This window comes from Anaerolineae bacterium, assembly GCA_035529315.1.
In the GTDB taxonomy this organism is placed as follows: Bacteria; Desulfobacterota; Desulfobacteria; order Desulfobacterales; family ETH-SRB1; genus Desulfaltia.
The window spans coordinates 1-56,143 of sequence record DATKWZ010000025.1 but is presented as its reverse complement, the minus strand read 5'-3'; the positions used below and the strand labels follow the sequence as shown (position 1 = coordinate 56,143).

General features: G+C 42.4%; 51 protein-coding genes. 45 read left to right on the top strand and 6 right to left on the bottom strand.

Translation table 11 applies throughout. The features are described from left to right. The 18 genes from VMW78_04905 to VMW78_04820 all read left to right on the top strand — a co-directional run. The coding region (locus VMW78_04905; protein HUV50342.1) for a hypothetical protein at positions 1-954 on the top strand (954 nt) is incomplete at its 5' end. A gap of 46 nt (positions 955-1,000) precedes the next feature. After that, complete coding sequence (locus tag VMW78_04900) at positions 1,001-1,585, top strand: GNA1162 family protein (protein HUV50341.1); 585 nt, start codon at positions 1,001-1,003, stop codon at positions 1,583-1,585. Between the two features lie 13 nt (positions 1,586-1,598). Continuing rightward, positions 1,599-3,128: a gliding motility-associated C-terminal domain-containing protein gene (locus tag VMW78_04895; protein ID HUV50340.1), complete on the top strand. Its 1,530-nt coding sequence runs from the start codon at positions 1,599-1,601 to the stop codon at positions 3,126-3,128. 4 nt (positions 3,129-3,132) lie between these two features. Further along, on the top strand, positions 3,133-3,708 hold the full coding sequence (locus VMW78_04890; protein HUV50339.1) for a hypothetical protein: 576 nt from the start codon (positions 3,133-3,135) through the stop codon (positions 3,706-3,708). Between the two features lie 22 nt (positions 3,709-3,730). Beyond that, positions 3,731-5,164, top strand: a complete 1,434-nt coding sequence (locus VMW78_04885; GenBank protein HUV50338.1) for a peptidyl-prolyl cis-trans isomerase — start codon at positions 3,731-3,733, stop codon at positions 5,162-5,164. Beyond that, on the top strand, positions 5,161-7,110 hold the full coding sequence (locus tag VMW78_04880; GenBank protein ID HUV50337.1) for a cytochrome c3 family protein: 1,950 nt from the start codon (positions 5,161-5,163) through the stop codon (positions 7,108-7,110). Before VMW78_04885 ends, VMW78_04880 begins: the two co-directional genes overlap by 4 nt. 33 nt (positions 7,111-7,143) lie before the next feature. Next, positions 7,144-8,400, top strand: coding sequence for a cytochrome c3 family protein (locus VMW78_04875; protein ID HUV50336.1), 1,257 nt, complete (start codon positions 7,144-7,146; stop codon positions 8,398-8,400). 295 nt (positions 8,401-8,695) lie between these two features. Then, positions 8,696-9,601 carry an NHL repeat-containing protein gene (locus VMW78_04870; GenBank protein HUV50335.1) on the top strand — a complete coding sequence of 302 codons (906 nt, stop codon included), beginning with the start codon at positions 8,696-8,698 and terminating at the stop codon, positions 9,599-9,601. Between the two features lie 105 nt (positions 9,602-9,706). After that, the gene (locus tag VMW78_04865; GenBank protein HUV50334.1) at positions 9,707-10,750 is read left to right on the top strand and encodes a cytochrome c3 family protein; all 1,044 of its coding nucleotides are present in this window, start codon (positions 9,707-9,709) and stop codon (positions 10,748-10,750) included. Between the two features lie 47 nt (positions 10,751-10,797). Then, positions 10,798-12,339, top strand: a complete 1,542-nt coding sequence (locus tag VMW78_04860) for a cytochrome c3 family protein (protein HUV50333.1) — start codon at positions 10,798-10,800, stop codon at positions 12,337-12,339. Between the two features lie 53 nt (positions 12,340-12,392). After that, complete coding sequence (locus VMW78_04855; protein HUV50332.1) at positions 12,393-12,626, top strand: hypothetical protein; 234 nt, start codon at positions 12,393-12,395, stop codon at positions 12,624-12,626. Between the two features lie 11 nt (positions 12,627-12,637). Further along, positions 12,638-14,122 (top strand): cytochrome c biogenesis protein ResB, encoded by a 1,485-nt coding sequence (locus tag VMW78_04850; GenBank protein ID HUV50331.1) that lies wholly within the window; start codon positions 12,638-12,640, stop codon positions 14,120-14,122. Then, positions 14,100-15,005, top strand: coding sequence for a cytochrome c biogenesis protein CcsA (gene ccsA / locus VMW78_04845; protein ID HUV50330.1), 906 nt, complete (start codon positions 14,100-14,102; stop codon positions 15,003-15,005). Before VMW78_04850 ends, ccsA begins: the two co-directional genes overlap by 23 nt. A 14-nt stretch (positions 15,006-15,019) precedes the next feature. Then, entirely contained in the window at positions 15,020-15,364 is a 345-nt protein-coding gene (locus tag VMW78_04840; protein ID HUV50329.1) for a hypothetical protein, read from the top strand. Between the two features lie 42 nt (positions 15,365-15,406). Continuing rightward, a complete protein-coding gene (locus tag VMW78_04835) occupies positions 15,407-16,582 on the top strand; it encodes an acyl-protein synthetase (GenBank protein HUV50328.1) in 1,176 nt (391 codons plus the stop codon). 29 nt (positions 16,583-16,611) lie between these two features. Then, a complete protein-coding gene (locus VMW78_04830; GenBank protein HUV50327.1) occupies positions 16,612-17,835 on the top strand; it encodes an acyl-protein synthetase in 1,224 nt (407 codons plus the stop codon). 57 nt (positions 17,836-17,892) lie between these two features. Continuing rightward, positions 17,893-18,078, top strand: coding sequence for a hypothetical protein (locus tag VMW78_04825; protein ID HUV50326.1), 186 nt, complete (start codon positions 17,893-17,895; stop codon positions 18,076-18,078). Continuing rightward, positions 18,069-19,529 carry a radical SAM protein gene (locus VMW78_04820; protein ID HUV50325.1) on the top strand — a complete coding sequence of 487 codons (1,461 nt, stop codon included), beginning with the start codon at positions 18,069-18,071 and terminating at the stop codon, positions 19,527-19,529. Before VMW78_04825 ends, VMW78_04820 begins: the two co-directional genes overlap by 10 nt. Positions 19,530-19,571: 42 nt before the next feature. Here VMW78_04820 and VMW78_04815 read toward each other — a convergent pair whose 3' ends face one another. Further along, a complete protein-coding gene (locus VMW78_04815; GenBank protein ID HUV50324.1) occupies positions 19,572-19,880 on the bottom strand; it encodes a hypothetical protein in 309 nt (102 codons plus the stop codon). 562 nt (positions 19,881-20,442) lie between these two features. On the opposite strand from VMW78_04815, the gene VMW78_04810 reads away from it, so the two are divergent. Next, the gene (locus VMW78_04810) at positions 20,443-21,333 is read left to right on the top strand and encodes a cytochrome C (protein HUV50323.1); all 891 of its coding nucleotides are present in this window, start codon (positions 20,443-20,445) and stop codon (positions 21,331-21,333) included. Positions 21,334-21,508: 175 nt separating this feature from the next. Further along, positions 21,509-22,396, top strand: coding sequence for a cytochrome C (locus tag VMW78_04805; GenBank protein ID HUV50322.1), 888 nt, complete (start codon positions 21,509-21,511; stop codon positions 22,394-22,396). Positions 22,397-22,450: 54 nt separating this feature from the next. Here VMW78_04805 and scpB read toward each other — a convergent pair whose 3' ends face one another. From scpB to VMW78_04780, 5 genes are read right to left on the bottom strand one after another with little or no spacing between them, the layout of a single operon-like run. Next, positions 22,451-23,044: an SMC-Scp complex subunit ScpB gene (gene scpB, locus VMW78_04800; protein ID HUV50321.1), complete on the bottom strand. Its 594-nt coding sequence runs from the start codon at positions 23,042-23,044 to the stop codon at positions 22,451-22,453. Continuing rightward, positions 23,041-23,754: a segregation/condensation protein A gene (locus VMW78_04795; protein HUV50320.1), complete on the bottom strand. Its 714-nt coding sequence runs from the start codon at positions 23,752-23,754 to the stop codon at positions 23,041-23,043. Before VMW78_04795 ends, scpB begins: the two co-directional genes overlap by 4 nt. 2 nt (positions 23,755-23,756) lie before the next feature. Continuing rightward, positions 23,757-24,746: a tryptophan--tRNA ligase gene (gene trpS, locus VMW78_04790; GenBank protein HUV50319.1), complete on the bottom strand. Its 990-nt coding sequence runs from the start codon at positions 24,744-24,746 to the stop codon at positions 23,757-23,759. Further along, a complete protein-coding gene (locus VMW78_04785; protein HUV50318.1) occupies positions 24,743-25,444 on the bottom strand; it encodes a site-2 protease family protein in 702 nt (233 codons plus the stop codon). Before VMW78_04785 ends, trpS begins: the two co-directional genes overlap by 4 nt. Next, entirely contained in the window at positions 25,428-28,094 is a 2,667-nt protein-coding gene (locus VMW78_04780) for a CBS domain-containing protein (protein HUV50317.1), read from the bottom strand. Before VMW78_04780 ends, VMW78_04785 begins: the two co-directional genes overlap by 17 nt. Positions 28,095-28,528: 434 nt before the next feature. Between VMW78_04780 and VMW78_04775 the strand changes: the two genes are divergently transcribed. The 25 genes from VMW78_04775 to VMW78_04655 form a co-directional block, all read left to right on the top strand. Further along, complete coding sequence (locus tag VMW78_04775; protein HUV50316.1) at positions 28,529-29,467, top strand: radical SAM protein; 939 nt, start codon at positions 28,529-28,531, stop codon at positions 29,465-29,467. Between the two features lie 33 nt (positions 29,468-29,500). After that, positions 29,501-30,709, top strand: coding sequence for a type II secretion system F family protein (locus tag VMW78_04770; protein ID HUV50315.1), 1,209 nt, complete (start codon positions 29,501-29,503; stop codon positions 30,707-30,709). 121 nt (positions 30,710-30,830) lie between these two features. After that, entirely contained in the window at positions 30,831-32,342 is a 1,512-nt protein-coding gene (lysS, locus tag VMW78_04765) for a lysine--tRNA ligase (protein HUV50314.1), read from the top strand. Between the two features lie 2 nt (positions 32,343-32,344). Next, positions 32,345-33,589, top strand: coding sequence for a lipoprotein-releasing ABC transporter permease subunit (locus tag VMW78_04760; GenBank protein HUV50313.1), 1,245 nt, complete (start codon positions 32,345-32,347; stop codon positions 33,587-33,589). Continuing rightward, the gene (locus tag VMW78_04755) at positions 33,582-34,283 is read left to right on the top strand and encodes an ABC transporter ATP-binding protein (GenBank protein ID HUV50312.1); all 702 of its coding nucleotides are present in this window, start codon (positions 33,582-33,584) and stop codon (positions 34,281-34,283) included. Before VMW78_04760 ends, VMW78_04755 begins: the two co-directional genes overlap by 8 nt. 183 nt (positions 34,284-34,466) lie before the next feature. Continuing rightward, positions 34,467-37,112 (top strand): outer membrane protein assembly factor BamA, encoded by a 2,646-nt coding sequence (bamA, locus tag VMW78_04750; protein ID HUV50311.1) that lies wholly within the window; start codon positions 34,467-34,469, stop codon positions 37,110-37,112. Positions 37,113-37,426: 314 nt separating this feature from the next. Beyond that, positions 37,427-37,957 (top strand): OmpH family outer membrane protein, encoded by a 531-nt coding sequence (locus VMW78_04745; GenBank protein HUV50310.1) that lies wholly within the window; start codon positions 37,427-37,429, stop codon positions 37,955-37,957. Positions 37,958-38,092: 135 nt separating this feature from the next. Continuing rightward, positions 38,093-39,136, top strand: coding sequence for a UDP-3-O-(3-hydroxymyristoyl)glucosamine N-acyltransferase (lpxD, locus tag VMW78_04740; GenBank protein HUV50309.1), 1,044 nt, complete (start codon positions 38,093-38,095; stop codon positions 39,134-39,136). A gap of 142 nt (positions 39,137-39,278) precedes the next feature. Further along, positions 39,279-39,716, top strand: a complete 438-nt coding sequence (gene fabZ / locus VMW78_04735) for a 3-hydroxyacyl-ACP dehydratase FabZ (GenBank protein HUV50308.1) — start codon at positions 39,279-39,281, stop codon at positions 39,714-39,716. Next, positions 39,713-40,483 (top strand): acyl-ACP--UDP-N-acetylglucosamine O-acyltransferase, encoded by a 771-nt coding sequence (gene lpxA / locus VMW78_04730; GenBank protein HUV50307.1) that lies wholly within the window; start codon positions 39,713-39,715, stop codon positions 40,481-40,483. Before fabZ ends, lpxA begins: the two co-directional genes overlap by 4 nt. A 14-nt stretch (positions 40,484-40,497) precedes the next feature. Further along, positions 40,498-41,313 carry a UDP-2,3-diacylglucosamine diphosphatase LpxI gene (lpxI, locus tag VMW78_04725; GenBank protein HUV50306.1) on the top strand — a complete coding sequence of 272 codons (816 nt, stop codon included), beginning with the start codon at positions 40,498-40,500 and terminating at the stop codon, positions 41,311-41,313. Positions 41,314-41,721: 408 nt separating this feature from the next. Continuing rightward, positions 41,722-42,681, top strand: coding sequence for a Gfo/Idh/MocA family oxidoreductase (locus tag VMW78_04720; GenBank protein HUV50305.1), 960 nt, complete (start codon positions 41,722-41,724; stop codon positions 42,679-42,681). Between the two features lie 6 nt (positions 42,682-42,687). After that, the gene (gene lpxB, locus VMW78_04715; protein ID HUV50304.1) at positions 42,688-43,824 is read left to right on the top strand and encodes a lipid-A-disaccharide synthase; all 1,137 of its coding nucleotides are present in this window, start codon (positions 42,688-42,690) and stop codon (positions 43,822-43,824) included. Continuing rightward, positions 43,824-44,495 carry a lysophospholipid acyltransferase family protein gene (locus tag VMW78_04710; protein HUV50303.1) on the top strand — a complete coding sequence of 224 codons (672 nt, stop codon included), beginning with the start codon at positions 43,824-43,826 and terminating at the stop codon, positions 44,493-44,495. Before lpxB ends, VMW78_04710 begins: the two co-directional genes overlap by 1 nt. Positions 44,496-44,516: 21 nt before the next feature. Further along, complete coding sequence (locus tag VMW78_04705) at positions 44,517-46,292, top strand: ABC transporter ATP-binding protein (protein ID HUV50302.1); 1,776 nt, start codon at positions 44,517-44,519, stop codon at positions 46,290-46,292. Beyond that, positions 46,289-47,455 carry an LPS export ABC transporter permease LptF gene (gene lptF, locus VMW78_04700; protein HUV50301.1) on the top strand — a complete coding sequence of 389 codons (1,167 nt, stop codon included), beginning with the start codon at positions 46,289-46,291 and terminating at the stop codon, positions 47,453-47,455. The genes VMW78_04705 and lptF overlap by 4 nt, the downstream gene beginning before the upstream one ends. A gap of 239 nt (positions 47,456-47,694) precedes the next feature. Continuing rightward, positions 47,695-48,771: an LPS export ABC transporter permease LptG gene (gene lptG, locus VMW78_04695; GenBank protein HUV50300.1), complete on the top strand. Its 1,077-nt coding sequence runs from the start codon at positions 47,695-47,697 to the stop codon at positions 48,769-48,771. An 85-nt stretch (positions 48,772-48,856) separates the two neighbouring features. Further along, positions 48,857-50,155 (top strand): 3-deoxy-D-manno-octulosonic acid transferase, encoded by a 1,299-nt coding sequence (locus VMW78_04690; GenBank protein ID HUV50299.1) that lies wholly within the window; start codon positions 48,857-48,859, stop codon positions 50,153-50,155. Positions 50,156-50,246: 91 nt separating this feature from the next. Further along, positions 50,247-51,392, top strand: a complete 1,146-nt coding sequence (lpxK, locus tag VMW78_04685; GenBank protein ID HUV50298.1) for a tetraacyldisaccharide 4'-kinase — start codon at positions 50,247-50,249, stop codon at positions 51,390-51,392. Next, complete coding sequence (locus VMW78_04680; protein ID HUV50297.1) at positions 51,389-52,144, top strand: glycosyltransferase family 2 protein; 756 nt, start codon at positions 51,389-51,391, stop codon at positions 52,142-52,144. The genes lpxK and VMW78_04680 overlap by 4 nt, the downstream gene beginning before the upstream one ends. Beyond that, positions 52,137-53,042 (top strand): lysophospholipid acyltransferase family protein, encoded by a 906-nt coding sequence (locus VMW78_04675; protein ID HUV50296.1) that lies wholly within the window; start codon positions 52,137-52,139, stop codon positions 53,040-53,042. The genes VMW78_04680 and VMW78_04675 overlap by 8 nt, the downstream gene beginning before the upstream one ends. Positions 53,043-53,163: 121 nt before the next feature. Beyond that, positions 53,164-53,565: a GxxExxY protein gene (locus VMW78_04670; GenBank protein ID HUV50295.1), complete on the top strand. Its 402-nt coding sequence runs from the start codon at positions 53,164-53,166 to the stop codon at positions 53,563-53,565. 70 nt (positions 53,566-53,635) lie between these two features. After that, positions 53,636-54,682, top strand: coding sequence for a lipopolysaccharide heptosyltransferase II (gene waaF, locus VMW78_04665; protein ID HUV50294.1), 1,047 nt, complete (start codon positions 53,636-53,638; stop codon positions 54,680-54,682). Continuing rightward, positions 54,679-55,749, top strand: coding sequence for a lipopolysaccharide heptosyltransferase II (gene waaF / locus VMW78_04660; GenBank protein ID HUV50293.1), 1,071 nt, complete (start codon positions 54,679-54,681; stop codon positions 55,747-55,749). The genes waaF (VMW78_04665) and waaF (VMW78_04660) overlap by 4 nt, the downstream gene beginning before the upstream one ends. Positions 55,750-55,914: 165 nt before the next feature. Next, positions 55,915-56,143: glycosyltransferase (locus VMW78_04655; GenBank protein ID HUV50292.1), on the top strand; the 229-nt coding region annotated here is incomplete at its 3' end.

Genomic DNA, 56,143 nt, shown 5'->3' with positions numbered 1-56,143 from the left:
CAGGCCGCCTTTACCACAACCGAAACAGATCAGACTACACAAACCACCCAGACAAATCTTAGATATAAGCCTACGGATTGGCTCTCTTTTACGTATGATTTCACGCAGGACGAGCAGGAAAAGGATCAAACGGACGCCGATTCAACCAAAACCAGGCAATCAAACCATAATATATCCGGTCTCATCGGAAAAGAATTTAAAGTTCATAAGTATCTCAAAATCCGGCCGGAGTATCGCAGACGGCAGGAATATAAATATGATTCTGAGGCAGAAACAACGGATAATACAACCGATACATATCGGTTGCACTTTCTTTCATCCCCTTTAAAAGCCCTTGACACCGATCTTTCGGTGAATCACACTGTATCAAAAGAAGACGGCGAAACCCAGTCAAAGGTCTCATCTGCTTTGCTTCAGATATCAGCAAAACTCCGTGAGGGGGCTGATCTGGATGTGGACACAAACATCACCCGTTCGGAAAATCCTGTCAGCCAATCTGAGACAACCACCAGGTATATTAACTCAAATTTGCGACTTGAACTTACCAGAATGTTGACAGCCGAGATTGAATATAATAACAACTGGACGGAAACAGAAAATCCGGACAGTAGCAGCGACGGCAGAACTCACGATGCTAAATGCACGCTTTACTGGCGGCCCTCCCATGGTTTTTACCTTAGAGGCTCTTATGGCGTTGACAGAGATCATACGTCAGGAGATGAAACCGCTCAGCAACAGTATAACATGAACTGGTTGATGACCGATAAGACGCAGATTAATATGGGATATACCTTAAGCAGGAATGATACTATCAGCTCAACTTATTCTTCCGACCTTTCATGGAACTTAAGCCGGATGTTCACACTCAGGTTCAATTACAATTGGAGTTGCCAGAAGGCGGATATTATTACGGAAACACAGACTTTTACCACAAATCTTTCAGCAAGGTTTTAGGGGTCAGGGATTAGGGAGCAGGGATTAGGGATTAAATGGAGAACAGATGAAAAAAATAAGTTGCATCAAGCAGACAATACTATTACTTGCGGTATTGCCGCTATTTTACAATTGTGGCGGTCCCATGAGTTATATCCACCCTACAGCCGATCTTACATATATTAAAACAGTGGCCATTGTGCCTCTGAAAAACCTGACCAAGGAGAAGGACGCGGAAGGCAAGCTAATGAATGTCGTGGCTGTGGAGGTGCTAAGGAGGGGTATATTTGATGTTGTTGAATTTGGAGAGGTAGCTAAGATCCTGAAGGAAGAAGGGGTTAAGGAAACAGAAGGCGTTATCAGCAAAAGTGTTGCCGAAAGGGCTGGAAATCGGCTTAATGTCCAGGCCTTTATTGTTGGAGCGGTTGAAGAATACGGTATGTCGCGGGCAGGGACCAGCTCTTATCCGGAAGTCTCCGCTTCTTTAAAGCTGATAGATGCAAAATCTTATAAGATACTCTGGGAGGCGACACACAGTGTAAAAGGAGCAACAATTCTGGATCGGCTCTTCGGCATCGGCAAAAAGAGCTCCAGCGACCTTTGCAGAGAGTTGGTTGAGGAGATGTTTGATACCTTGTTTGGTGGGAGATAGAGGTCCGGATTTTGTGAAAAAACACTTATTCATCGTAGCAGCTATTTTAGCCTTTTTGCTTCCAGGGTTGCCTGGTCGCATTTTTGGGGCAGAGAATGTGATAAAAATAGAGAAAGTGGCTGTGACACCTTTTGGCACATTTACCGTTGGAGATATTTCCATTGATGTGACGCGTCTTATATCGGATCGTCTCATAAAAAATGAATTCAATGTTATTTCTCAGAATATTCTGGAAAATTTCCTTATCAAAAGAAGAATCCGCGGAATAGAATTTTTAGACAGACCGACTATCAGAGAAATGGGCGCTGTTTTAAAGGCAGATGTCCTGATATTAGGGTCTGTTGATCTCATTGAAAATGATGAAAATCCACAGGTAGTCATGAATGCCAAGATGATCAATTGTTCTGATGCTTCTGTTGTCTGGGCTAACTCTATTTCACGCACCGGGGACGACTTTGTCACATTTCTCGGCCTGGGCAGGATAACTTCTTTAAAGAAGCTGGTAGAAATCACAGCGGAGGAACTATTAAGCAACTTGCCGTCTACCATTGATCCTGCCGGCGCATCCGTAACTCCGATTGAGATTAGCCATGCAGGTTTTTTTCCTGATGTGCTAAGAAGCGGCAATTCAACACGCGTCTCAATAGAGGTCAGAGAGATCACCGGAAAGCTGCTGGATATCAAGGCATTTGTTCTTGATAGTGAGATTAACCTTGAAACCGAGGACGGAAGGTGGTATACTGGAATTATTTCAGCTCCGGCCATTGATGGAGTCTATCCGCTGAAGATTTATATATCGGACCAGCAAAACAAGCTTTTTATTATAGACTCCGCGGCCACTCTGACTGTTCACAACAGACCACCCGAAATCGCTCTTTCGTTTCCGCAAAGGCTTGTATCTCCCAATAATGACGGCATCAATGACTATATTCAATTTTTTCCTGAACTCCTGAACCCAATCATATTAGAAAGCTGGGAGGTTAAGATTATAGATGAAGCCGGCAACGTAGTGAGATCGGAAGGCGGCTTCGGCGCTCTGCCCGCGGGTTTTGTCTGGCGGGGTGAGAATAATCAATACAAGACTGTTAAAGATGGAACATATTTCTGTCAATTATTTGTGGAAGATAAGGCGGGCAACAGGACGTTCACGGCAAAGGAGAATATCGTGGTTGACAGAACTTCGCCCGAGGTTGCCGTTTTTCTTACAGAGGAAAATGAAGAAAGCCTTACCCTGTCGCTGGAAATCAAAGATATAAGCGAAATAGCTGATTGGGGAGTCATTGTTTACGACAGGACAGGCTCTGAAGAAGGAAGGTTTGAGGGCAAAGGGGATATCCCGGCAACCATGGTCTTCCCGGTTAAAACAAAACAAAACAAAGGCCTGAACCTCGAAGGAGAGGGGCAACTTGCGTATTCGCTTGAAGTAAGAGACATAGCCGGAAACAGATTGCAACTTGTAAAACAACCCTTAAAGATGCTTAAGCCTGAAGCAACCGAGGTTGAGCCTGAGAAAAAAACAGATGAATGGGTTGAGGATTTTTGATTGGATGAGCCAGACAAGAAAATTCATTTTTCTGCTTCTTATCCTGGGATTCATCTCGGGTTGTTCTTTATCTGCCACCCCGCACGCCTATGTCAGAAAAAACCATGATCAGTCGGTGGTCAAAAAAGTTGCGGTTTTGTCTTTTTACAACAATACAAAAAGCGCCGAAGCAAACAAAATTGTAAGAGGGGCTTTTGTCGCAAACCTGGTTGGAATGAGAAAGTTTAAGGTGGAATTTCCTGGTAACATCAAGAGCTTTCTTATCGGCGAGCGAATTGTTGTGAGAACCGGCGTTGATCTTAATACTATTAATCTTATGGGAAGAAGATTGGGAGTGGATGCCGTTATCATAGGCCGGATAGAAGAATTTGTGGGGATAAACGGAAAGAAAAGGGATGTTGTTCCCGTGGTTTCCATCAGCGCGAGGATGGTGGACGCCCGAACAGGGGAAATTTTGTGGATGGCTCAACACAGAAGAACAGGCGATGACTACCTAAAGGTTATTGATTTCGGCAAGGTCAGGTCGGTGGGCGAGTTGACCAGGAAAGTGGTTGGCGAGATGATTGAAACAATGCCGTAGGGGAAGGAACTTCAAACTTCTTATGATGAAAAAATTATCAGTATTTGCTTTGATGGCGCTTTTTGGGCTTGCAGTCGCAGGTGTAGATATCCTGCATTGCGGTTCTCCTGACACACGCGTACTTGCGGAAGTAAATGGCGAATTTATTGATGAAGACGCTCTTTATGAGAGGCTTAAGGATATTCACAGGTATAAGCCGCAAATCCGGCCTGAAGAGGGCGCCGGCAGTATCAAAATCACGGATATTGTTGAAGATATTATCGATGAGCGACTCATGATCCAGGAGGCTTACAGGGTAGAACTCGACAGGTCTGTTGATTTTACAAAAAAGATTGAATCCTTCGTGACCACACAATCAATCCTCAGATTAAGAAAAGAAGAGATTCTTGATAAAACCAACATCAGCGAACAAGATATTTTAGAGTATTTTAAAGAGCGTTATGAGAAAGATGGGCCAGCCCCTGAAGGGATGTTTAAAAAGGTAGAGCCGCGAATCAGAAAAAACCTCGGAAAGGAAAAAGAGAAAGAGCTGTCTGATAATTTTATTTCCGAGCTGAGAAAACAGGCGGATATATGGATTGACAGTGAGCTGATTAACCTGCTTGACTTGGAAAAGAATTATACAGGGGAAAAGTCGGTGGTGGCAAGCGTAAATGATGATACGATTCCCACTGATGATTTTCTCCATGATTTGAAACAGGCGACTCAAAAACAGACCATGCAGGCCATGAAGCAGCCCTTGTTAAAAAACAGTGACCATCCGGAAAAAACGCAAAATGAGTTAAAAGAAAAGATTGTGGATAACCTGATAGCATTCAAATTAATCGACCAGGAAGCTTTAAGGCGAAATTATGTCAATGAGCCCGCATTTATGGATATGGTTAAAAATCGTAAAGAGCGGCTCCTTATCAATGAATTTAAGGCAAAGCTAATCTATCCCCTGATAATTCCAACGGAAAATGAGTTGACACAATATTATGAAAAGCATATAGATGACTATAAAAAAGGGTATGAGGTCTGGTTCGGGGAGATGATCTTTAATGCCAGTAAAGACGCTGAGAAAGCTTTGAAAGAATTAAAGCAGGGAGCGGGCTTTGAGTTTTTGGCGGCACGGGTGTCGGAAAGATGGATTCCAAGGCAAAGAGCTGTATGGGTTAATGCCGATTCCTTTTCTCCCGCAATCAGTAAGGAGTTAAACCGGCTGAAACCGGGTGAGATCAGCAATGTAATCGCCGACGACAGACAATACAGGATCATTAAATTAAAGGGCAAAAGAGGTGGAAAGCCCATAGAGTTCTTCAGGGTCGTCGATAAGTTAAAAAAAGCAACAGGGCAAAAAAAATTCAACGAAATCATATCTGAATATTTAACAAAGTTGCGTAAAGAGTCCGGAATAAAGATTAACAAAAAAGCTCTGAAACAGATAGAAGAAAAATACCGGGTAACTACTCCATGAAATTCATAAAACCGGCCACTTTATTGCTGCTATTGATCGCAATTATCATCGTTGGAACTGTTTCTTGCGAGAAAAGGGTGTCCAGGCAGCTTGTGAGGAAAAAATGCGTTGAGTGCCATCAAAAAAAGGCTGATGAGTTTAAGAAGGCAGGGGTTGTCCATAAGCCTGTAAAAAACAATGAGTGCGAATCGTGCCACAGACCCCACGGCGTAATCGGGGGCGTTTACCTGAAGGTGAGCGAAAAGAAGCTTTGTTACACCTGCCATAAAGAAAAGAAAAGCATGCTTGACAAAAAGCATGCTCATCCCCCGGCAAGAGAAGAAGAGTGTATAAGCTGTCACAATCCACATTCGTCCGAAAACAAAAACCTCTTAAAAGGCGCGGGAAACAATCTTTGTTTTATCTGCCATAAAAAAGATACCTATAACAGAAAAATGCAGCATGCGCCCTTATCCGAAAAAGGGTGTTTGACCTGTCATAATGCTCATGGTTCTGATTATGAAAAATCACTTTTTGCTTCAACTGCCGATGTTTGCGGTAAATGTCATAATTTTAAAAACCCTGCATTTATCAAAAGTCATTCCGGCTATAAATTAGAGGGAGATTCCTGTGTTTCCTGTCATACGCCGCATTCTTCTTCAAACACAAAACTGTTTCGAGAATTCACTCACGCGCCGCTTGATCAGAATCAGTGCAGTTCCTGTCATAACCAGCCTGAATCAGAGCGCCCTTTAGACATCAAAAAAAGCGGGGCTGATCTATGTTACGGGTGCCATACAAAAAATGAGGCGGATTTTAAGAAAACCAATACCCATTCACCGGTTCAAGATGGGAATTGCCTGTCATGCCACAGCCCCCACACCACGGACAATAAACATATAACGCTTCTGCCTGATGGAAAGCTTTGCTATTCGTGCCATAAAGAAAGAGAAGAGTTGATTAAGAAACAGCATGTTCATAATCCGGTAAAAGAGAACAATTGTACATCGTGCCATAATCCACATGCATCAAACAATGATTATGTATTAAAAGAAGTGGGCAAAAAGCTTTGCTACCAGTGTCACAAGACAGATGATTTTACGCGGTCGAATGTTCACAATCCTGTTAAAAAGGGAGATTGCGTTGTTTGTCACGACCCCCATGCATCGGATTACAAGTTTGAGCTCAAACGCGCTGAGGTTGAGCAGTGTTACATGTGCCATCAAAAAGAGAAGATGCTCTTTGATAGAGTTAATGTTCATACTCCGATCAGGATCGGACAATGTGTGGTCTGCCACAACCCACACTCAGAAAGCAGAGAAAAGCTTTTGATTCAGAAAAAAGACAGACTCTGCTTTAATTGCCACAAGGGGATGCTCGATGATGTTGAGGGGGGAAGTGTCCATGAATCCTTTGCAAAGGGCCGGTGTCTTACATGCCACGACGAACATGCCGGTGACAACGATTTCCAGTTGATTAAAACAGGGGCGGATAATTGTTATGGGTGTCACGGAAACATTCAGGATCTTTCCCAAAAAAGCAAATATACCCACATGCCGATCAAAGAGGGAGAATGCACATCCTGTCATAATCCACATGGAAGCAAAATAAAAGGGCGATTAAACAGGCCCGCAGAGAGCCTCTGCCTGTCATGCCACCAGGACATGCAGATTAATATTGAAAAAGACAAATTTCAGCACACGCCGGCAAAGGATGGGATGTGTCTAAAGTGCCATGTGCCGCACTATGCAAACATTGAAAGCCTGCTTGCAGGCAAAGGGGCGAGCCTTTGCAATGGTTGTCACAACATTAATGATTCGGCCATGGTAGATGCACACTCCGGAATCGCCATTAATAAAACAGATTGCACAAGCTGCCATGAAGCACACAGTGCGGAAAACAAGGGCCTGATGCACAAGGCTTTACACCCGCCGTTTAAGGAGGGGAACTGCAAGAAATGTCATTAATTAAAGTGCCTAAAGTGAGCTAAAGTGCCTAAAATGCCTAAAGTTAAAAATCACACAGCTTTATTTTATTTAATATTTTTTATGGTATTCCTGTTGCCTGAGATAGCGGTTCATGCGGCTGATGCAAAAGGCACGGAGGTTGGCTTTAAAAAATGTATGGAATGTCATCCCGGAGTTCAAAAGGAGATGGATCAAAAGGGGCGGCACGAGCCTTTTAAAAAATATCAATGCTCAAGCTGCCACAATCCCCATGCTTCAAATTACGAACATCTGGCAAAAGATGAGATCAGCGCGCTGTGCAAAACCTGCCATAAAGGCAAAAAAGGGAGTTTCGGCAAAAAATACAGCCATTCCCCTTTTGAGGAAGGAGCGTGCCTGAAATGTCACAGCCCTCATTCATCAAAAAATCCAAAATTATTGAGAGCAAGAGGGGAAAAACTCTGTTTTAGCTGCCATGCCGGCAAAGAGATGTTTTCGAAAAAGAACAGGCATGATCCTGTAAAAAAGGGTAATTGTTTAAGTTGCCACAGCCACCATACATCCGATTACGAAGAGCTGGTCGAAAAGAGCCCTGAACAGATATGCGTGACATGCCATACAGTCAAGAATAAAAAGACGGAAAAATCTCACCTCTATTATCCTGTGCAGGGGGCTGATTGTATTTCCTGCCATAATCCCCACGGTTCTAATCGCACGAAGCTGATCAAGGAGAATTCACACAAGCCGTTTGCCGGTAAGAAATGCACTCAATGCCATAATCCAGCCGAATCAACAGATCCACTGGGCATGAAAACCAAGGGGGTGTCGGTCTGCATTACATGCCATCCATCGGTTAATGAGGATTTTAAAAAGGTCAACGCTCATGTCGGAGAAGGGGTTTTTTGCACAGACTGCCACAGCCCGCATGCTTCGGATGAAGCTCGTTTAAAAAAGGCAAAAGAGAAAAAAATATGCACTACCTGTCATCAGGATACAAAAGATCGTTTAAAAGACAAAAATAACAAACACAAACACCCCTTGGTTATAGAAGGAAAATGCACAGACTGCCATCGTCCCCACGGGTCCGACTTTGAGCTGTTATACAGCACCGATGAAATTTCCGCGTGTGTTAATTGCCACAAAAGGCATGCCACGTTCACCCATCCTGTAGGGGAAAATACCATTGACCCGAGGACCAAGGGGAAGATTATATGTAGCACCTGTCATAACCTGATGGGGAGCCCTTATGATTTTGCTTTGAGATTTGATCGAAAAAAGCAGTTGTGTATTCAATGCCATAAGGGGTATTGATGGAGCAGAGAGCGGAAGAGTGAGAAGGTTAGAAGGTGAGAAGATTAGAATGAACGTCGAACATCGAACGTCCAACATCCAACATCGAATGCTGAATGAAAAAAAGAAACAGAAGCCAGATGTCGGAGGTTAATTCCTCTAAATCCCCTCTAACAAGAGGGGTGGACGCGGGAAGCGGACAGGGTGTGTAAAAACAAGCGCTTTTTCTGTGATCTTCGTGTGCTTTGTGGTGAAAATGGCCGAAATTATGACCAAATCCTTTCGTGTTTTCTTGATTAAATTTTCCGGAGTAATTATGCGTAGAAAGATAAAACCCGTCATTTTGTTATTATTTTTCCTGATCATACCCGCGACCGCACTTTGTGCGTCAAAAGGACAGGTTAAACACCTGACATCAATCACCGGAAATAGTGAAATAGGCCGTTTTGGTCTGCTTGGCGGTATTTTTTTTGACGAAAACAGGAACAGGTTATATTTCACGGACACAACAAATGGCAGGATTCTTGCATTTGTTTTTAATGATGAGTTTAAATATATCTCAAAATTTACCGGTGGAGGCGCGCTGACTTCGCCAACAAGCATAGTCAAAGACAGCAAGGGCAACTTTTTTGTGGCCGAGCCTGGAAAGGGGAATGTCCTGGCGATTGATATTGAGCGAAAATCTATCAAAACGATCGATTTTTCCGCTGTTTCCGGGGCTAACCCTATTTATCCTGGAAACATGGCCATTGATTCAGAAGATCGCCTCTATATTGCGGACAAAGCCAACCAGAGGATTCTTCTGTTTGATTCAAATTTACAATTCAAAAAGCAGATATTGGTCAAGGGAAGCCGGGGTCTTAAAGATGTGAAGGTAGACGAAACAGGCCGTATTTATGTGCTGAGCACCATTGATGGTTCAATTTGCGTTTATAACAGCGAGGGCAATCTTCTTTTAAGGTTTGGAAGCAGAGGCTCTGGCAAAGGTGAATTCGATTTTCCGACAAGCCTTGCTGTTGATCAAAAAGGGCTGATCTATGTAGCGGATCAACACAAAAACCAGGTTCTTGTATTCAACGACAAAGGCCGGTTTTTATATGCTTTTTCACAGTCCGGCTGGAGAGAGGGACGACTTTACCGGCCTTCTTTTATATGTGTAAACAGTTCAGGCCGGATATTTGTTGTTGACCGGGCAAATACACGCATCAGTGTGTTTGAATAACAGTTCACGGTTCACAGTTACATAGTTCATTGAAAAAAACCATGAACCGTGACCGTGAACCGACAACCGTGAACCATTGCCCCGCCATAGAAAGGGAGAGCCATTTTGAAAAGGTTGTCTTTCAGCATAATATTGATCCTTTTGATCATAGCCTCATCAGACGCTCCTCAGGCCAAGGTATCGGGAGAATGCTCAAACTGCCATACCATGCACAACAGCCAGGCCGGGGCTTCGATGGCGACATATGGAGGATTTGGTGATGCTCCTTTCTCGAGCCTGGTACGCGGCAACTGTCTTGGCTGTCATGGTCAGGACCCTAGTGGTTCGGAATACGTTACCTTGGGACAAAAAATCCCCCAAGTTTATCACACCACCGGCGAAACAGACCTGGCAGCCGGCAATTTTAAACATATTATAACCGACGATGCATATGGTCATAATGTAGACCTCTTAACAGGTTATGCTGAAGATATCTTAACTGAGCCCCCAGGTGATGAAAATGATACCGGAATTACAACAGACTTAACCTGTGCCGGGACAAAAGGCTGTCACGGCGACCGCGCTACACTCGGCAATTTCGATAGTATTAAAGGCGCCCATCATGCCGGGGTGAGCGGACTTTGTAATATTGCTGATACCGTAGCCAACAGCTATCGGTTTTTACTGGGTGTAAAAGGCCACGAAAATATGGATGCCACCTATCCGTGGCAAAACAGAACAGCCATCATCCACAATGAATATTATGGAGTTTCCAGCAGAGGTAGTGAAGGTGGTATATCAAGTCCTGGATCAAATTCTATCAGCGGGCTTTGTGCTGAATGTCACGGTAACTTCCATGGGCCGGGCACAGATGATATAACCATCGGCTCTGCTTCACCATGGCTCAGGCACCCAACAGATATTGTTTTAACAAGTGACGGTGAATACGCATCGTACACAACTTACTCCACAACGGCTCCGGTTGCCAGATCAACGGTCTATGCCACGATAAACACATCTACCACAAACGACGTTGTAGCCCCGGGAACAGATATTATAATGTGTCTTTCGTGCCACGGGGCTCATGCAACCGGCAACTACAAACTCATGCGGTGGGATAACAAGGCCAATATGAGCGGGTGTGTTGTCTGCCATACGTCGAAGAGCTGAGAGCGGAAAGCAAAGGGCGGAGCTGAGTTCTTAATATGGTGAATAAGATGAAGACAATATTTGCATGGCTGATAAGCCTCATGTTTTTGGGAAGTGGGTTTGCCTATGCAGGGACTTATCTTGATTCCGCCCATGGCGACAGCGTCAGCGGTGTGGACCGATCCGCCGTTACAGGTGTTACCGCGCACCCGGATGTAACAAATGAATATGTCATAGGCCATTGCGGCCACTGTCACGATATGCATGCATCTATTGGAGGTGTTGAGCCGGCACCTACAGGGGACACTCAAAATATCTATGCTCTTTTCAAAGAGAACTATGGCGGCGTCGACAGAAATCAACTCTGCTATGCCTGCCACAACAACTTAGCAGTCGGCACACCGGGAAATGGGCGATATGGGATTTATCAGGGGTACATTAAATATGAAGCCTCGAGTCACGATGACAGTGCCAATTTTTCCTGGCCTGATGGAAATCCTCCCGGACCACAGTCCCCGGATGCCGGTAACTGCCTCAACTGCCATAACCCCCATGGATATGACGATGGAAGCCTGATCCCCAGCCAGCTTTTTAAACGCGAGGAGGATCTCTGTGAGGCCTGCCATGACGGTAGTCCGGCATTAGCAACCAAAGATATTCAGGCCCAGATCAACAAAGCCTCTGCTCATCCCACAGATGATTATTCCGGAAGACACAGTGAAAGCGAGGACATGACACCTGCCAATTTTGCCTATGATGCTGTTACTGACAAGCGCCATGCCGAGTGCGTTGATTGTCATAATCCCCATGTAGCAAAAACAGGCACACACGCTATAGGAACCAATGCAGTTTCTAATGTGTTGCTTGGTGTCAGCGGCGTGTCGGTTACCAATAGCACTGCCTGGATTGCACCTTCGTATAGTACCATAGATAATGAAACGGGAATCACCAAAGAATACGAGCTCTGTTTCAAATGCCACTCCACTTGGACAACACAGCCTACCGGGCAAACAAATATCGCCCTTCAGTTCAATTACAAGAACGCATCATACCATCCGGTGGAAGCCGACTTGACAGGTGACGGTTCAACCGCACTAACCGATGCTCAGATGGGCACTGATTGGAAAAATGAGGGTCTCCAGACCATGTATTGCTCAGACTGCCACGGAGACGATGCTTCTTTGCCGCCGGCAGGCCCCCACGGCTCAGCCAGCCCCACGATTTTGAAAGGCCGCTGGCCGAAAAATTCGTCTGGCGTCCTGTGGACCCTCGGCGATGCACAACAGGGGTACAACAATTTTAGTACGGATTGCCTCTGCACAAAATGTCATCCTGTATATGATACTGGCTGGAAAAACAATGCTCACTCTGGTAATGGTAATCACAACACTACTTATACATGTGTTCAGTGCCACGTGGGCCTGCCTCACGGTTCTGCGCACCAGCGGCTTATCGCTTATGTGGCCGATCCTCCTCCATATGATTATAATGACGATTCCGCAACGTTAACACAATTTATCAGGGCAGCAACACCTACCGGTTATGGGAACAGTAACAGTAATTGTTATTCTGCTGTTAGTCCATGCAGCGGCAGTGGAGGGAGACACTAACTAACAAAGAAAAAGGGAGCAAGCCTTGATGGTGTCCGTTGTTAACTGAAATTATGCATAGAGATTGGTTACAAATTGCAGGGGCCGTACTGGTTGTTCTGGGAGTGGGTGTATGGGGGCTTTATGCGGTGGGGCGTTACTGGATGGGCTGGGATGTGACGGACCGGCTGTTTATACCTTATCATCTTGCATGTGTCATACCGGGCATGCTACTCCGGCAACATCGGTCCCTTTGCGGTCTTGTAAAAAAATGGCGGCAGCGTGGAAACAATCAAACTCTTAGATAAAGACACCTCTCATGCAAAAAGTCAAAAGGTTCCTGCTTTCCCGCAAGACCGTAATTTACTTAATCTGTGCGGTTGGCATCTCCTGCCTGGCCGGTTCCACTATACCTCAAATTACCACAAAAAGTCCGCAGTTCTTTGAGCAATGGGAGGCCGGGAGCCCCAGTCTTTATTATGTGATCGATCTCTTGCAGCTCAACCAGGTATATACTTCCACTTGGTTTTTGATTCTAATAGCCCTCGTTGCTCTCAGCCTCGCTTATTCCGTTTACTATCAATCAAAGACTCTGATAAAATTAAAAGAAACTGCTCAAAGGGAAATCACGGAACGATCTTTTAAAGATTTCCTTGTGATCAGGGGCCAGGGATCGGGGATCAGGGGCCAGGGATCGGGGATCAGGGGGCAGGGGTCAGGGATTAGGGGGCAGGGGTCAGGGATTAGGGGTCAGGGGTCAGAGGTCAGAGTTGAGGAACTGGCACGTAAAATAAAGAGGGTTTTTAAGGTTAGGGGATACCGGCTGTATCCGGCGATAGAAAAAAGCAGATACTTTCTCTTCGGCAAAAACAGGGCTGGAAGGTGGGGGGGTGTTATTTTTCATTTGGGCCTTCTCCTTTGCATTCTGGCCGCCCTTTACGGTCTGGCTTTTCAAAAAAGGGGCTTTGTTCAACTTAAGCAGGCTGATACCTTTCAAGGTAAGAATGAAGATTGGCAGGCAAAGAGCCTTGGTGTTTTTGCCGGGAATTTTGATCCGGGCTTTAAGGTGTATCTTAATAAATTTACCCCAAGCTATTGGGAGAATGACCAGATCAAGAATCTGGAGAGCAGTCTGACGATTATTGACTCAAAAGGTGAGGCCAGGGAGTTCTTGCTTTCTCCGGCAGGTCCTATCCGTTTTAAGGGGACCAAGGTCTATCAGGCCATGGATTATGGATATGCCATAGGGTTTATTCTGAAAAAGGAAGGAAGAGAGGATATTTTAACCGATTTTTTACTCGATGTTTCGCGCAAAAAAGATAAACCCCTTGAAGGAAAGATGGATTTTCCTACCACTGACTATATCCTAAATATGAAATTTTACCCCAATCTCATTGAGCCTTCCTTTTATGCGACCTTTCCTGGTGTTGACTTAACCGTTATGGAGAAAGGAGAACAACGGTTTAAGGGAAGGGTTTTGTTCAGCCAGAGGGCCGGACTTAACAATAAAGACAGTCTGAGTTTTATCCGGATTTGCTACTGGACAGGGCTGACCTTTGTGAAGAACTGCGGTATGCCCCTTGTTTACTGTGGTTTTGCCCTAAGTACATTAGGGGCCTTTTTGATATTTATGCTTCCCTATAAACAGGTTTATTTGAAGGTGACAGAAGATGGGAATAATATACAAGTCTCTATGGGCGGACGTTCCAATAGATATAATGCTCTTTTTTCTGAAGAATTCAAGGAACTGGGAGAAAACCTCGAAAAGGAATTAGGAAAACATGGAAACGATTCAGTTACTTAAATATGAGGTAATCTTCCACTGGATTGCCCTCTTTTTTTATCTCTTTTCAACGATATTCTTTGTAAGGCATGTGGTCTTTAAAAACGAAAAGAGCCTCAATGTCGGGCTGTGGCTCGCGTTGATCGGCCTGATTCCGCACACCATTGCTCTGGGAATAAGATGGTATGCAGTAGGCCACGGGCCGTATTTACAACAGATGGAGTCATTTTCTTCCACGGTCTGGGTGAGTATGGTTATATTTCTGGTTTGTGTTTATAAAGTCCCAAGGCTGAAAAGCCTCGGGTTTGTGATACTTCCCTGCTGTCTTGCAATGATGATCCTGGGAATTATCTCCAACCCCTGGGTATCGGACCAACTGGCGCAGACCCTTGATCATGGTCGTTTGGAGAAGGGAATCTATGCAAGATCCGGGGTTGCAAAGGTGCCGCCCACCTTTTGCGGTATATGGTTTGTAATTCACATAACTTTTACAATTGTTGCCGTGGGAGCTATTCTAATCTCTCTTAGCACAGCTATATTTTATCTGTTGAAAAAAAAGAAAGGTGAAAACGAATTTTACAATAAGCTGCCGTCTCTGGAGGCGCTTGACGCCTATAGCTACAAGTACGCCGGTTTTGGGTTTATCTCCTGGACTATCATGGTTGTTTCAGGGTCGCTCTGGGCTGAACAAAGCTGGGGCAGATACTGGGGATGGGACCCTATTGAGACGTGGTCTTTAATTACTTTGCTCCTGTTTGGGATCTATTTGCACTTGAGGCGGTTCTTTAAATGGCAGGGAGAAAAAGCTGCCTGGTTCATCGTGGTTTGCATCGCGTTTGCCATTGCAACCCTCTTTATCATCCCCTTTGTGATGACCACAGTCCATTCACAGTATTTCTTGTAAACGGAAATCATTTTATGAAAGCCTGGCTTATTATCATAAATAACTTTGTTCATGATCTATTTACAGGACTGTGGATAAGTACTATCCTGGTCATCTATTTGCTGGGCAGGAAGGCAGGATTTGCGCAAGGGACATCTTTGGCGACCTTACTTCAAGATGTCATAAATGTGTTTTTCTGGCTGGGACTCTTTTCCATATTAATCATTATTATTACCGGAATTTTTCGATTTTTTGAATACAGGTCTAAAAATAGTGGCGTTTTAGAACCGTTGAAAAAGAAAATATTAATCATAAAACACATTTTGTTGGGGGCAATTTTTCTGGGAGGTACTTATTTAGCGTATGGCTGTGCTTTCTAAAGATCATATTTTAGACAGGTTAACCCTCCTATATTTATCATTATGAAACAACACGACCAGGATATCCTTGAATTCGTTCTTCGAGGTCTTGACCATTTGGACGAGAAACGGTTTAACGAACTGGCTCTCAAGGAATTTGAGCGCCAATATAATGTAAGCGCGCCATATAAAGAATTTTGCAAAAGTCTAAATGTGGTTCCCGAGACTATCGCGCACTGGGAAGAAATCCCTGCTGTCTCTTCATTTGCTTTTAAGAAAGCTGTCATTGACTCACTTCCTGCTGAAAAGGCTGAACAGATCTATTTAAGCAGCGGTATCGTTCAGCTTGAAAAAAGAAAGGAAAAAACGTATCGGGATAAATGGGCTGTTGCTATGATCCGTACCGGCAATACCCTTTTGACCAAGGCTTACTTATTCCCTGACGTAGAGAAGATGAAAATCCTTTTTATGGTACCATCCCCCAAGATGGCACCATTGATGGAGATGGCTATTGGGATGGAACATGTGAGGATGGAATTTGGAACTTCTGACAGCCGATTTCTTATATCCTTTTTTGGGCTTGACATAAAGACATTATTAAAATCCTTGAAGCAGGCCGAAAAAACCGGGGAGCCTTTGGCTTTAATTGGCGCCACTTTTGGACTTGTCCTCTTTCTTGATGCCTGCGAAAAAGAGGGTATAAGGTTCAGCCTCCCAGAAGGTAGCAGGATTTGTGATACCGGCGGCTATATGGGTCGATATACGGGGTGCTCAAAAGAAGAATACTTTAAAAAATGTGTACAGGTGTTAGGAATAGAGGAAGACTGCTGCATAAATGTTCTCTGGATATGCGAAAACAGCACCGTTTATTTTGATAATGTCTTGAAGAATTCCTTTTCAAGTGTAAAGAAAGAAAGATACAAAGAGATGCCTCCATGGACCAGAACTATCGTCGTGGATACCCGGGAATTTAAGAGATTGCCAAAAGGCGAAATCGGTCTGCTGCGGCATTATGATCTCACCAATCGGTTGGCGGGCTTTGCCGTTCAGACAGATAATCTTGGCTTTGAGACAGAAGATGGTTTTGAGGTTATCGGCAAATGGAATAAAAAAATAGGTAAGATAGACATTGATCATTCGGTATGGCATCCCGGCGGCAAGCTGGCCACAAAAATGATAAATTATGTTATGCGCAGGAAGTTGTCTAAAGTCGGACAGATTCATTCTCGTCTGAAATAATGTAAGGCTTTACCAAAGGTTTTAATCTCATGGATTATTCTCTGGAATCAGATTTTGTAAAACAACTTGATCAAGATATTTTAGAATTCATCCATCGAGGTCTTGAGGGCGGGAATGAAGAACGATTTGTTGAATTGGCCATGCAGGAGTTTAAGCTTCAATATCATACTATTGAGCCATATAGAGAATATTGCAAAAATAAGGGTGTATCCCCCGATACGGTAACCGATTGGGATCAAATTCCTGCTGTCCCATCCCTGGCCTTTAAGAAATTCGCGCTGGCGTCTTTTCCGGTTGAAAAAGCAGAGCATGCCTATTTTACCAGCGGAACAAGCAACCCTGCCATTAAGGGGAAGATTTTCAGGGACGCAGGCGCTGTCCGGCTGATAAAAGAGGCGAATGGCCTTCTGACGCGTTCCTACCTGTTTCCGGATGTAGAGAGGATGAAGATTCTGTTCATGGTGCCTTCTCCGAAAATGGTACCCAAAATGGGTATGGCTATCGGTCTGGAAGAGGTTCGAAAAAGGTTTGGCACCCCGGAAAGCCGCTATCTGATCTCCCCCCTCGGTCTGAATCTCAAAGCGCTTCTTTCCGGGCTCAAAGAGTCTGAGTTAAGAGGTGAGCCGATTGCCCTGATCGGCGCAACGTCCGGGTTTATATATTTTCTTAAGGCATGCGAAAAAGATGGAGTATCATTCAAGCTTCCCGAAGGCAGTCGCATTTGCGATGGGGGCGGGTACCTGGGACAGTTTGGTGAATGCACCAGAGAAGAATACTTCTCAAGGTGCGAAAAATTGCTCGGGATAAAGGAAATTTTTTGTGTTAACGTACTTGGCATGGGGGAAACCAGCACAAACTATTTTGATAATGTGCTCAGAAATTTTATTGCCTGCAAAGAAGTCCCCAGATGCAAAGAGGTGCCTCTATGGACAAGGACCATCGTAGTTGACACCAGGGACTTTAAGAGAGTTCCTGTGGGAGAGATCGGCCTTTTGAGGCATTATGACCTGGCCAACCGTGCCCAGGTCTTTGCGGTTCAGACCGACAACCTTGGCGTTGAGACCGAACACGGTTTTGAGATCATAGGCAGATGGAACAAGGAGTTAGGCGCGATAGGGATCGATTACTCGGCAACAGGGCACCCTGGCGGGAAAATAGTGACCCAGCTGACTAATTTTCTGATGCGCCGCAGTTTGTCCGGCATCGGGAAGATTTATTCACGTTTAACACCTAACAGGGTTCGCAATGACTAGAATTGACCCAAAACGAGGGTTGTGCAAAGCTCTCAATTTGCAATAAGGTTAAGAAAAATGAAGGATAAACTGGACATTAGCGATGAGATGATTGGTTCAACAGACGGAAAGACCTGTTGCAGGGTATTCGCAGATCCGTTTATCCGGAAGACAAAAAAGGTCAAAATACACCCTGTCGACAAAAAACCACATGCCGATGATAACGCGGCGAAAAAGAAAGATAAAAGGAACGTATGTCCTTGAAAGTACTATTAATAACACCACCTTATCACTGCGGCGTGCTGGAGTCTGCAGGCTCTTGGCTCCCCACGGCTTTTGTTTACCTGGCCGGAAGTTTGAGACAGGCAGGATACGACGTAGAAATCTACGATGCCATGTCAAAATTTCATACTTATGAAGACATAAGGGCTCATTTAACAGAAGTGCAGCCGGACGTAATCGCTACCGGTGCTATCACAGCTACTATCTATGATTGTCTTGACGTATTAAAACTGGCAAAGGAGCTTAATCCGGAAGCATTGACTATCCTGGGAAATGTCCACCCTACATTTTGCTGGGAGGAAATCTTAGAAGAGCATCACGATATTGTTGATTATATTGTTCGGCGTGAGGGAGAGCAAACCCTGGTGGCCCTGCTTGACGGAGTCACAAAGGGTGACGATCCTGCTGGAATTCAAGGGATTGCCTTTTGGGGTAATGGAAAGGCCGTGGTTACACCTGACCGGCCCTTTATAGAGGATCTGGACTCCTTGCCTGCAGCATGGGACTTGATTCAGTGGGACGAGTACACATATCATACCAAGCCGGGTTCCACCCTGGCGGTTGTAAGTTCATCCCGAGGCTGCATGCAAAATTGCAGTTTTTGCTCCCAGCGTCTCTTCTGGAAGCAAAGTTGGCGCCCCCGCAGCCCCGAGAACTTTGTGGCAGAATTAGAATACCTGAACCGTGAGTTTGGGGTGGATGTGGCCATGATCAGCGATGAGACGCCGACTGTTGACCGCCAACGTTGGGAACGTATTCTCGATCTGCTTATTGAGAAAAAACTCGGCCTCGATTTGCTGATGGAAACACGCGTGAATGACATCCTTCGTGATAAGGATATCCTGGGCAAATACCGCAAGGCAGGGATTGTTCACATCTATGTCGGGGTGGAGGCAACCTCTCAAAAAACTCTGGACCAGTTTAAGAAGGGAACCAGAGTGGAAGAATCAAAAAAGGCGATTGAGTTAATCAACGCTATGGACATAGTATCCGAGACCTCTTTTGTCATAGGGATGCCTGACGATACCGTGGAATCGATTGCCAAAACAGTGGAACTTGCCAAATACTACGATCCTGACATGGCCTTTTTCCTGCCTATTTCGCCCTGGCCTTATGCCGATCTTTATTCAACGCTCAAACCGCACATCGAGGTGTTTGATTACTCAAAGTACAACCTGGTGGAACCGGTGGTCAAACCGATCAACATGACACTTCATGAATTAAGGCAGGCCATAGGTCGGTCATCAATGGACTTTTTCACGGACAAACTTTCAAGACTTGATAAAATGAGTCCGTACAAGCGTAAGTTCATGATTGCCGTCATCGACATTATCGCCAACAATTCTTATCTTGCCGAAATGATGAGTTCTTTGGGTGAAAATGCCGATGGTATGCCGCTTGATATCAAAAAATATCTTACTGGCCTTAGGTAAAGAAGCATGGCGGCAAGTTATGTCTTTTTGCTGAAAACTATCCTATCCCCGATTTGTTCTCGTCCTCTTCCTCCTATAGGGCGTAGGTCCTCGAAGCTGATTGACTTCTTTCGCCAATAGAGCCCTATAAGGCAAATCGGCATCTGTATCTAATAAATAAGCATTTGTCCGACATCCTGTCATACCCATGCCCGCACATACGCCTATGTCTCTTGAATAGCTGTCTATAGCTGCACTTATGCCCAGGTCATTAGAATACGTGTTGCATTTGTCGCTTCCTGTGTCTGCATAAGCTCCTGTAGCTATTAATAGTATCAATACTACAGATAAAGCCCAAAGTATCTTTTTCATTTTTTCCTCCTAATTAATATTGATGCTTAAGTAGTCAAATCGTTAATTTATCCATTAATCATAAATCAAATATCAACTACTTATAACAAAATATAAAATCGCAATGTTTATACCATATTGGACATGGTGTAATTATATACTATAATTAATTATAATAATGCAAACAAATAATTTGATGTAAACAACATTATAATATTTGTATTTTTATTAAGCCCCATGAAACGAGCGAGCAGTGGGACGCTGGTCGTTTGTTTGATTTTTGTCAATCAGCTTTTTGCCTCTCAACATTGCCTTGCTCACAGATGTTCGGACGCTCATTCTGTGATGCGCAGTCAATGGGATTCACTCCAAACCATGCCCTAACAGGTGTTAAAAGGAAATCCGCTCGTTCTTGCGGTTTGAAGGTTTTTTCCGTGAAAAAGCGCTTGACATTATTTGCGTTCTAATGGTAATGGAATCAGCAATCAGTGATATTTGTCCGGTGTATTTTACAGGGACACCTTTGAAAAAAGGGTCTTTTAAAAGGTTTTACTAAGTTAGGTTATCGGGGAGGTTAGAATAAATGGGTGCATTGAAGAGAAAAAGAGGTATTGTATTATTCAGCAGCCTGAGAACGATGAGGTCGACCGTTGTGCTCGTCAGTATTTTTGCAGCAGGCGTTTTGATTTTTGCTTTTGGTTGTAAACAACAAACCGGCATTCTGCCCTCACCAGCGGCCTCCAAACAGATTAAGGTTGCTGGGAAAGCCACCACACCGGAAATGACCAATGCCCAATGTGTTTTGTGCCACCCGCAACAGCCACAAACTATAGATGCCGGCGGCGGCAAACACAAAACCGATGTTGGATGCCTGGACTGCCACGTAGAGCATCCGCCCCTGGGCACAAAGGCCGTACCTGAATGCATTATGTGTCACAGCGAAAAGCCCCATTATGAACTCGAGAATTGCTCAAGCTGCCATTCAGACGCCCATGCTCCTCTTGAATTAACTTTGGAGGGCGAAATTACCGGACCATGCTTGACGTGTCACCAGAAAGTGGGAGATCAGCTCAAAGAACACCCGAGCGTCCACACAGGAATGGCCTGTAACGAGTGCCACGCAACAACCCACAAAAAGATCCCGAGTTGCATGGAATGCCACGAAAAGCACACCGATAGCATGGACCTTAAGGCATGCGTGAGCTGCCATCCTGTCCATATGCCTCTTGTTGTCACTTACGCTGACGATACCCCCTCGGATTACTGCGGGGCGTGTCATAAAGAAGCTTTAAGCCTGCTTGAGGCAAACACGACTAAACACCATGACCTGGCCTGTGTTTATTGTCACAAAAATAAACATAAAACAGTTCCTCCGTGCTTTGCATGCCACGGCGCACCCCATTCTGATAGCATGCTGAAGAAATTTCCTAACTGTGGTGACTGTCATGGCATAGCGCATAATTTGAAAGGGTAGGGGGTTGTAGGATTAGAGGATTAAGGGATTAGGAGAATAGGATTTCTTCTTCGTCATTCCGGCGAAAGCCGGAATCCAGTAAAGCATGGAGAGGAAATTAGACGATAAATAGAATGTTTAAATAATCTGCATCCGCGAAAATATGTGTAATCTGTGGATTAAAAAAGGATTAAGTATGACTATTTCAAGTTCGAGAGAGAAGGCTGTGGCGTTTGTTGTTGGAATAATGGTTTTATTGGGAGCTGGAATGTTCTGCCCTGCAGCGGCAAAAGAAGCTGCCTCTCCGGCCCAGGAAACTGAAAAGACGGCCTCACCTTATGATATAGAGGTGAAGCCTTTTACAACAGCGGAGTGCGGACAGTGTCATATTTCTATCTTTAACACTATCAAAAAACAGGGGACCAAGCACCAGATCAATTGTGTCCGTTGCCATACTGAGTACCATGTTTATAATCCTCAAAAACAAAACTATAATCAGATCATGCCTAAATGCGATTCATGCCACGTGAGCACAAGTGGTGGCCCGTTCCACGGGGAAAACAAAAAACTCACTCCGTGTCTGGCCTGCCATGTTGATCCGCACAAACCAATAGCAATTCCTATGTCGGCAGTCGAAACTTCATGCGCCCTTTGCCACGCCAAAGAGGGTCTTGAAATAAACAAATACCCAAGCAAACACACCAGTGCTGTAGCCTGTGCTGACTGCCATGCGGAAAAACATGGCTACATTCCTGAGTGCAGCGCATGCCATGAATCCCACAGCCCTGAAGTTGAGATGGCCTCAGCAGACTGCATGGTCTGCCACCCGGTGCATAAGCCGGCACAGATAACCTATGACAAGGAGACAATGTCCCTCATCTGCTCGGGCTGCCATGGCGAGGCTTACAAGCTGCTTCAGAAAGAGACCAAGCATACAACGGTTAAGTGTGCTGAATGCCATCCGGCCCATAAAGATATCCCCTCATGCAGCAAATGCCACGGGAAGCCCCATCCTGAGGGTATGATGATTGACACGACAAAATGCGGTAGCTGCCATGGTATTGCACACGACCTGCTAATGTAGGTACCCCGGCCATCAGATGGACATTGTGAGACCTTTAAAAAACGTTCAATTTTTTTAAAGGTCTCCCTCTTTGACAATCCTGGAATCAACGATTTCCGCTACTGTCTGTCGCGTGATGATATTTTCTGGCCCAAGCTTTTCTATCTCTTCCGTAGTGGGAAGCTCTTTAATATCCTTTAAATCAAATATTTCCAGAAATTGCCTGGTGGTTGCATAAATCAAAGGGCGGCCTGGGATTTCCTTGCGTCCCAGAATCCGTATGAGCTTGCGTTCAAGAAGCATGCGAAGAATTCCCCCACAATCAACCCCTCTTATATTTTCAATATCACTTCTTATAACCGGCTGTTTATAGGCAATGATTGCGAGTGTTTCCAGGGCGGGCTTGCTTATGCGAACCGGTCTTGTTTTGATTAAGAGTTTGATCCATTTTGTATATTCGGGTCTTGTGCGAATTTGATAGCCACCCGCAACTTCATGCAGATAAAATCCGCCTTTGCGGGCTTCATATTCATCTGCAAGAGCCGAAAGAGCATCCCTTATCTCCTTTGTATCATTTAAGGCAAGCACACTCTTAATCCGGTCTATTGTCAGCGAAGAACCGGAAACAAAAAGCAGGGCTTCGATAATGTTTTTAATATTTTCCATCATAAATAAAAAAGCCTGATAATGCCTGTATGAACATGCTGAACAATACGAACAAGGCTGAGCTTAACCATTTCGAGGATTGCAAGAAAGGTCAATATAATCTCACCTTTGTCGGCATCTGAAGAAAACAGCTCGCCAAAGGTCATTGATTTTTGCTTTTCAAGTAAATCCACTATCTGAGCGATTTTGTCTTTTACGGAGATTCTGTCTGCGGTCAGATCCATCCTCTGCTCATCGGAAATATTTTCAAGTATTTTTTTAAATGCATCGATAAGTTCAAACAGGCCGACATTAATGATTTCATCTTCATCGGCTTTTGAATAATCCTCTTTATCAATAGTTCTGGCAAAAGTATCTTCACCTAAAATGCTTCTTTCGCTTAAATGTTCGGCAGCCGACTTTGCCTGCAGGTATTCCAGCAGGGGTTTTGCGATCTCCAGGCGGGGATCATCCTCGGGGTCTTCATTTTCATGAACAGGCAAAAGCATCTTCGACTTTATATGGGTCAAAGTGGCTGCCATGACAAGAAAGTCTCCGGCAAAATCTATGCTCATCGACTTCATCCATTCCAGGTATTTCAGATACTGGTCGGTTATTAAGGATATTGGAATATCATAAATATCCACCTCGTTTTTTTTTATAAGGTAAATTAAAAGGTCCATCGGACCTTCAAAAATACCATCAAGTTGCACCTTATAGAGTTCGTCAGACATAATTAATCCATTTTCATCGCAGACCTGACCTCTTTCATGGTCTGCCGCGCTATATTTCTTGCCTTGTCGCATCCGCCGGCTATAATCTCGTCAACGAGTTTAGTGCGTTCTTCATAGTATCCTCTTTTATCTCTAATAGGTTCAAGAGCCTTTATGAGATTTTGAGCCATTATCTTTTTGCATTCAACACACCCTATTTGTGCTGAGAGGCATTCATTATTTATTTTATTTACAGCTTCGCTGTCGGAATATAGTTTATGAAAGTCAAAAACATTGCATACATCGGGATTGCCGGCATCGGTTTTTCTGGCCCGTTGAGGATCTGTTATCATACCGGCGACCTTGGAAGCTATAATATCCGGCTTGTCTGATAAGTATATGGCATTATTGTAACTTTTGCTCATTTTGCGGCGATCCGCGCCAAGTATTTTAGGTGTTTTGGTTAAAATTGCTTTTGGCTCGGGAAATACTTTTTCATAGAAGTGGTTGAATCGCCGGGCAATCTCACGTGTAATTTCTACATGCGGAACTTGGTCAATCCCCACAGGCACACCGTCAGCCTTGTACATAATGATATCCGCAGCCTGGAGAACAGGGTAGCCTAAAAAACCGAGCGTGGAAAGATCCTTGTTGCTAATCTGGGCAATCTGTTCCTTGTAGGTTGGATTCCGTTCAAGCCACGGAACAGGAGTTATCATTGAAAGTATAAGAAACAGTTCAGCATGTTCCTTAATATGTGATTGAACAAAGAATGTGCTTTTGTCAGGTGAAAGGCCGACGCTCAGCCAGTCTATCATCATATTTCGGACATATTCTGAAATTAAACTCGTATCTTCATAATCGCTGGTTAAGGCATGCCAGTCCGCAATAAAGAAAAAGCATTCATATTGGTTTTGCATTTCGACCCAGTTTGCAAGAGCGCCGTGCAGATTGCCGAGATGAAGCGGCCCTGTCGGACGCATTCCGCTTAAAATCCGTTTTTTCCTGTTCATTTAAAAGCTCCTATTAATACCAGAAACAGATGCAACCCATCTCTTCCAAGCAATAAATTCATCAATTGTGGGATAAAGGCAAATAAGCTGCTTAGTGAATTTGAAATAAGCAAAAACATTATTATTATAATGCCGAAACTTTCAAGACGCGCAAACTGCCGCTTTAAACCCATCGGCAGAAACATGGCAAGCACCCGGCTTCCGTCCAGAGGTGGAATCGGCAGCATGTTAAAAATCGCCAGAACAATATTGATCATCACGCTGTAGCCGAGCAGAAGAAAGAGCTCTATTATGAAAGGCCTGAAGAAATCATTATATTGAAACAGCTCAAGGCTGAGCAGGATCCGGAACAAGACCCCGCAAATAATCGCTAAAGCCAAATTCGCCAATACTCCGGCAGATGAGACATAAATTGTTCCCCTGCGATAATCACGAAGCCTTGCAAAATTGACCGGAACCGGCTTTGCATAACCGAATATAAATGGTGAAGAAGACAGCGCCAGTATTGCCGGCATGAGAAAGGAACCGACAAGGTCAAGATGTTTTATCGGGTTTAAGGTCAGCCTTCCGGCTAACAAGGCTGTATTGTCTCCCATCCTGTATGCTGCATATCCGTGCGCCACTTCATGTATGGTCACCGCGAAAAGCAGCGTTGCTATCTTAATAATCAGTTGGTTTAAATCAAGATTTTGAAACATAATTGCGTGCGAATATAAGCTCCTCGTTTGCTGTTTCGAGTTTGCCGTCTAATTTTGCATATAAAACAGCTTCCAGGATTTCCCTGTATATAGGTCCCGGCTTTAAACCCATCTTTATTAACCGCTTGCCTGTGATAGAAGTAGTAACATATCTTAACTTTGTAAAATATCGAGATATGGATTTTTTTATCCTTTTTTGCTTTGTTACAGCCATCATATATAAGATCAGCTCTGTCTTAAAACCGTAAATCTGCTTGTAAATAAAACTGTCTTTAACTGATACTGTCCGTTCCAGAGCAAGAAGACATTTGTCGGCCTGAAAACGTTCTTTGCAAATAATTGTTTTGTATTGTGGTGAAAGTTCAAACCGCGTGCAGATTTCATCTGATGTTTTATCGTCACAATGCCTGACAAGCGCCAGAAAATAAACGATCCACTTCATATATAATTCTTCCAGAAAAAGCAAGTCGTGCCATGACAATACCTTTTTAACGGAATTTAATAGTGAAATAAGCTCGTTATTAATCTTTATTGAAGGATGAATCACCTTAAGTAAATTGTAATCATAAAGTCTCTTAACCGCGGGCACCGGATTTTCTTCTTCAAGAATCTGACGCAGCTCATTAAATACCCTCCGTCCGCTGAGCTGCTTGAAAAAATCCATTTTTATCGCATTGTTAATTAGCCCTGAAGTCAGTTGTCCTATTGTGAAACCAAAACGCTGCTCAAATCTTATTGCGCGGAAGACCCGGGTCGGGTCCTCAACAAAGCTCAAATTATGCAATGCCCTGATACTTTTCTTTTTTATATCCCTTAGCGCCCCGAAAAAATCTATCAGCATGCCGAATTCATTATGGTTAATATGAATTGCCAGGGTATTGACAGTAAAATCTCTTCGAAATAAATCTAACTTTATTGAGCTCATTTCAACTGTAGGAAGCGCGGCAGGAAACTTGTAATATTCCATTCTGGCGGAAGCCACATCAATTTTAAAACCGTCAGGAAGGATTATAACCGCTGTGCCGAATTTTTCATGTGTATGAATACGCGCATTGAATTTTTCAGCATATTTTTTCGCAAAGGCTATGCCGTCACCCTCTATGACGATATCCATGTCCTCATTTGCTCTATACAAAAACAGATCGCGAACAAATCCGCCTACAACGTAAGCGCTATAACCGATTTCACTCGCTGTTTTACCTGATGTTTTCAATATATTAATCAAACGCTCAGGAATACGTTCATTCATAAATTTTACAACATTTCTTGTCCTGGCGTGAATCCTCTCGGTTCGCTGGTCTAATAAGTGTGTGGTTGAGTCTTGTGTCTGCCGAACAAGGGCGTTTAATAAATCTGTGCGTGTAATAACACCTTTGATAATATCATCATCCACAACAGGCAGAATGCGTTGCTTGTTTTCGATTATTTTTTTCTGAATTTCAGGAAGATCCGCATCAGATCCGACAAACGACAGGTCTGTTGTCATATATTCCTTTACCTGAGCATAATCCAGTTTATGATAAAGGGCTTTCTCAATTATCTGGCGTGATATAAAACCGACAAGTCTGTCCTTTTCGTCTTTATCTTCGGATTTGGCTGTAACTAAAAGCGCATTTACATTATAACGTGTCAGAAAATTGTTGGCATCCTTACAGGAAATATCAGATCTTATCATAATCGGAGGAGAAGACATAAGATCCTTTGCCCATTTCTTGGGCTTAATGTTTTTATAAAGCTTCTCAATTAATTCATGTTCGGTCTGCGCCAGGGTTTTATCCCTGATTGTAGCGGAAGCCGCAAAAGGATGCCCTCCTCCTCCAAAAGGGGTAAGTATGGTTCCAACATCGACTTCCGGCATTCTGCTTCGGGCAACAATGTAAACCTTCTTTCCCATGAGCGCCAAGGCAAACATTACGCGAATATTTTCCATCTTAACCATTTTATGTACAAGAAAGGCAAAATCAGGCAAATAATCGTCGGTAGTTACACATGTTGTTACAACTTCGATACCGTTGATATTGTAATGCATTGCCGCCTGAATCATATCGTTTAAAAGACCGACCTGTTCAGCGCTTATCTCTCTATAAATCAGATTTGATACAATCTCCAAATTTGCTCCCTTTGAAACCAGAAAGGCGGCAGCAACAAAATCGGTTTCAGTGGTGGAAGAAAAAGTAAAAGAACCTGTATCTTCATATATGCCGAGACACAATATGGTTGCTTCATCAGGGGATAGGTCGATCCCTTTTTCCTTGATGATTTTGGTGAGGATGGAAACAGTTGCCCCTGTTAAGCGATTAACCTCGTAATCTCCTTTAATATCATTTGCCAGGGCTGGATGATGATCATAGATATGTACTTCTAAATCAGATTGTTTCAAAATAGATGCAAATTTTCCGATTCGGCTTGCCTGCTTTGTATCGACAAGAACGAGCTTTTTGATATTTGAAAAGTCGATATCCTTTATATCCGCCATATTAAAGAGATATACCATCGAGTTTATGAAGAAATTCCTTAGATTTTTCTCATGTGAGCCAGGGAAAACAATAATAGAACCCGGGTATAGCTTCTGAGCGGCAAGCATGGATGCCAATGCATCAAAATCAGCATTAATATGGGTGGTTATTACGGTAAGCTTTTTATCGTCCATTTTTGCCACTATCAGGTCCTGTTTCGGATAGGTGTTAAGTGTTAAGGGCTTGATAAAACAAAGAATTACTTGGCCCCTTGACCTTCTGGATCTTTAATTATAACATATAAACTGTTTTATCAAGATCAAGTTAATTAATCGGTTTAAACCAGCACCTCTGGTAGTGGTACCATAAAAAGGTTTTACCGTTACAGTAATTAGTTAGTTACAAAACAGGGTACCTTTGAGGTCTAATGTAAGCAAGCCACCTTTTCTGGGGGTGGTAATTTGACTGATAAAATTATATAAAGCCGTTGTTGTTTGGCACGGCTTATGATACAAAACTTACCTTAATTATAGAAAACATAATCTGTTGGGATAGATTTCAGATCATAGGCTTTGCCTGTAAATTTTTATCTTTGTGTGTTAGAATTTATTTTGTATAAATGGTTAATATGAAAAAGTCCGGTTACAAATATATTTTTGGGCCTGTTCCTTCAAGGCGGCTCGGCATATCACTTGGTGTAGATATCATGCCGCATAAAACATGCAGCCTTAATTGTGTTTACTGCGAGTGTGGAAGAACAACCGATTTAACCATAAAAAGGGCTGAATATACGCCTGTGGAGTTTATACGGGAAGAGCTAAAAGATTTTCTGTCAGACAATCCAAAACTGGATTTTATTACCTTTTCAGGTTCAGGTGAACCAACATTGCATACAGGTATCAATGAAATCGTCGATTTCATAAAAGCGGATTATCCTCAATATAAGTTGGCATTACTTACAAACAGCACACTTTTTTCTCAAAGCAATGTCATAGAACAGGTCCTTGGTATGGATATTATTATTGCGTCACTTGATGCCGCAACTGAAAAAATTTTTATCAGAATAAACAGACCGCATCCAGACCTTGATTTTAAACAGATCATCGACGGATTAATCTGTTTAAGGAAAAATTTTTCCGGACAGCTCTGGATGGAATTTTTTTTGGTGCCCGGCATAAATGATAGCGAGATTGAGCTTAAAAAGATAAAGAACCTGTTGACCAATGTAAAACCCGATAAAATTCAGATTAATACGCTTGACAGGCCGGGAACTGAAAGCTGGGTAAAGCCGGTCGGCAAAGAACGATTAATAGATATAAATAGATTTTTATCCGGGTTTGAAGTTATTAAGGATTTTACTCCTGAAAAAAATAGCTTTGTACTAAAAGAAAATGATTTCAGCAGATTTTTGTCTACATTAAAACGCAGGCCATGCACAGATAAAGATGCGTCGCAAATTTTAGGCATTCACGTCAATAATGTAAGAAGCTGTCTTGAACCTCTGATAAAAAGCGGAAAAATCGAAAAAAAAGAGATGCCAAGGGGTGTTTTTTATATAGCAAAGTGAGTTGTCTATGCATAAATAAATGTGGGGGTAATAATGCCGGTCTATTTGTGGCAAGGTAAAGACAGTAAAAAACGGGTCCGAAAGGGTGAAATGGAGGCTTTGAGCGAAGAAGCTGTCCTGGCAAATCTTACCAAAATTAAAATTGTTTCCGCAAAGATTAAAGAAAAACCAAAAGATGTTTTTGAAAATATCGCCTTTATGCAGCCCAAGGTTGTCCAGGCTGATGTTATACTTTTTTGCCGACAATTTTCTACAATGATCGATGCTGGTCTTCCGATAATCCAGTGCCTTGATATACTCCATTCACAACAGGACAATAAAACATTTAAAAAAATGTTAAAAGAGATAAAAGGTGCTGTGGAAGGTGGCGAAACCCTTGCCGATGCTTTAAAAAAGTATCCCAAAGTGTTTGACGATCTTTTTGTGAACATGATCGCAGCAGGTGAAGCCGGTGGTATCCTTGATGTCATCTTGAGCCGGCTTTCAGCTTACATGGAGAAAGCGGCAAAACTTAAAGCCAAAATAAAAGGGGCTATGACCTATCCGATAGTAACCATGATTATAGCTGTGATCGTGGTCGCTATAATCATGGTTTTTGTTATTCCGGTATTTGAGGAGATGTTTACAGGGATGGGCGGAGCCCTTCCTGCGCCGACTCAAATCGTTGTGAATATGAGCAGATTTATTAAGGGGAACATACTGTATATAATCGCCGCCATAGTCTTTATAATATTTGCATTCAAAAGATTTTATAAAACAGATAAAGGGCATGTCCTGATTGATGACCTGTCTCTCAGGTTGCCGGTAATGGGGATGCTGCTGCGCAAGGGCGCTGTTTCCAAGTTTACACGCACCATGAGCACAATGCTAAGCAGCGGGGTTTCAATTCTGGACGCTCTTGATATTGTCGCAAAAACAGCAGGTAACAGAACAATTGAAGCAGCCGTATATGATGTTCGTTCCGGTATTTCCGAAGGCCGCACAATGTCCGATCCTCTCTCTGAAAGCGGGGTTTTCCCGTCAATGGTATGCCAGATGATATCGGTAGGAGAATCTACAGGAGCGCTGGATGAAATGTTGAAAAAGATTGCGGACTTTTATGATGAAGAGGTTGACCAGGCAGTGGAAAACATAACCGCATTGATAGAGCCGTTCATGCTGGTATTTCTTGGTGTTGTCATTGGAGGCCTCGTTGTTTCAATGTACCTCCCCATATTCAAGATGGCGGCTGCTATGGGTTGATAATAACTACTCGTTTTGGAAAGCTTTCTTGACACCCATCTGTAAATAAGTTAACAAATTAAGTTTAATTTTTTAATACCACAAATAAACAAAACTCAGACCCTTTTTGGATTGGATTGACATGGACAAAACAAACGATATTGTTGAGCAACGAAGAAAGAAGATTGAAGACTTAAAAAAGAAAAATATTAATCCTTTTCCAAACGATTTTATTGTAACAGACACAGTAAAAGATGTTGTCAATGAGACAGAAAAAGCGCCTGATTCCATTACGGAAAATGACCCTGTTTTTACCCTTGCAGGACGTATGATGGCAATAAACCGATTCGGCAAGGCCGCCTTTGTAAGATTCAGGGATCGCACAGGACAGCTTCAGGCATATATCAGCAAAGACAGGGTTGGCGATGAAGCATTTTCTCTGTTCAAACAGCTCGATATCGGGGATTTTATCGGCATAAAAGGAGGAATGTTTAAGACTAAAACAGGAGAGTGGACTCAACTTGCTAATGAAATAAAACTTGTTTGCAAGGCAATAAGACCTCTTCCTGAAAAATTTCATGGGCTTAAAGATCCTGAAAAACGTTATCGCCAGCGCTACATTGATTTGATAATGAATTCTAATGTGCGTGATATATTTGTGAAACGCAGCAAAATTGTCCAGGAGATACGCGAATTTCTACTTAAGCGTGATTTTCTTGAAGTAGAAACTCCAATGATGCAACCAATTCCTGGAGGCGCGGAAGCCACGCCGTTTAAAACATACCATAATGCTCTGGGGATGAATCTGTTTTTGCGTATTGCTCCTGAGTTGTATTTAAAGCGTCTTGTCATAGGCGGCTTTGAAAAGGTTTTCGAGCTTAACAGAAATTTCAGAAATGAGGGGGTTTCAACACGCCATAATCCTGAATTTACCATGCTTGAGTTTTACCAGGCATATGCTACTTATAACGATTTGATGAATTTGACCGAAGAAATGTTAAGGGCTGCGGCTATAAATGTTACAGGCTCCACGCTAATAACATACCGTGGACATAGTATCGATCTGGGACGTAAATGGCGTCGCATACCTTTATTAGAGGCTATGGAGGAAATCGGAGGCATTGATCCGGGCCTGCTTGATAACAGGGAAAAACTGCTTGATTTTGCCGCCTCAAAAGGCATCTACATAACACAAAAAACAGGAGCAAAAAGCGCTCGTTTGGGGAAAATTATTGCAAAACTGTTTGATGTTTTAGTGGAACCAAAGCTGATTCAACCCACATATATTACCGGATATCCGGTTGAAATCTCCCCTCTTTCCAGAAAAAGCGACAATGACCCCACTCTAACCGACCGTTTTGAACTTTTCATCGCCGGGCATGAAATCGCCAATGGATTTTCCGAGCTTAATGATCCTGACGACCAGAAAGAGCGTTTTCTTCAACAGGTCGCAGACAGGGAAGCAGGAGATGAAGAGGCCCATTGTATGGATGAAGATTATATTAAAGCATTGGAATACGGCATGCCTCCAACTGCCGGCGAAGGAATAGGAATAGACAGGCTTGCGATGATTTTTACCGATTCTGCTTCCATACGTGAGGTTATTCTTTTTCCGCACATGAAGAGCGAGAAAAATGACACCGCTATTATTTAATTATGACTTTTGAATATTTCATAGGCAACCGCTATCTGAGGGTAAAACAAACCTTCATTTCATTAATTACATTCCTTTCCATAGCAGGCATTACTATAGGTGTCATGGCCCTTATTATAGTAATTGCCGTTATGTCCGGCGCGGAGTCTGAATTCAGGTCCCGTATCCTTGGCGTTGAATCGCATGTTATGGTAATGCGTTACGGCAGTGCTTTTACAGATTACCGTCGGATAATTAAAGATGTTGAAAAAATTGATGGAGTGGAAACAGCATCCCCTTATGTTTTCAGTCAGATTATGCTTCGTTCATCATCCGGGGTATCAGGGGCTGTTTTAAGGGGGATAGATCCCGGATCTGCGGGACAGGCAATAAAAAGTCTTGATAAAGCTTTTCTGGAACAAAGATTAACAAAAAATCAGGATGCAGGCACATCCGCCTTTGTGCCGGGAATTATTTTAGGCCAGGAGCTTGCCCGGAATTTAGGTGTAATGGAAAACGATATTATTTATCTGATTTCACCGCGTGGAATGATTGCTCCTGTCGGGCATATACCTGCAATGAAACGATTCAGGGTAACAGGCCTTTTTGAGTCCGGGATGTATGAATATGATACATCTCTTGCGTATGTACACATAAAGGATGCACAGTCTATCCTGCATATCGGAGACTCGGTAACCAATATCGGTGTCCGTGTAACTGATATTTACAAGGCAGATAATATAGCGGAAAATATTGCGGCAAATCTTAACCGGAAATATAAAACCGGGTCATATTGGGCTAGGGACTGGATGCAGATGAATCGCAACCTTTTTTCCGCGCTTAAACTTGAAAAAAAGGCCATGTTTATTATTTTGACTCTTATCGTTCTTGTCGCCGCCTTTAACATCGCGAGCTCACTTATTATGATGGTTATGGAAAAAACAAAAGATATCGCTATCTTAAAGGCCATGGGTGCAACCGATAAGAGCATTAGAAGGATTTTTGTATTCAAAGGGATGATTGTCGGCTTAGCAGGCACAGTTTTAGGGATGTGTCTGGGGCTGGCAGGATGTATATTGCTTGAGCACTACAAGTTCATCAAGCTTCCGGGCGATGTATACTATTTTACCACCCTGCCTGTAAAACTTGAGGCATTAGATGTTTTTGTTATCGTGTCTGCTGCCATGATAATCTGTTATCTGGCTACACTCTATCCGGCACGTCAGGCCTCAAAGCTTAACCCTGTTGAGGCAATCCGCTATGGTTGACAATCAAACATGCAGGCGGTCTGATTTAATAAGCGTCAGAGGTTTAAGCAAGAGTTTCAGCCACAATGGTCTAAGGGTTGAAATATTAAAATCCATTGACCTTGATTTAGATGCAGGAGAAACAATATCCATTGTCGGAGCCTCGGGTATCGGCAAATCCACACTTCTGCATATACTTGGCACTCTTGACCGGCCGGACAGCGGAACATTTCTTTTTCAAGACAAAGATGTCCTGCTTTTTGATGATGAAAAGCTTGCAAGGCTTAGAAATGAATCCATCGGCTTTGTTTTTCAGTTTCATCACCTGCTCCCTGAATTCAGTGCTGTAGAAAACACGATGATGCCGGCTCTTATAAAAGGGGTGAGCAAGAAAGAGGCGATAGAGTCTGCAGAGGCAATTCTTGTCAGGGTAGGGCTTAAAGACAGGTTGTCATACAGGGTAAATAAACTTTCAGGCGGAGAACAGCAACGGGTCGCCCTGGCAAGGGCTCTGGTACTGAAGCCGGTTATCCTTTTAGCAGATGAACCCACAGGCAATCTTGATGAAAAAAACAAAAACCAGGTTCATGATCTGCTTCTGGAATTAAACCAGGAATTAGGCATGACACTGGTTGTGGTTACACACAATATGGGTTTTGCATCATATATGTCACGTATTGTAACAATCATGGACGGGCAGCTGATAAAAACTTGATGGCGTCGTAAAAAGTCCCATCTACTGTGTTGTAGTATTTTTTCAGACCCTCGACATACTATATGTATGCCTTCAGTCCTGAAAAACTACTACGCCTTGTATATGAACCTTTTTACTTAGCCATCTGCAGTTAATTCGTGGCTTTTTGCGAGTTCATCAAAACTTAATTGAGGTGTTTTTGATATGCATAGATTTTTAAGACTGCTAATAATTGCAATAATTTTTCTTTTGCCGAATGCCGTATATTCTCAAGGGTCGGTTAGCATTGTTATACTGCCTTTTGAAATATATTCAGATGAGGATCTTTCATATCTTAAAGCAGAAATTCCGGATGTAATCAAAAAGCAGCTTAAACAGGATGGGGCCGATGTAATTGTTCTGGAATCTACTTCTGGTTTGCCCGATTATCCGGGCAAAGAAACCGTCGCAGGCATAGATGCAATCAGGAATATCGGCGTAAAAAACGGCGCTGACTATGTTGTTTGGGGAAGTTTTACATGGATAGGGCAAAAATTCAGCCTGGATGCTAAGATGGTTGAATCTTTTGGGCAAAGTCCTCCGAAGGTTTTCTATGCCGAGGGGAAAGGGATGGAAAATCTCCTTGGATCTGTGAATGAGCTTGCCGGCGATCTTGGCATAAAGCTTTTTAAGAGAGAAAAGATAGCGGAAATACTTGTTGTCGGCAACAAGCGTATAGAGGCGGATGCGATTAAAAAAGCCATCGAAATTTCGGCTGGAGATATCTTTCTTGCAAAAAATCTTGCCAATGATCTTAAATCAATATTTTCAATGGGATATTTCGATGATGTAAGAATCGAGGCGGACGATGGGCCGGAAGGAAAGATAATTACCTTTATGGTAAAGGAAAAACCGACCATCAGGGTAATTCGGATAAAAGGCAACAAGGTGTTTGACGACGAAGATATAATGGAAAATTTAAACATCAAGACAGGCTCGATTCTGAATATATTCAAGGTGTGCAGTAATATTGAACAGATAGAGGGGTTATATAAAAATAAAAATTATCATAATGTAAAGGTGACCTACAATATAGATAATCTTGAACACAATCAGGCTGATCTTGAATTTGTTGTCAAAGAGGGGGAAAAGGTAAGGATAAAAAGGATAATATTTGAAGGAAATAAAGAATATTCCGGTAACAAGCTGAAAGGGATGATGAAGTCATCTGAAAAAGGTTTCTTCTCATGGCTGACATCATCAGGGGAGCTTAATAAGGAAGACCTGAGCCAGGATATGTCCATGCTTTCCGCTTTTTATCAGAATAACGGTTATATCCAGGCCAAGGTTGGAGAACCGTATGTTGAATACAAAGATAATTGGATTGATATTACAATAAAAATCTTTGAAGGACCGCAGTTTATGGTCGGAAATGTCGATATTGCCGGCGACATAATATTATCTAAAGAGGATTTGGAAAAAAATCTTAAAATTACCAGAGAAAAATTTTATAATCGTGAAATCGTGAGAAACGACGTGCTCGTGCTTACCGATGTTTATTCTGACGAAGGTTACGCGTATGCTGAGATATTTCCCCGCATAGAGGAAAACCTGGAAAAATTACAGATCAATATTACCTATACCATTGACAAGGGCAAACAGGTATATTTTGAAAAAATTATTATCAGCGGCAATACAAAAACCAGGGATAAGGTTATCCGCCGTCAGCTTGAGGCATATGAACAGGAGCTTTACAGCGGCAGGAAATTAAAACGAGGGGTGCGCAACCTGTACCGGCTTGATTATTTTGAAGACATAAAGGTTAATACTTCAAAAGGAAGCTCCGACGACAAGATGGTTTTGAATGTGGATATTACTGAAAAGCCAACCGGCATGCTCAGCTTCGGAGGCGGTTACAGTAATGTCGAAAATTTCTTTGCCATGGCAGCTGTTGCCCAGAAGAATCTTTTTGGACGCGGGCAGATTCTCCAACTAAAGGCACAGCTTGGAGGCAAGACAACAAGGTACACCTTAAGCTTTACCGAACCGTGGCTGTTTGATATTCCTCTGTCGGCAGGAATCGATCTTTACGACTGGCAAATGAATTATGATACCTATGATAAGGATAGCAGAGGAATCGGCTTTAGATTCAGTTACCCTGTTTTTGATTTTACCAGGGCGTATTTATCCTATGCCTTTGATGTAAGCGATATAACAAACATAGACGAAACGTATGCTTCAGATCTTGTCAAGGAGTCGAAAGGGACAAATACAAAAAGCAGTATATCAACCGCCTTGACATATGATTCAAAGGACAGGATTTTTAACCCGACAAAGGGATCAGAGCACAGTATAAGCGTGGAATATGCCGGTATTGGAGGGGATATAGGTTTTACAAAATATTTAGCTGAAACAGGATGGTATTTCCCGTTATTTAAAGAAACTGTGGGTTTTCTGCATGCCAGAACAGGGTATGTCAACAGAAATTCCAAGAAGAAACTTTTTGATTATGATAAGTTTTACCTTGGCGGTATGAATTCGCTGCGCGGCTTTGACTGGCGTGATGTAAGCCCAACAGATGAAAATGGCGACAAGGTCGGAGGCAATAAGTTTATCCAGTTTAATGTTGAATATATAATCCCTTTGCTCAAAAAAGCGGGCATTGTCGGTGTTATCTTTTATGATGCCGGAGAGGTATATAACAACAGCGAAAATATTAATTTGGGCGACCTGCGTGAAAGCGCCGGATACGGCTTCAGGTGGTATTCACCCTTGGGCCCCATCAGGCTTGAGAATGGATATATTCTTGCTCCAAAAGAAGGAGAAAACAGGGGCGGAAGATGGGAATTTACTATGGGAACGGCTTTTTAGCGGTAATGGCCAAAATAAATTTTTAAAGCGAAATATTATTTCTTAAGCTTTCGACAACGGCACCAATAACCAACATTAAGACAATGCTTGAAACCACGTATGAGTTCAGTAAGTTATATATCCTTTGTGCCTGTTCTTGGCACAAGTCGTGGAGTGCTGGTTAAAAAAGACAGATAAATCATTTCGCTTGAAAAATTGAATTTGGCTCCTTTACCGTCTTGACTTTGATAGAAATCAAGGGTGCGAAACTTGAGTAAATTAATTCAACATTTAAAATTTAAAATTAGAGCGAAGCGTCAAAAGAGGGGGGTAAAATGAAAATCAGGAAAATTGCTTTTATTACAATAAGTTTTATATTTTTTTCTGCTGCTTATTCATACAGCGCGGATGTCGCCAAAATAGGGATAATCGATTTTCAGAGAATTCTTGAAACTTCAAGCACCGGTAAAACGGCGCAGTCTGAAATCAATGAAAAAGGGAAAAATATGGAGACCGAGCTTAAGGCAAAAGGGGCTGCGATAGAAGAACTCCAAAAGAAGCTTGAGCGTGACGCACTGGTTATGAGCAAGGAGATGCGTGAAGAAAAAGGACGGGAAGTCAGAATAAAGATAAACGATATAAAGCTACTTCAACAGAAATATTTATCCGAGTTCAGGGGGCTTGAGAACAGGCTTGTTACGCGCATAAAAAACGATGTTATGGACATTGTCGAAGAGATCGGGAAAAAGGAGGGCTACCTTTTGATAATTGAAAAAGCCGGTGTTCTGTACTATCCGAATGCAATAGATTTAACAGACAAATTAATCCAGCTATACAATAAAAAAGAAGCTGATAAGAAAAAATAAGTGTTAAGAGTTAGGTGTTAAGTGTTCAGAGGTCTCAACTGTGCTTTTTGAGGAAGATTAGAGTTAGTGTTTTTATAATTTCTTCGTGTTCTTCGTGGTGAACAAAACAAGCTCCAATAAGGATATATTTTGCGTATGGAAATATTGCTTTCCAGGATAGGAGAAGTTGTCGAAGGCAAGCTGTCCGGCGGCTATGATAAAATTATTTGTGGGGCAGCCCCTTTTGATGTGGCTACACGGGAGTATATTACTTTTGCCGACAGCGCAAAGTTTTTAAAAAAGATAGATAAAACCGATGCCGGGGCTGTTATTGTTCCGAAAAATTTTACAGGGTCTTCAAAAACAACCGTTATGGTGGAAAATCCCAGGGTTGCTTTTGCAAAGGTTTTAACCCTTTTTTATCCCCACGCAAAACCGGCATATCTTAATAGCTCAGCCGGAATATCTTCAAATGCCTATATCGGCAAAAATTTCCTGTGCGGCAAGGATATTTCTATCGCCCCTTTTGCCGTGATTCAAAATAATGTTAGACTTGGCGATCGTGTAATTATTCATCCAAACGCAGTAATCGGGGATAATGTTGTGATTGGAAATGATGTGGAGATTTATCCTAATGTAACTATCCTTGAGCGCTGCAGAATAGGAAACAGGGTAATAATTCATGCCGGCACGGTTATAGGAAGTGATGGTTTTGGTTTTGCCCCTGACGGGGAAAGCTATTTTAAAATCCCCCAGACAGGCATTGTCCGGATAGATGATGATGTGGAAATCGGCGCCAACAACACAATCGACAGGGCTACTTTTGGGGAAACCAGGATTTGCAGGGGGGTTAAGACAGACAACCTGGTTCATGTCGCCCACAATGTGACGGTTGGTGAAGATAGCGTAATTGTGGCGCAGGTCGGGATTTCCGGAAGCGTAACAATCGGCAGACACGCCGTATTAGCCGGGCAGGCAGGAATTGCAGGGCATATTACCCTGGGGGATAATGTAACGATTGGGCCGCAGGCCGGGGTTACAGCATCTGTACGGAGCGGTCAGGTTATGTCAGGTTCGCCGGAGATGCCGCATAGATTATGGCTCAGGGTTCAAAGGCTTATATACAGGCTTCCTGAGCTTAAAAAGAACCTTTCTGAAATAGAAAAAAGACTGGATAGGATTGAGAGCGAACGTAAGTAAAATGACTTGTATGTTAAAGTGGGCATAATGAACAAAATGGATAGGACATATTTAATGCATGGCAGGCGGGATAGAATGCCTTCAATCATCAATCGACAATCAACAATCATCAATTTTGACTATGAAGGAGGTATGAATTTTGATTTATGATATTAAGGAAATAATGAACTTTTTGCCGCACAGATATCCTTTTATTATGATTGATCGAATACTTGAGATTGTTCCTGATGAAAAAATTACTGCTCTTAAAAACGTAACCATAAACGAGCCTTTTTTTCAGGGGCATTTTCCAGGAACTCCGATTATGCCGGGCGTTCTTATTGTAGAAGCCATGGCTCAGGCCGGCGGATTACTTGCTTATACATTTATGCCCGAGGTGAAAAAAGGTTCTGTTATATATTTTATGGCGATGGACAAGGTAAAATTCAGAAAACCGGTTGTGCCTGGGGATCAACTTATCTTTGAAGTAAAAATTTTGAAGAAAAGGTTAAAAACGATCAAAATGTCCGGGATTGCAACAGTTGATAAAAAACTTGTAGCTGAAGCTGAATTAATGGCAACTTTTGGAGATAAACCATGATACATTCGACGGCAATTATTGATCCCAAAGCAGAGATAGATTCAAATGTAGAAATCGGGCCATACTCGATTATTAAGGAGAATGTTTTTATAGGATCCGGAACTGTTATAGGCCCACATGTTGTTGTTGACTCTTATGTTAATATAGGCCCTGATTGTCATATATTTCAATACGCCGCCATAGGCGCTCCTCCACAGTCTTTGAAATTCGAGGGGGGAAAAACCTATGTTAAAATCGGACGCGGCACTATTGTGCGTGAGTTTGTCACAATCCACAGAGGAACTGAATTTGGCGGAGGGATAACAGAGGTTGGAGAAGAAAACCTTTTGATGGCTTATACCCATATAGCACATGACTGCAAAACCGGCCGAAAGGTTGTTATGTCAAACAACGCAACACTCGCCGGGCATATAATAATAGGAAATAATGCGACTATCGGCGGACTTGTAGCGATTCATCAGTTTGTAAGAATAGGCGATTATGCATTTATTGGAGGAAAATCAGCGGTTGTAAAGGATGTCCCTCCTTATGTTATAGCTTCAGGAGACAGGGCGACTCTGCATGGATTAAACAGCGTTGGATTAAAACGGAATGGTTTTTCCAAGGATACATTGTCAGCATTAAAAAAAACCTACAGGATTATTTTCCGGATCGGGCTCACCATGAATGAAGCCATAGAAAGGGTGCGCGCAGAGGTGGAACAGATTCCGGAAGTTCTCAATTTTATTGATTTTATAAAATCATCCCAGAGAGGGATTACAAGGTAGTGGTCGACTAAACTATGCGAATAGGGCTAATTGCAGGGAGCGGTCAGTTCCCTATTATTTTTTCTAAGGCGGCAAAATCAAAAGGATTTGCAGTTTATGCGGCAGCTTATCTAAATGAGACAGATCCTGTTCTGAAAGAGCATGTTGAAGCGATCGAGTGGATGCATATAGGGCAGCTCAAACGGCTGATAATGTTTTTTAAAAAAAATAATATCAGCAAAGCCGTTATGATGGGCGCCATAAAAAAAACAAAGATGTTCTCTGATATAAGGCCTGATATAAAAGCAATTACTTTGATTGCGAAGATGAGGCACACTCATGACAATCGGATTTTAAGCGGATTTGCAGAGGTCCTTGAAAAAGAGGGGATTAAGATAGAGGCTTCAACATTTTTACTTCCCGATCTTTTGGCGCAAAAAGGCTGCTGGACCCAAAAAAAGCCAACCAGATCCGAAAAGGCCGACATCAGACTGGGCTGGAATCTTGCCAAGGAAATCGGACGTCTTGACATAGGCCAATGTGTAGTGGTCGGTGGCGGATCGGTTCTTGCCGTTGAGGCTATTGACGGAACAGATGCCACGATAAAAAGAGGCGGAAACCTGGCCAGGGGAATTGCCGTTGTTGTTAAAGTATGCAAGCCTAATCAGGATATAAGGTTTGATGTTCCTGCTGTGGGAGTTCAAACAATAAAGACAATGCATGAGGCAGGAGCAGGAGCGCTGACCATTGAAGCGGGTAAAGCTATTGTCTTTGACAAACAGGAAATGATTGACATCGCGAATAAACACGGCATTTCAATTGTTGCCTTAGATGATGCTGACGGTATTTAACAGAAATTTACAAACTTATTATGAGGTTAACCTGAGCCAGCGGACAATTAAATTTAAGAACGGCTGAAACTCGCTCATAAGTAAGCGTAAAGAAAGAACTTAGAGCAATCCTTTTATAAAAAGCTTGCTAAAGCTGGTATTATCCGACTTATAGAAAATTTTATTCGGTTATCGTTCTTTGTTAACGCTTACTAACAAGCTCAAACAGTCAGCCATTTTAAATTTAACTGCCCGCCACATCAGGTTATTGATATGTTACTTTTTGAGTTTGTAAATTTCTGTTTAACTACAGGAAAAATTGATTTCACCACGGAGATAACAGTGTCCGCCAAAGTACGGTGGCGGATTATATAAAATCTCAGTGTGCTCTGTGAACTCTGTGGTAAAAGTTTTTTTGAAAGATCTAAAATGAATAAAAAACTAAAAGTTGGTGTTATAGGCGCCGGCTATCTTGGGAAATTTCATGCTGAAAAATATGCGCGCATGGACAATGTTGATCTTGTTGGGATTGTTGATAAAAACAGATCATTAGCCGAGAATGTCGCCGCAAATTATAATACCAGGGCATATATTGACCATAAAGAGCTTTTGGGGAAGGTTGACGCTGCGAGCATAGTTGTCTCAACACCTGCGCACTATGCTGTAAGCAAGGATTTTTTGGAAAACGATGTTGATCTTCTCATTGAAAAACCGATGACCGTGACACTTGAAGAGGCTGATGAACTTATCAGGATAGCCGAATCCAGAGGGCTTATTATCCAGGTAGGGCATCTTGAACGTTTTAACCCGGCGGTTGTTGCTTTGCGGGATATTGTTAAAAATCCGATGTTTATAGAATCGCACAGGCTAAGCATTTATCATAGTCGTGGAACCGACGTAAGCGTTGTGCTTGACCTGATGATACATGATATAGATATTATACTTAATTTTGTCAGGTCTGATATCAAGACTATTCATGCCGCAGGCATACCCGTAATCTCAGAGCATGTTGACATTGCTAATGCGCGTCTTGAATTTGAAAGCGGATGCATTGCCAATGTCACAGCAAGTAGAATTTCGATCAAGAATGAAAGGAAGGTCCGGCTGTTTCAAAAGGATGCGTATATTTCTGTTGATTTTGCTAATTGCAAAATAACGGTTATTGATAAGGCCGGTGAGGCTGGAACCGGCCTGATTCCGGGCATGGGCATCAAACAGCTTTCTTTTGCAAACACGGATGCCCTGGAGGATGAGCTGGTTTCCTTCGTAAAAGCGGTAAAAAGACGTGAAGTCCCTGAGGTAACGGGTCAGATGGGACGTAATGCTTTAAAAATCGCTTTAAGTATTATGGAACAGATCAATATAACCCGTGGCCGTCTTTTAAGTTAGCAATTTATGGGTCAGATTCTTAATAAAAAATCTGTTATGATCATAGCCGGTGAAGCTTCCGGCGATATCCACGGATCGCGTCTTGTAACGGCCATGCATAAAAGAAACAGCGACCTTTTTTTCTACGGTATTGGAGGCAGGGCTCTCAGGGATGTTGGGGTGAAGATTCTTGTTGATGCTGAAGAGCTGTCTGTTATCGGGATAACCGAAGTCTTTTCCAAGTTACGCGATATTTTAAAAGGAATAAGAATAGCCAAAAGGTCTCTTAAGAGGATGCGTCCTGATCTTCTTATTCTTATAGACTTTCCGGATTTTAACCTCCATGTCGCAGCAACTGCAAAAAAGCTTAAAATACCTGTACTCTATTATATCAGTCCCCAGGTCTGGGCGTGGAGGCCGGGCCGTGTCAGTAAAATCGGAAAACTCGTCGATCATATGGCTGTTATATTGCCCTTTGAGCAGCAGTTTTACAGAAAGCATAATGTTCCCGTTACATTTGTGGGCCATCCTCTGCTCGACAATAAGCATGCAACAGATAATATCTGCGGGAACATAACAACCGGTGCGTCTGTAATAGGTCTTTTGCCGGGCTCACGCGACGGGGAAATAGCGCGGCATCTTCCGGTAATGCTTAAAGCCGCCGGTCTTATTGCAAAACGGGCCGGGAAGGTAAAATTCATTATTTCAATCGCGCCCTCTATTGAGAGAGAACATATAGAAGATATAGTGAAAAATTATAAACAAAAAATTGATTTTGATATTATTGCAGACAGCGTGGATAAAGTCTTTAGAAAATGCAGACTCGTTGTTGCGGCATCCGGTACCGTTACTCTTGAAGCTGCGATTTCCGGTACTCCGATGTTAATTATTTACAAGGTGTCCCCGATAAGTTACTGGCTGGGCAAAATCATGATCAGGATTAAGAATATCGGTCTTGTTAATCTTATTGCAGGCAGGGAGATTGTGCCTGAACTGGTGCAGAGCAAGGCGTCCCCTGAAAATATAGCGGACACGGTGCTTAATATGTTAAATGATGCTTCCGGCCTTGAAAGGTTAAGAAAGGAACTCTTGAGCGTAAAAGATTCTCTGGGAGGACCGGGAGCTTCAGAACGGGTCGCTGAAATAGCTTTAGGCATGCTGTAATGAACAGAATCTCCGAAATCAAGTGGAATCTTGCCGGTATTTTCGGCAAGCTTTTAATTGATCTTCTTTTCAGTACAATAAAGATTGAAAAGAAAGGATTTGAAAAAGTAGAGCCGATTATTTCATCAGGAAAGGTTGTATTTGCAGTATGGCATTCAAGGATGCTTCTTGTCTCATACCTTTGCAAAGGACTTAACGGAACTGCAATGGTCAGCAAATCAAAAGACGGTGAAATTGCTGCAAGGATAATTCAGAGACAGGGACATGAAGCTATTCGTGGTTCAACAAAAAAAGGCGGGCTTCATGCTCTGTCAAGGCTTATAAGAAAGGTTAAAGGCAAAAACAAAGTATGTTTAATTGTGCCTGACGGCCCACAAGGCCCAAGCCGCAAGGTCCAGCCTGGAATAGTTATTCTGGCTAAAAAAACCGGATATCCGATAGTGCCTATCACCTACAGCGCCCAAAAAATAAAGGTTTTTGCAAGCTGGGACCGTTTTATTCTACCCCTTCCTTTCACAAAATGCAGGGCTGTATATGGCGCTCCCATTTATGTCCCACAAGATGCCGACAAAAACGAAGAGAAAAGATGCTTAATGCTGCTTGAAAATGAACTGAATCGCATTACCTCCGGCGTTGACAGCTATTATGGGCATAATGTGATCAGGGATTAGGGGTCGGGAATTAGGGATTATATGATCAAAAAGACTTTATCATCGCTTATAACAAACGACAAACACAGGCGGCTGCTTGCGCTTATAAAAGACAACTGGTTCAGGCTGTTTCTCGCAATGGCATGTATGATGGTTATAGCTCTTGCAACTTCTGCTACAGCCTTTTTGGTAAAACCCGCTCTTGATGATATATTTTTCAATAAAGACATCAAGATGTTAATATTGATTCCGATCGTAGTTATCATTATATATCTTTTGCGGGGGCTTGGAATGTATGGTCAGACCTACCTTATGAATTATGTTGGAGAGAGCGTCATAAGGAGGCTTAGAAACAGTCTTTACGACCACATTCAGGATCTTCCGATATCCTTTTTTCATAAAGAAAAGACCGGAGTCCTGATGTCTCGCATAACAAATGATGTGGGTGTTATTAAGGGTATGGTATCTACTGCTGTAACAGGAGCATTAAAAGACGTCTTTACCATAGTGGGCTTAACAATAGTTCTGTTTTACCGGGACTGGAAGATGGCTATGTTCGCATTTGTAATTTTACCGATCGCCTTTATTCCTGTTGTGGAATTTGGAAGGCGTGTGCGCAAAATCAGCACAGGTTGCCAGGAGGCGATAGCGGATCTGAATTCTTTCCTGCATGAAACCTTTGCGGGCAACAAGATAGTAAAGGCGTTCGGAATGGAGCAGTATGAAAAGGAACGTTTTCATGAAAAAGCGCTCAATCTTTTTAGACTTGAGATGAAGGCGGTTATAGCCAGCTCCCTTTCATCGCCTATCATGGAAGTTCTTGCAGGCTTCGGAATAGCCTTTATTATATGGTATGGCGGTTTAAAGGTGATTTCCGGCACATCAACGGCAGGAACATTTTTTTCTTTTATGGCTGCAGTCCTTATGCTGTATGACCCTGTAAAAAAATTAAGCGGGTTGAACAATGCGATTCAGCAGGGGCTTGCGGCTTCAGACAGGGTTTTTGACATCATAGACAGAAAATCGGAGATAGCAGAGGATGGCAACCCTGTAAAAATCCAATCCAGGCCCCACAATGTAATGTTTGATAATGTTTTTTTTAAATATGAAGAGGAGATGGTATTAAAAAACATCAACTTTAATGTTAAAGCCGGAGAGATACTGGCTTTAGTTGGAATGAGCGGGGGCGGGAAAACATCCCTTGTTAATCTGATACCGAGATTTTACGATGTAACTAAAGGGGCAATCCTTTTTGACGGGATCGATATTCGAAAAGCATCAATATCATCACTTCGCAAACAGATCGCAATAGTAACTCAGGAGCCCATACTTTTTAATGATACCGTGAGAAACAATATTGCTTACGGGAACCAGAACGCATCTCAAGAGGATATTGAAAATGCGGTAAAAGCCGCCTATGCCTATGATTTTATACAGGGTTTTCCTGATAAATATGACACAATGATTGGAGAGCTTGGCGCGCGCCTGTCAGGCGGAGAAAAGCAGCGTATATGCATAGCCAGGGCGCTGTTAAAGGATGCTCCTGTATTAATCCTCGACGAGGCAACCTCATCACTGGACACAGAGTCTGAAATGCTTGTTCAGAAGGCGCTTGAAAATCTGATGAAGGGTCGCACTACCTTTGTAATCGCTCACAGGCTTTCAACCATCGATTATGCAGACAGGATAGTGGTAATTGTAGACGGCAGGATTGTGGAAGAAGGGGGAAAGGAAGAACTGATCGCTTGCCGGGGAGAATTTTACAAACTCTATCAGATGCAGTTTAACAATTCAGGGATTCAGGGATTCAGGGATTGATCAATTCAATTATAAATAGATATTTATTCAAAGAGATGTTCCCGCCCTTTGTAATCAATATCCTGTTTTTCACATTTGTTTTTCTGCTGACAAAAATACTTGACATAATAAACTTGATTGTAAATTACAAAATAGGTTTATCCGCTGTCTTTTTGATGCTTATTTATTCGGTGCCCCATTTCCTCGCGTTTGTCATTCCTGTTTCAACAATGATGTCTGTTCTTTTAACCTTCCTCAGATTGTCCGCCGACAATGAAATTGTAGCCCTTAAAGCCGGAGGAGTAAGTGCTTACGGGCTTCTTCCTCCGGTATTTCTTTTCTGTTTAATGGGATGTCTGCTAACAGGCTTTATAACAATATATGGAGTGCCGTGGGGCAGGCTATCCTTTAAAACATTGACTTATGACGTGGTTGCATCAAATGCTGATATTGGTCTTAAAGAGAGGACCTTTAATGACAGTTTTAATGATGTGATGATTTACGTAAATAAAGTTGATTTAAGAAACAAAGCATTGATAAATGTTTTTATTGAAGATCAAAGGAACAAAAATATTGTCAGCACCGTGATCGCTCCAACCGGTAAGCTCTTTAGCGAACCGGACAAGCTTGCTTTTTATCTCCGGCTTTATAATGGAACAGTAAATCAGGTCGACCTTAAAAGCAGGGCAGTGCATTCAATAAATTTTGACACCTATGATATAAGTCTTGATCTTAAAAAGGCTGTTTACGCGGCGAAATCGAGCCAAAAGGATGAAAAAGAGATGAGCCTGACTGAGTTGAGTCAATATCTGCAATCTGCCGCAAAGAAAGATATTAAATACTATTCAGCCCTTATAGTATTTCACAAAAAATTTTCACTTCCTTTTGCCTGCTTTGTTCTCGGTCTTATCGCAATTCCTTTAGGTATAGAGTCGAGTTCTTCAAGGCGGTCATTTAGTTTGGGGCTTGGTCTTGTTTTCTTTCTGGCATATTATTTGATGTTGTCTGCGGGTTTGGTTTTGGGTGAAACAGGTGTTTATCCACCTGTTATCGGTATGTGGACTCCAAATATCGTTATTGGAGCTATAGGATTATATCTTTTTATAAGAACAGCTAATGAACGTCCGATAAATATCTACCCGGTTCTTAATTTGTTTAAGGGTCGTGGAAATAAATTGAAGTGAGCATAGCACATTAGCCCACTGAACTTAGCGCACATTCGGTGCTGATATGAGTGCCTAAAGTGCCTAAGGTGAGCTAAAGTGCCTAAAATTGTGGTACGCCTTCGGCGTGCTAATTGATAACCCCAATGCCACAACCATGACCCAGACCCGACACTATCTACTACCCCGGCTGATGTATAACGCCTGGGCGAGTTTTAAAATAGGCAGAATTCCTTAACTTTAGGCACTTTAATTGCTTTATGCCGATAATATATAAATATTTGACCAGAGAAATCCTCAAATACTTTGCAATCATTCTAATAATGGTTGTAGGCATTTATGTTGCTGTCGATTTTTTCGAAAAGGTAGATAATTTTATGGAAGCAGGTCTTTCTCTTTCAAAGACCTTTTCCTATTTAATATTAAAGATACCATTTATTGTCGCCCAGATAATTCCGCTCAGCATCCTGCTTGCAGTGTTGATTGTTTTTGGCCTGATGACTAAAAATAATGAACTGGTTGCTTTAAAAAGCAGCGGCATAAGCACCTATTATTTTTTAACACCGGTAATTTTATTGGGAATAATATTTAGCGCATTTCTTTTTTTCCTGTCAGAAGTAATTGTTCCGGTAAGTATGGAACATGCTAACAAAATATGGCTGAAAGATGTCAGAAAAGAATCCGCGGTAATATCAAAGGAAAAAGATATCTGGATTAAGGGTAATTGCACGATAACGCACATAAAACACTACAATTCTGCAAACAGCGCTATATTCGGGGTTACTATCAATTATTTTGACGTAGATTTCAGGCTTATTAGAAGGGTTGACGCAAAAAAAGGTGTTTTTATTCAAAACAGATGGTGCCTGTATGATGTAGCGCAGCAAAATCTTAATAAGAAAGATAATAACTATAAGATAAGCTTTCATGAAAAGATTATTGAGAAGTTGGATTTTATGCCTGATGATTTAATGAGGGTTATAAAAAAATCGGAAGATATGAGTTTCAAGGAGCTGATCTCATATATCAGAAAGATTGAAGCAGAAGGATATGACGCTACAAGTTACAGGGTGGACCTTTATGCCAAGACAGCTTTTCCTTTTGTTTGCATTATTATGTGCATGATGGGCACAGGTATTGCTGTAAGAGGAAAAATCAAGGAGGGCCTGCCCCTCATCATTGCATTAGGCATAGGAATAGCATTTCTTTATTGGATATCTTATAGCTTTTGCATATCGCTTGGATATGGAGAAATGCTTCCTCCTGTTATTGCCGCATGGGCTGCAAACCTTATTTTTTTATGTTTTGGCGCGCTTATATTATTAAATAGTGATTAAATTAAAGTGCCTAAAGTTTGTGGTACGCCTGAGGCGCATTCCTTAACTTTAAGCACTTTAACATACTTTGGGCACTTGTAACTTTATGATTCTTTTATATAATATTCTTCTTGCAGCAGGAATTACCATTGGGCTTCCTCTGATAATTCCGCTTGTGCTCGCAACCGATAAAAGACGAAAAACGGTTCTGTACAGGCTGGGGCTTATGCCTCTTCCGGAACGCATAAGACAAAACAGATCATATCATCCTCACAACAGACCGATATGGGTACATGCCCTTTCCGTGGGCGAGGTTCTTTCCGCAGTTCCTCTGGTTAAAGAATTAAAGAGCTGTTTTAAACATCAGGATATTGTTTTTTCAGCTTCCACAAAAACAGGGTTTGAAATAGCAAATAATCTTTTAAAGGAAAATGCAGATGCAATATTTTTCTTTCCCTATGATTTGCTGATTTCAATAAAACATATTGCCACAAAGGTTGAGCCGGCCATTGTTATTATTGTTGAGTCTGATATATGGCCGAATTTTATGTTTGAAATGAAAAAGCGCAATGTTCCTGTGATCCTTGTAAACGCAAGGCTTTCAAGAAAATCATATTTTGGATACAAACGGTTTTTATTCTTTTTTAAAAAACTTTTTTTATCCTTTTCAAAAATTTGCGTTCAGTCTTTGAAAGACGCCCATAGCTTCAGCCTTTTAGGGATTCCGCCGGGCAGGATAACAATAACCGGAAATATAAAATTTGACCGGCAATACGATTCTGTCGGACGTGAAGAAATAAATAAATTAAGACAATCTTTGCTTGTTAATCCGTCTCAAAAGATCCTGCTCGCAGGAAGCACGCATTACGGAGAAGAGGCAATACTGCTTGACGCCTTTTCAAGACTAAAAAAGGAATATCTTGATCTTATCCTTATTATTGTCCCCAGAAATCCGGATCGAGCCAAATCAGTATGCCGAATCTGTAAATCAGCGGGTTTTTTTGCGGTTACAATGGCTGAGCTTGAAGAAAAAAAGACCGGGCAGGATGTGATCGTTGTTGACAGGATAGGGTCGTTAAAAACGCTTTACGCCATAGCGGATATAGCCTTTGTGGGCGGAAGCCTTGTAAGCTGCGGAGGCCACAATCCTCTTGAGCCTGCTGCATTTTCCAGACCGATTATCTTTGGGCCGAACATGAGCGATTTCGCGGATATATCGGATATGCTTATAAGCTCTGGTGGAGCCGGCTCTGTGCAGGATGCGGAAAGCATATATAATATTGTATCAGAGCTGCTGATCGACAATCAGAAAGCCGGAGAAATGGGAAGCATGGCTTTCAAAGTATTTAATGCCAACAAAGGGGCTGTTGAAAAGACCTTGAAGGTGATTAAAAGTTTTCTTTAACCCAAAATTTGATCATACTCGAAGCTCGATTGTATATGTTTATTGAAGATATTTTATCTTCGTGTTCTTCGTGGTAAAAAAAGGCAATTAGATGATAGACAAAATCAGAAAAAAAATAGAAAGCATTATGACAGGTGAGGATAAAACCTGTTTTTTTTCTTTTGCTTCCATTTTGTTTATTATTTCCCTTGCATACGGTTATGCTGTAAAATTAAGAGAATTCTGCTATAAAACAGGGATAGTAAAATCAAAAAAGCTGCCCTGCGCGGTAATATCTATCGGGAACATAACGGTTGGCGGAACAGGAAAAACTCCTATGACCATCAAGGTTGCACAGATAATCAGTGGCCTTGGCTATAAGGTAGCCATAATCAGCAGAGGATATAAAGGGGGGGCGGAAAAAACAGGAGGAATTGTAAGCAACGGGCACACTATATTCATGGAGCCTGAAAAGGCGGGTGACGAACCATTTATGATAGCCGCAAAAATAAAAAACATACCTGTTGTTGTAGGTCAAAACAGGTACAAGGCCGGCAGTCTGGCTATAAGGGAATTTGATCCTGATGTTATTGTGCTTGATGATGCTTTCCAGCATCTTGATCTGAAGCGAGACATTGATATTGTTCTTTTGGATTGCCGCCGTCCTTTTGGCAACGCGCATCTTCTTCCAAGGGGCATTTTAAGAGAGCCAATCTCTGCATTAAAGCGAAGTGATGCATTTGTTTTAACAAGGTTTGATTCTGCTTCCGATTATATCAGGCAAGCTGCTGTGGATAAAATTGAAAACCTGGCGCATGGCAGACCGTTTTTCAGGTCTTTTCATGTTCCGAATCTTTATAAACCGGCAAATGACAAAAAGAGCATGCCTGGCATCAAGTTGCAGAACTTTGATTCTGGTTTGTTACATGGACGCAGAGTCGTTGCCTTTTCAGGGTTGGCAGGAAATGATGATTTTCGCAGAACAGTTGAAAGCCTTAAATGCGATCTGATCGATTTTTTTGAATTTCCGGATCACCATAAATATACGGAAACTGATCTGCAAAGAATCATACAATCATCAATTAATGCTCAAGCTGAATTTATTCTCACAACTGAAAAGGACTATGTGCGGATTTCCGGCAAAACTTCATGGCCCATAGAGATTGTTGTTGTCGGCATAGAGCTTTCCCTGGGAGATGATGAAAGCCCCTTTGTCGATTTTATTAAAACCAGGCTTGAGCCTTTACTATTATCATGAAAAAACCAAATTTAAGTATAGCAGTTATTGCAAAGAACGAAGTGGACAGGATCAATCGTCTGCTCAAGAGCGTAAGATTTGCCGATGAAGTACTTGTTGTGGATTCCGGAAGCACAGACGGCACTCAGGATGTCTGCAAAAAGCTTGGAGCAAAGGTGGTTTTTAATAATTGGCCTGGATATGCTGCTCAGAAACAGTTTGCAATGGATTACACAACATCGGAATGGATACTGAACCTTGATGCCGACGAAGAAATATCAGGCCCACTTGCAGAAGAGATACAGCAAGCCATTAAAAATGTCGGCCCGGAGGTATCTGCTTTTTCCATGCCGAGACTATCCAGGTATCTTGGCAAATGGATAAAACATGGCGGATGGTACCCTGATCGCAAGGTGCGCCTTGTTCGCCGGGGCAAAGGCATGTGGAAAGGGGATGGTCTTCACGAAAAACTGATTGTTAATGGAAAGATAGAGCAGCTCTCTAAGCCGATTCTTCATCATGTTTACCGGAACATTTCAGATCACGTGGTAACCATAAACAGGTTTTCAGATATTCACACTGTCGAACGCGGCCCGGCCGGGGGCTGGTTTGTTTTTGCAGGCGCAGTTCATGCTATTGGCAAATTCGCAGAATGTTATTTATGGAAACTCGGCTTTTTAGATGGCATCCCTGGGCTTGTTATTGCCATGAATTCAGCCTGGTATGTCTTTCTTAAGCATGCCAAGGCCTGGGAGTCCGGTCTGCATGTTTAACTTGCAAGAGATTACATATAAAGTTCTTGCCGGCCTGCTTAAAGTCCTGGGCCTTATCCCGCGCAAGACAGCATTCAAGCTGGGTAACTTTATCGGACAAATTCTGTTCCTGGCTGACAGAAAGCATCGGAAAATAGCGATAGACAATCTGACACGTTCTTTTGGCCGTGAAAAAAGTTCGCATGAGATTAAAATTCTTGTTAGACGTGTTTTCAAAAATCTCGGACAGATTATTTTTGAGATCGGGTGGTCTTTGAGACTTGAGAGAAAAGACTTTCAAAAGCATTTTAATATCCAGGGATTGTCCAATTACAGAAATGCGTATGAAAAAGGCAAGGGCGTGTTGCTGCTTACTGCTCATATGGGGAACTGGGAGCTTTTGTCGATTGTTATTGCCATGGCCGGCTATCCGGTCAGTGTCTTGTACCGGCCGCTTGATTTTTTTCTGCTGGATCGCTTATTTGCTATGATAAGAGGTCGTTTCGGCACAGAATTGATTCCCAGCGCCCAATCTATGCGCAGGATTCTGCGAAGCCTGAAACATGGTAAGGTTGTTGGAATATTAATAGATCAGAATGTTGATTGGTATGAAGGGGTTTTTGTCGATTTTTTTGGCCACAGGGCATGCACAAACAAAGGCATGGCGCTTTTGGCACGCAGGACAGGGTCGCCTGTTATCCCGCTTTTTTTAGTGCGTGAAAAATCAGGATTTACGGCAGAATTCGGATCGGAAATTCCTTTAATAAAAACAGAAGATATCAGAAAAGATATTGAAGCAAACACACAGCAGTATAACAGGGTTATAGAAGACTTTATCCGTCAACACCCTGACCAGTGGTTCTGGGTTCATCAACGCTGGAAAACAAAACCATACTGCCCGTGGCCAGGAAAAAAATAGAACACGGATCACACGGATTTTACGGATAAAAAACATGAATTGTTATATAAGTTATTTTTTAATGCACTTTATGAAAATTATGACGTAATAATTCTGTGAAAATCCATAAAAAAGGAGAAATATGTTACATTCGGAAATAACCGAAAAGATAATAAAGGCCTTTTTTAAGGTTTATAACGTGTTGGGATATGGCTTTTTGGAAAAAGTATACGAAAATGCACTTGTTATTGAGTTGCAAAAAATGGGTTTTAATATATCACAGCAACATAATGTCAAAGTTTACTATGATATGAAGATGGTAGGGGATTATTACGCTGATATTATAGTAGATGATAATATCATCATAGAACTCAAAGCAGCAGAGAGTTTAAAGAAAGAACATAAGGCTCAGTTAATAAATTACTTAAAAGCGACAGAAAAAGAGGTGGGACTTTTATTGAATTTTGGTAGAACTCCTGAATTTAAACGGGCAATATTTACCAATGACAGAAAAAATTTATTGCAAGCTGAGATTGATGGATAACAGGGATTGAAATTATTTAAATAGTTCTGTGAAAATCAGTATAATCCGTGTCATCCGTGTTCTATAAAAAATGGCGATAAAACCAATACAAATAGAAAATATAAAACAGCTCCTTATCCGCTCCACCAACTGGATCGGCGATGCTGTCATGACTACGCCTGCTGTCAGGGCAATCAGAAAAAACTTCCCCCATGCCGAAATCAGCATATTAACCAAGCCATGGGTTGCTCCTGTGTTTGAAAGCAGCCCTTATATTGATAATATACTAATTTATGATGATTTTGAAAAACACAAAGGCCTTTCCGGGAAGCTGCGGCTTGCAAGGGAATTGAAAACATACGGGTTTGATGCGGCAATCCTGCTGCAAAACGCCTTTGAAGCCGCCCTTATCGCATTTTTTGCCGGCATTCCATGTAGAATCGGGTATAATACAGATGCCAGAAGTTTTTTATTGACCCACTCTGTTTCCTGCACGCCTCAAATCAAGAAGATGCATCAAACCGGATATTACCTGGGTATTCTCCACGGGATAGGTCTTGACACAGACGGCCCTGGGCTGGATCTTGTTGTAGATAAGAAATATCAAAACCGGGCCGCAAAAATTTTGGAAGAACATGGCGTATCAAGGGCAGACAGATTGGTAGGGATCAACCCGAGCGCCACCTTTGGCCCTGCCAAGCAGTGGTTTCCGGAACGTTACGCTGCCTTGTCGGATAAAATACATGAAGTTTTTGGAGCCCGCATACTTCTTTTTGGAGGTCCGGGAGACAGAGAACTGGGCAGAAGAATTTCACAGATGATGCAGCATCCGCCGGTTGACCTTTGCGGCAAAACCAAACTTGAAGAGGCAATAGCCTTGATAAACATGTGCAATCTTTTTATTACAAATGATTCAGGATTGATGCATGTCGCGGCTGCCCTTGATATTCCGTTGATTGCCATATTCGGTTCTACAAATCCGGTTACAACAGGGCCTAAGGGCTTAGACAGCAGGATTGTGCGGATTCCTGTTGAATGCAGCCCCTGTTTGAAACCGGAATGCCCCAAAGGCCATCTCAAATGCATGGATCAGATAGAAGTTGATATGGTTTTTGATGTTGCAAAGGAACTTTTGTGAACATACTCATTGTAAAATTGAGCGCAATCGGCGATGTGATCCATACCCTTCCTGCTCTGAATGCTGTTAGAAAACAGTATCCTGACGCACATATTACATGGCTTGTGGAAGAGGCGGCACATGGCGTTATCAAAGGGCATAAAGCGCTTGACAGAATAATTGTTTCAAAAAGAAAGACATGGCTGAAAGGGCTTGCCGGGCGATCCTGTGTTAAAAATCTTAGAGAAGTTTGTAGTTTTATTAAGGAGCTGCGGGACACCAGATACGACCTTATACTCGATTTCCAGGCTCTGCTTAAAAGCGGGGTTTTAATAGGGCTGGCCAGGGGAGGGCGGAAGATCGGCTTTGACAAAGGCATGGAACACCAGGAACACAGTTATATATTCTTAAATGAACGTATTAAGCCTGTTGACATGGAGGTTCACGCTCTGATCAGGGGGATGATGCTTTTAGAATCAATAGGGATTCATTCTCGTGAAGCTGTATTTAATGTTCCGGTTTCAGACCAGGATCACAATGCTGCAGATGATCTGCTGATGCAACATGGCATAAAAACGCCGAAACTCCTTGTTGCAATAAATCCAATGGCAAAATGGGAAACAAAGCTCTGGGATAATCTGAAATTTTCAAACCTTGCAGACAGGCTGATCAAGCAGGCAAATGCTGATGTAATTTTTACAGGAAGCATGGAAGATAGCGACGCGATCGAAGATATTATTTCAAACATGAAAGTCATGGCCGCCAATCTTGCCGGCAGAACAGACCTGAAAACACTGGCTGCTCTTTATGAAAAAGCATCTATTATTATTTCGACCGACACAGGGCCCATGCATCTGGCCGCAGCTATCGGAACCCCTGTTGTGGCCCTTTTCGGACCTACAGCGCCGCGTAGAACCGGTCCGTTTGGGCCTGCCCATACAATTATCAGGGCAGATCTGGAATGCAGCCCCTGTTTTAAAAGGCAGTGCAAAACAATTGACTGCATGAAACAGATCACTGTAGATCAGGTTTTTGACGCGGTAATGTCTGCAATTCTTTTACCTAAAGAGAATAAAAGTAATTTATAAAACCACGAAGCTCACGAAGGAATAAATAAAAAAAATATCACAAGAGCACAAAAAATAAGAATATTTGATTCCCGGGCATTGTTTCGTGTTTTCGTACTTTCGTGTTTTCGTGATTAATTTAAAACTGAGAATTTAAAATTCAAAATTGTTTACTTGGGATCTCGCATGGATGTTTGTATTATAATTGTTAACTGGAATACTAAAAAACTTTTATTAGACTGTATTCGCTCAATCCATGAGACTGTAAAAAATATATCATTTGAAATATGGCTGGTGGACAACGCATCAACAGATGGCAGCTTGGAGGCTGTTAAACAAAATTATCCTGATGTAAATATTATCCGGAATAAGAAAAACTTAGGTTTTGCCGCTGCCAACAACATGGCACTGGAAA

Excerpts from the sequence above, each read along its gene's own strand:
- VMW78_04900 (HUV50341.1), top strand. The coding sequence starts at position 1,001 with ATGAAAAAAATAAGTTGCATCAAGCAGACAATACTATTACTTGCGGTA.
- VMW78_04875 (HUV50336.1), top strand. The coding sequence starts at position 7,144 with ATGCCTAAAGTTAAAAATCACACAGCTTTATTTTATTTAATATTTTTT.
- ccsA (HUV50330.1), top strand. The coding sequence starts at position 14,100 with ATGGAAACGATTCAGTTACTTAAATATGAGGTAATCTTCCACTGGATT.
- VMW78_04785 (HUV50318.1), bottom strand. The coding sequence starts at position 25,444 with ATGTTTCAAAATCTTGATTTAAACCAACTGATTATTAAGATAGCAACG.
- VMW78_04760 (HUV50313.1), top strand. The coding sequence starts at position 32,345 with ATGACTTTTGAATATTTCATAGGCAACCGCTATCTGAGGGTAAAACAA.
- VMW78_04690 (HUV50299.1), top strand. The coding sequence starts at position 48,857 with ATGATTCTTTTATATAATATTCTTCTTGCAGCAGGAATTACCATTGGG.
- VMW78_04745 (HUV50310.1), top strand. The coding sequence starts at position 37,427 with ATGAAAATCAGGAAAATTGCTTTTATTACAATAAGTTTTATATTTTTT.
- VMW78_04795 (HUV50320.1), bottom strand. The coding sequence starts at position 23,754 with ATGTCTGACGAACTCTATAAGGTGCAACTTGATGGTATTTTTGAAGGT.
- lptG (HUV50300.1), top strand. The coding sequence starts at position 47,695 with ATGCCGATAATATATAAATATTTGACCAGAGAAATCCTCAAATACTTT.
- VMW78_04850 (HUV50331.1), top strand. The coding sequence starts at position 12,638 with ATGCAAAAAGTCAAAAGGTTCCTGCTTTCCCGCAAGACCGTAATTTAC.
- VMW78_04835 (HUV50328.1), top strand. The coding sequence starts at position 15,407 with ATGAAACAACACGACCAGGATATCCTTGAATTCGTTCTTCGAGGTCTT.
- VMW78_04880 (HUV50337.1), top strand. The coding sequence starts at position 5,161 with ATGAAATTCATAAAACCGGCCACTTTATTGCTGCTATTGATCGCAATT.
- lpxI (HUV50306.1), top strand. The coding sequence starts at position 40,498 with ATGCGAATAGGGCTAATTGCAGGGAGCGGTCAGTTCCCTATTATTTTT.
- VMW78_04890 (HUV50339.1), top strand. The coding sequence starts at position 3,133 with ATGAGCCAGACAAGAAAATTCATTTTTCTGCTTCTTATCCTGGGATTC.
- VMW78_04755 (HUV50312.1), top strand. The coding sequence starts at position 33,582 with ATGGTTGACAATCAAACATGCAGGCGGTCTGATTTAATAAGCGTCAGA.
- VMW78_04825 (HUV50326.1), top strand. The coding sequence starts at position 17,893 with ATGAAGGATAAACTGGACATTAGCGATGAGATGATTGGTTCAACAGAC.
- VMW78_04815 (HUV50324.1), bottom strand. The coding sequence starts at position 19,880 with ATGAAAAAGATACTTTGGGCTTTATCTGTAGTATTGATACTATTAATA.
- VMW78_04775 (HUV50316.1), top strand. The coding sequence starts at position 28,529 with ATGAAAAAGTCCGGTTACAAATATATTTTTGGGCCTGTTCCTTCAAGG.
- VMW78_04840 (HUV50329.1), top strand. The coding sequence starts at position 15,020 with ATGAAAGCCTGGCTTATTATCATAAATAACTTTGTTCATGATCTATTT.
- VMW78_04670 (HUV50295.1), top strand. The coding sequence starts at position 53,164 with ATGTTACATTCGGAAATAACCGAAAAGATAATAAAGGCCTTTTTTAAG.
- VMW78_04770 (HUV50315.1), top strand. The coding sequence starts at position 29,501 with ATGCCGGTCTATTTGTGGCAAGGTAAAGACAGTAAAAAACGGGTCCGA.
- lysS (HUV50314.1), top strand. The coding sequence starts at position 30,831 with ATGGACAAAACAAACGATATTGTTGAGCAACGAAGAAAGAAGATTGAA.
- scpB (HUV50321.1), bottom strand. The coding sequence starts at position 23,044 with ATGATGGAAAATATTAAAAACATTATCGAAGCCCTGCTTTTTGTTTCC.
- lpxK (HUV50298.1), top strand. The coding sequence starts at position 50,247 with ATGATAGACAAAATCAGAAAAAAAATAGAAAGCATTATGACAGGTGAG.
- lpxD (HUV50309.1), top strand. The coding sequence starts at position 38,093 with ATGGAAATATTGCTTTCCAGGATAGGAGAAGTTGTCGAAGGCAAGCTG.
- VMW78_04710 (HUV50303.1), top strand. The coding sequence starts at position 43,824 with ATGAACAGAATCTCCGAAATCAAGTGGAATCTTGCCGGTATTTTCGGC.
- VMW78_04680 (HUV50297.1), top strand. The coding sequence starts at position 51,389 with ATGAAAAAACCAAATTTAAGTATAGCAGTTATTGCAAAGAACGAAGTG.
- waaF (HUV50294.1), top strand. The coding sequence starts at position 53,636 with ATGGCGATAAAACCAATACAAATAGAAAATATAAAACAGCTCCTTATC.
- lpxB (HUV50304.1), top strand. The coding sequence starts at position 42,688 with ATGGGTCAGATTCTTAATAAAAAATCTGTTATGATCATAGCCGGTGAA.
- VMW78_04705 (HUV50302.1), top strand. The coding sequence starts at position 44,517 with ATGATCAAAAAGACTTTATCATCGCTTATAACAAACGACAAACACAGG.
- VMW78_04855 (HUV50332.1), top strand. The coding sequence starts at position 12,393 with ATGCATAGAGATTGGTTACAAATTGCAGGGGCCGTACTGGTTGTTCTG.
- VMW78_04675 (HUV50296.1), top strand. The coding sequence starts at position 52,137 with ATGTTTAACTTGCAAGAGATTACATATAAAGTTCTTGCCGGCCTGCTT.
- VMW78_04830 (HUV50327.1), top strand. The coding sequence starts at position 16,612 with ATGGATTATTCTCTGGAATCAGATTTTGTAAAACAACTTGATCAAGAT.
- VMW78_04810 (HUV50323.1), top strand. The coding sequence starts at position 20,443 with ATGGGTGCATTGAAGAGAAAAAGAGGTATTGTATTATTCAGCAGCCTG.
- VMW78_04885 (HUV50338.1), top strand. The coding sequence starts at position 3,731 with ATGATGAAAAAATTATCAGTATTTGCTTTGATGGCGCTTTTTGGGCTT.
- lpxA (HUV50307.1), top strand. The coding sequence starts at position 39,713 with ATGATACATTCGACGGCAATTATTGATCCCAAAGCAGAGATAGATTCA.
- VMW78_04870 (HUV50335.1), top strand. The coding sequence starts at position 8,696 with ATGCGTAGAAAGATAAAACCCGTCATTTTGTTATTATTTTTCCTGATC.
- VMW78_04805 (HUV50322.1), top strand. The coding sequence starts at position 21,509 with ATGACTATTTCAAGTTCGAGAGAGAAGGCTGTGGCGTTTGTTGTTGGA.
- VMW78_04820 (HUV50325.1), top strand. The coding sequence starts at position 18,069 with ATGTCCTTGAAAGTACTATTAATAACACCACCTTATCACTGCGGCGTG.
- bamA (HUV50311.1), top strand. The coding sequence starts at position 34,467 with ATGCATAGATTTTTAAGACTGCTAATAATTGCAATAATTTTTCTTTTG.
- VMW78_04860 (HUV50333.1), top strand. The coding sequence starts at position 10,798 with ATGAAGACAATATTTGCATGGCTGATAAGCCTCATGTTTTTGGGAAGT.
- trpS (HUV50319.1), bottom strand. The coding sequence starts at position 24,746 with ATGAACAGGAAAAAACGGATTTTAAGCGGAATGCGTCCGACAGGGCCG.
- VMW78_04780 (HUV50317.1), bottom strand. The coding sequence starts at position 28,094 with ATGGACGATAAAAAGCTTACCGTAATAACCACCCATATTAATGCTGAT.
- VMW78_04720 (HUV50305.1), top strand. The coding sequence starts at position 41,722 with ATGAATAAAAAACTAAAAGTTGGTGTTATAGGCGCCGGCTATCTTGGG.